Genomic DNA, 57155 nt, shown 5'->3' with positions numbered 1-57155 from the left:
CATCTGGCGGGCGACGGCGGTGTAGGGAGCGTGCTCGTCGGCGTCCTGGTGGCCCTGGCGCAGCTCTGGGGCCTCAGCCGTCCCGCCGCCGGCATCCTGAATCGCGTCAATGGTGTCCGACAGGGAGGTCAGCAGCAGCATGAAGGCCGCCCCCCCGGCATCCACCGGGCCGTGCCCGAGTCCCGCCGTCTCCACAACGGACTCCTGAGCACCGAAGGCGGCGGCAGCGGCGATGAGGCTCAGGGTCGCGGGCGAGCTCGCCGTCGCCTCCTCAAGGGCGGAGCGGGCCGCCGTGGCCGCGTCCCGAGCGACCGACAGCAGGGTCCCCGAGACCGGTCGGGAGACCGCGGCCCAGGTGGTGTCCGCCATGGCCTCGTAGACGTGCACGAGCTCGACGGGGCGCAGGCCGGTGGGGTCGGGGGCCTCGGAGCAGACGTCGGCGAAGGCGGCCAGCGCCTGGGAGACCAGAAGACCCGAGTTCCCGCGGGCTCCCCGAACGGCGCCGTCGGCTGCGGCGCGGGCCACCTGGGCGGCATCAGCGGCCCGCCCCAGGCGATGGAGGGCGTCGGAGGCCGAGCGCAGGGTGAGCAGGACGTTGGTTCCGGTATCCGCGTCCGGTACGGGGAAGACATTGAGGATGTCCACGAGGTCCCGCGTCTGATCGGCAACGATCTCCGCCAGCGCGATCCAGCGCCGCACTGCGGCCCCCTGCAGCACATGGGCCCCTGAGACAGGGGTAACGGGGCGATGTCCTTGCGACTGCGCCATCTTCGCCTCCCCTGGGTCCTGGCTACGACCGGCACACCATGTGTTTCACGCTGCGAACACCTTCTGTTCCATTGCATGATCTGCATATGTGCAGGCGTTCAGCGAGCCTGGTTCATGGCTGGGCCGAGCCTTTGGGTTGATATGTGGTTTCAGAGTACCTGCCCGGACACGTTCCTCCCACCGGAGCGGGGTGCCTGCACAGCGACCTTGCTCAGTGCGCCGGAGAACCGATGGAGCATCCTGGCCACCGGCGCGCTGGTCAGACCGCTACCACCACACCCGCCTGGAGCACACGCCCCCTGCGTGGTGAGATATAACACACTGCCCGTCTGTCTCACACTCAGTCCCCGGGTATCGAGCAGTGCGGCATGTGCCAGAACGCACGCCAACACGGCTTGGGGGCCCGCACAGAGGTCCGCTATTGTGTTCGGGTTGCCCAGCGCCCCACGCCTGGGCGGTAAGACCTGACGCCGGGCATCGGCCTGAGCGTTGAAGCATTGAAGATCAGGAGTGAGACCGTGGCTGCTGTGTGCGACGTTTGCGGCAAGGGCCCCATCTTCGGCAAGAGCGTCTCGCACTCCCACGTGCGGACCAACCGCCGGTGGAACCCCAACATCCAGCGTGTGCGTGCTCTCGTCAACGGCGCCCCCAAGCGCCTCAACGTGTGCACGTCCTGCCTCAAGGCCGGGAAGGTGACGCGCAACATCTGAGCGCATCACCTCGAGTCCTTCGAGCACGAGGCCGCCGCTGCGCAAGCAGTCGGCGGCCTTTTGTCTTGCCCCGTCTCTCTTCAACGGGGTGCAGTCCGTCAGGTGTGAGAGAAGTGGTCCCACCCGGTGTGCTCCTGCGGCGGTTCTCCTGCGAGGAGGACGCCCGGCCGACGCCCCAGCACTCGGGCCGCTGATGCCTGCGGGCTCAGGACCCGGCCGATCACCCTGGCCCCGGCGGGTAGTCGCTCGAGGGCGTCTGTCGGGACGGTGGCGAGCAGACCATGGTCCTCTCCCCCGGTAAGCAGCCACCTGCGGGCCAGGGCGCGAGCCTCTGATCCGCCGTGGCCGCTCACGAGCGCGGACACCGGTTCGAGGAAGGACGCGTCCGGCAGGTCACCTGGATCATCGAGGTCGATGACGACGCCGCTGGCTCGGGCGATCCGACCGGCGTCGCGCAGCAGCCCGTCGGAGACATCCAGCATGGAGGTGGCGCCGACCAGGGCCAGCTCGCGGCCTGCTGCCAGGGGCGGGGTGGGGGCGCGGAAGGTCTCGATACAGGCACGGACCTGAGGCTGCTCCTGGCCGCCGGCAAAGAAAGAGGTGTGCGAGCCTGGTGCGTGGTCAGTACCCGCGCTGAGCAGGGCGAGTCCCGCCGCGCTGCGCCCCAGGGTCCCGACGTGGATGACGGCGTCGCCGGGCCGGGCGCCACTTCGCAGAACCGGTGCGCGGCCCTCGAGGTCGCCCAGGACCGTGACGGCTACAACAAGTGAGTTACCGCCACTGAGGTCACCGCCCACGACGCCCGCCCCGCAGGGCTCGCAGCCCCGGGCCAGTCCTCGGGCGAAGTCCCGCACCCAGCCGACCGACGTGGCCGCGGGCATGACCAGGCCGACGACGATCGCGACCGGCCAGGCGCCCATGGCGGCGGCGTCGGCGAGGTTCTGGGCCGCGGCCCTCGCTCCGACGTCGCAGCCAGTGGACCACTCGGTACGGAAGTGGCGCCCCTCGACCAGGACATCGGTGCTCACCGCCGTGAGCGAGTCGGGGAAGGACAGGACCGCGCAGTCGTCCCCCGTGCCGACGGGGGTCTGCGGACCACGGGGCAGAAGGGGGGTGATGACGGCGAGCAGCTCCTCCTCACTGAGGTCGCCGACTCGCACGTCCTCGCCCGGAACCCCTCGGCCGGCTGCGTCCTGCTCAGCGGTTGACATCGGTGGAGCGGGCCGCGGCCAGCTCGATGAGCTCGGAGACCAGCGCGGTGTAGTCCAGACCTGAGACCTGCCACATGTAGGGATACATGGAGAAGGGGGTGAAACCGGGCATCGTGTTGATCTCGTTGACGACCGCCTCGCCGCTGTCGGTGAGGAAGAAGTCCACCCGGGCCAGCCCCTCGCAGCCGACCGCCTCGAAGGCCCGCGCGGCGGTGTCCATGATGAGTGCGCGCGCCTCAGGGCCGATGCGCGCCGGGCAGACCATGGCGACCGCGTCGTGGGCCAGGTACTTGGTGTCGTAGTCGTAGAACTCGCCGGCGCCCTGAGAGGCATCCATGGCGATCTCACCGGGCTCGGCCACCCGGGGGGCGTCGTCGTCACGGCCCTGAAGGACGGCGACCTCGACCTCGCGTCCGACGATGCCGCTCTCCACGAGGACCTTGGGATCGACCGCGCGGGCCGCCTCGATGGCCTGACGGAGGTCCTCTGGGCGGTCGACCTTGCTGATGCCCAGGGAGGAGCCGGCGCGAGCGGGCTTGACGAACAGGGGGTAGGTCAGGGACCGGCAGGCCTCCAGGATGGCCTCGGGGTCACGCTTCCAGGTATGGGGGCCGACCACGACGTGCGGTGCCGTGGCGATGCCCGCAGCCCCCAGGAGCACCTTGGTGACCTGCTTGTCCATGCCAGCGGCACTGGCCAGCACCCCGCAGCCGACGTAGGGAAGGCCCATCATCTCCAGCATGCCCTGGATGGTCCCGTCCTCGCCGTAGGGCCCGTGCAGCAGCGGCAGGACGACATCGACCCGCCCCAGGACCTGAGGCCCCGTAGGGCCGAGCACCGTGAGCTCACCGCCTCCCAGGGGTGCGGTGAGTGTCCCGCGTCCCAGACCGTCGGCGGTGATGGTCACCGGAGGCCGGCTGTCGCTGAGCTCGAGGGCGGCCGGATCGTCCTCGACGAGCAGCCACTGCCCCTCGGGGGTGATACCCACCGGAAGGACCTCGTAGTGGTCGCGGTCAATGGCTGACAGGACGCCGGCGGCAGTGGCGCAGGAGATCGTGTGCTCACCGCTGCGTCCGCCGAAGACGACAGCAACACGCACTTTGGACTTGTCAGAACTGGGGACGGAGGGTCCGTTTTCCTGGAGGGCTGTCATAGGTCCCACGCTACCGCGCGGCGCCCCACATGCTGATAACGCACAAGAAACCCGGAATAAAGCCGGCCTTCTCAGGTCGTGATCGCCTGCTAGGCCTGAGACGGCGCCGCGTGGACGCCCTCCGCCTTGCGAGGACGGGCCAGCAGCGCGTCAGTCACCTGCGCGACGCTGGCGGCCCCCTCGACGACGGTGACGACTCCGGCGGTGATCGGCATGTCCACGCCGTGAGCCCGGGCCAGGTCGAGAACGGCGCGGGCCGACTTGGCTCCCTCCGCCACGCCCCGGGAGGCCGCAGCGGCCTCGGCCACGCTCATCCCCTCGCCGAGGTGGCGGCCGAAGGTCTGGTTACGGCTCAGGGGCGAGGAGCAGGTGGCCACCAGGTCCCCCATGCCGGCCAGCCCGGAGAAGGTCTCCGGGCGAGCCCCGAGCCTGAGGCCCAGTCGGGTGATCTCCACCAGGCCCCGGGTGATGATCGTGGCCTTGGAGTTGTCCCCCAGCCCCCGGCCCGCGGCCGCGCCGACGGCCAGGGCGATGACGTTCTTGACCGCTCCGCACAGCTCGACGCCCAGGACATCGGTGTTGGTGTAGGGACGGAAGGTACCGGTGGCGCACAGGGAGGCGATCCGGGCGGCCACCTGCTCGTCGTCGGCGGCCACGACGGTGGCGGTGGGTTGGCCAGCGGCGATCTCGTCGGCGAGGTTGGGACCGGAGACGACCACGACGCGGGAGGCGTCGATGCCCAGGGCCTCGGACAGGACCTCGCTCATCCGCAGCCCGGTGCCCAGCTCGATGCCCTTCATGAGGGAGACGGCCACGGTGTCGTCGGTCAGGGCACCCCGGAGGGGTTCCAGGACTCCCCGGGCCTCCTGGGAGGGCACGGCCACGACGACGATGCCCGCGCCCTTGACGGCTCCGGCCAGGTCGGTGGTCGCCTTCAAGCCCGGCGGCAGGCGGTGACCGGGGACGTAGCGCTCGTTGGTGCCGGCATTGATCTCCTCGGCCATCTCCCGGCGCCGGGCCCAGATCGTCGTCGGAGTACCGGCCTGGGCCAGGAGACTGGCAAAGGTGGTGCCCCAGGCGCCCGAGCCGATGACGGCCGCGGCCTGCTGCGCCGGTGCACTCGTTGCGCGTTCGACGCCGCTCACTGACCGTCCTCCTGGGTGTCCGCCTCAGACATCGGGTCGGGGCGGCGTACGCCGATCCTTCCCGTGCCGGGGTCGCCGTCGTAGTGCATGTCGAAGGGGCGGGGGGCCTTCTCGCCACGGAGCTCCTCCACCAGGGAGGTGATGGCCCGCATGATCTCGGCGGTGCAGGCACGCACGGCCTCGCGGTCCTGGGTGTCCTGACCGAAGCGGGACAGGTCCATGAGCTCACCGATGGTGACGCGCACATCCTTGCGGGGGAAGGGCCGGAAGGAACGCCCGTAGGTGTCCAGGATCTCGTGCGCGCCCCACTGCCCCATCGGCAGGACGGGGGCGCCGCTGGTCATGGCCAGCCGGGCCGCCCCGGTCTTGGCCACCATCGGCCACTTGAGGGGGTCGCGGGAGAGCGTGCCCTCGGGAAAGATCATGATGGCTCCGCCGTCGGCCAGGACCTCATTGGCGGCCTTGAGGGCCGTGGCAGCATTCTGTGTGCCCCGCTGGACCGGGATCTGGCCGCCGGCCCGCAGGATGGACCCGAGCACCGGCACCTTGAACAGCGTGGACTTGGCCAGCGAGTAGACAGGAACATCGGCATCGACCAGGGCTCGCATGGCTGTGAGCGAGTCGAGGTCGGTCAGGTGGTTGGCCACGGCGATGAAGCCGCCCTCGCGGGGGATGTTCTCCAGGCCGGTCACCTTCTGCCGGGAGACCATCTTGAGGAACGGGATGATCGCCCCGCGCGCGGCGAAGCGATAGAACGGAGTCATGGGGCGTGTTGCAGGCACAGGTGAACTCTATCCGCTCAAACGGGCTGAACGAGGTTCTCCGAGCCGAGCCCGAGGCCTGCATGTTGCACCCCTGCCTCCGACCTCGCTGAGACGCCGACGGCGGAGCGCCCCCGCGTCAGGCCAGACGGGTGACGGCGGCGTTGAGGGACTCCAGCTTGGACATGAAGTGCTCGTAGCCGCGGTCGATGAGGTTGACGCCCTCGACCCGGCTGGTGCCCTCGGCGGTCAGGGCCGCGATGAGGTGGGAGAAGCCACCGCGCAGGTCGGGAACGACGATGTCGGCACCGGTCAGCGGCGTGGGTCCGGAGATGACCGCGGAGTGGTAAAAGTTGCGCTGACCGAAGCGGCACTCGGTGCCGCCCAGGCACTCGCGGTAGACCTGGATGGTGGCCCCCATCTTGCGAAGGGCGCCGGTGAATCCGAAGCGGTTCTCGTAGACGGTCTCGTGGACGATGGACAGGCCCTGGGCCTGGGTGAGCGCCACGACGAGAGGCTGCTGCCAGTCGGTCATGAAGCCGGGGTGGACGTTGGTCTCCACCACGATCGACTTCAGGTCCCCACCGAGGTGGTAGAAGCGGATGCCCTCATCGGTGACGTCGAAGGCGCCCCCCACCTTGCGGAAGGTGTTGAGGAAGGTGGTCATGTGGCTCTGGTGGGCACCGCGCACGAACACGTCCCCACGAGTGGCCAGGGCGGCCGAGGCCCAGGATGCCGCCTCAATACGGTCCGGCAGGGCCGAGTGGGTGTAGCCGCACAACTCGTTGACGCCCTCGACGTGAATGGTGCGATCGGTGTCCACCGAGATGATGGCGCCCATCTTCTGCAGGACGTCGACCAGGTCCATGATCTCGGGCTCGACGGCGGCGTTGCGCAGCTCGGTCAGTCCGTGAGCGCGCACAGCGGTGAGCAGGGTCTGCTCGGTGGCTCCGACTGAGGGGTAGGGGAGCTCGATGACGGTGCCGTTGAGGCCATGAGGCGCGGTCAGCCGGATGCCCTGAGCCTGCTTGTCGACCACGGCGCCGAACTGACGCAGGATCTCCAGGTGAAAGTCGATGGGGCGGTCGCCGATACGGCACCCGCCCAGATCGGGGATGAAGGCCTCCCCGAGGCGGTGCAGGAGCGGACCGCAGAAGAGGATCGGAATGCGCGAGGAGCCGGCGTGCGCGTCAATGTCAGCCATGTGAGCCGACTCGACCTTGGACGGGTCAAGCTGGAGGACGCCCTCGCGCTGGTCGTAGTCGATGCTCACGCCGTGCAGGCTCAGAAGCCCCGAGACCACGTCCACGTCACGAATGAGCGGGACATTGCGCAGCACCGAGAGAGACGACCCCAGCAGCGCCGCCACCATCGCCTTGGGAACCAGGTTCTTGGCTCCGCGGACGGTGATCTCACCAGTCAGCGGGCGACCGCCCTCGACCTGGAGCAGACCGTCGACCATGCACACCTCCATGACGTCATCTGGGCGTGCCGCGCGCGTGAGCCGCTCACCCATCCCCGCGCAGGCACGCGAGGCCGTCCCAGCATAAGCGCACTGGAGGGGCTCCCAGGACCTTTTTCAGGACCGTATCAGGTGGCCTTCGACTCACAGAAAGTCCCCGTTAATCGTATCCAACACCGTGCCAATAACGGTGAAATTAGGAGGAACTCTTTGAGCAGGCAGGATCCGAGTTGTCCGGGGCCTGCTCAGGAGCGGGGCATGTCCGCGGCCCGGGCCGAGACGACCTCCTGGGCCGGCAGGTGCTTGGCCGGCAGGGTACGCGGCTTGAAGGTCGGACGGGCCTCCTCGTAGGCACGGATGGCGTCCTCCTGGGTGAGGGTCAGGGAGATGTCGTCGAGCCCCTCCATGAGAATCCAGCGCACGTAGTCGTCGATGGAGAAGGCGCAGCGGAACGATCCGGCCTCGACCGTACGGTTCTCCAGGTCCACCGTCACCTCGGTGCCCGGCTCGGTCTCAAGGATCTTCCACAGCTGCTCGCAGTCCTCCTGGGAGACCACTCCGGCCACCAGTCCCTGCTTGCCGGCGTTGCCACGGAAGATGTCGGCGAAGCGGGGCGCCAGGACGACCTTGAACCCGTAGTCCTTGAGCGCCCACACGGCATGCTCCCGAGAGGAGCCCGTGCCGAAGTCAGGACCGGCAACAAGCACCGAGGCCCGCTTGTAAGCGTCCTGATTGAGGATGAAGTCGGGCTCACCGGCCCGCCAGGAGGCGAACAGGGCGTCGTCGAAGCCCGTGCGGGTGATGCGTTTGAGATACACCGCCGGGATGATCTGGTCGGTATCGACGGCGCTGCGCCGCAGCGGGGCGCCGATGCCGGTGTGTCGAATGAACTTGTCCACAGTCTTTATGCTCCTTGCCTCTGATCGGCCTCTCCTGGGCCTCTACTGGCCTGTACGCCCTCGTCTCCTGCCCGGCACCGTCCCCTACAGGACGGTGGTGGAGATCGGCGCGACCGCCGTGACCGTTGGGATATCGCTCATGCCCGGGGCGGAGCCGTCGGAGGCGCCTGCTTCCTGCGAAGCGGCAGGCCGTGGAGGCAGGTCCCCCGGCGCCGACAGTGCGCCCCGCACGGCGGTGGCCGCGGCGACGACGGGCGAGACGAGATGAGTCCGTCCACCTTTTCCTTGACGTCCCTCGAAGTTGCGGTTGGAGGTGGAGGCCGCGCGCTCCCCGGAGGAGAGCTTGTCGGGGTTCATGGCCAGGCACATGGAGCAGCCGGCGTTGCGCCACTCGGCACCAAAGCTCGTGAAGACCCGGTCCAGCCCCTCGGCCTCGGCCTGCAGACGCACCCGGGCCGAGGCCGGCACCACGAGCATGCGCAGCCCCTCGGCCTTCTTGCGCCCGCGCACCACCTCGGCGGCGGCCCGCAGGTCCTCGATGCGGCCGTTGGTGCACGAGCCGATGAAGACGGTGTCGACCTTGATGTCACGCAGGGGCGTGCCTGGAACGAGGTCCATGTACTCCAGGGCCCGTTCGGCGGCGAGCCGCTCGGTGGCGTCGGCGATGTCCTCGGGGTCGGGGACACGCGCGGACAGCGGAAGGCCCTGCCCGGGATTGGTGCCCCAGGTGACGAAGGGCTCGATGTCCTCGGCCTGAAGAACCACCTCGGTGTCGAAGACGGCGTCGGAGTCCGTGCGCAGGCTGGACCAGTACTCCACGGCCGCGTCCCAGTCCTCACCGACTGGCGCGTGAGGCCGGTCCTTGAGGTAGTCGAAGGTGGTCTGGTCCGGGGCGATCATGCCCGCCCGCGCCCCGCCCTCGATGCTCATGTTGCAGATCGTCATCCGGGCCTCCATCGAGAGCTGCTCGATGGCCCGGCCGCGGTACTCGATGACGTGCCCCTGCGCCCCGTTGGTGCCGATCTTGGCGATGATGGCCAGGATGATGTCCTTGGCCCCGCTGCCCGAGGGCAGGTCTCCGTCGATGGTGACGCTCATCGTCTTGAAGGGGGCGATGGGCAGGGTCTGAGTGGCCAGGACGTGCTCGACCTGGGAGGTGCCGATACCGAAGGCGAGGGCCCCGAAGGCGCCATGGGTGGAGGTGTGGGAGTCGCCACAGACCACGGTCATGCCGGGCTGGGTCAGCCCCAGCTGCGGGCCGACGGCGTGGACGATCCCCTGATCGGCGTCCCCCAGGGAGTGCAGACGCACCCCGAACTCGGCGCAGTTGGCGCGCAGGGTCTCGATCTGGGCACGACTGGTGATGTCGGCGATCGGTAGATCAATGTCTACGGTGGGGGTGTTGTGGTCCTCCGTGGCAATGGTCAGGTCGGTGCGACGGACCTTGCGTCCGGCCAGGCGCAGCCCTTCGAAGGCCTGGGGGCTGGTGACCTCGTGGACCAGGTGAAGGTCGATGTACAGCAGGTCGGGGGCGCCGTCAGTACCCTTGGACACCACATGATCACGCCAGACCTTCTCGGCGAGAGTCATTCCCATCGACTTCTATCCTCTCAGCAACAGGTGTTCCCGATCCGCCCCGCGCTCAGAAGCGCCCGGAGACGCTGCTGGCCCGCACGGACCGCACGAGGCGGCCGCGCCGCATCCGAGGTCATCGAGCACCGCCTTGCCCCAGGATGCTGACACTGTGCCGCCTCCCGAGACGACCCTAACTTGAAATCTCATACCTTGAAATGACAGTATCAGATTATGGACACCCCCTCAGAGAGCTCCCCGGAGAACGACAGCAGCGGCGTCGGCGTGATCGACAAGGCGGCCCTGGTGATGGGTGCGCTGGAATCAGGGCCGGCAACCCTGGCCCAGCTCGTGTCCACCACGCACCTGGCCCGCCCCACGGCGCACCGCATCGCGGTCGCTCTGGAGTTCCACCGCCTGGTCACCCGCGACTCCCAGGGACGCTTCATCCTGGGTCCCAGGCTCACCGAGCTGGCCAGCGCCGCGGGCGAGGACCATCTCCTGTCCGCCGCTGGGCCGGTGCTGGCGGCCCTGCGCGACAAGACCCACGAGTCGGCGCAGCTCTACCGCCGCCAGGGCGACGTGCGCATCTGCGTGGCCAATGCCGAGCGCCCGATCGGGCTGCGTGACTCCATTCCAGTGGGCGCCACCATGTCCATGCAGGGCGGCTCGGCAGCCCAGGTGCTCCTCGCCTGGGAGGAGCCCGACCGCCTGCACCGCGGCCTGGTGGGGGCCCGTTTCACCGCCACCATGCTCTCGGCGGTCCGACGTCGGGGATGGGCTCAGTCGGTCGGGGAGCGTGAACCCGGAGTCGCCTCCGTCTCGGCGCCGGTACGCGGTCCCGGAGGCAAGGTGGTGGCCGCGATCTCGATATCCGGCCCCCTTGAGCGCATGGGACGCCAGCCCGGCCGGGTCCACGGGCACGTGGTCATGGCCGCAGCGCGTCGGCTCTCCGAGGTGCTCAGCGACACCGGCTCCGCCTGACGGCTCAGGCGACAACCGGCACGCCGGCTCGCGCACCCGACCGGGCTCATGCACCTGCCAGGTCGATGGCGCGCCGGTAGGCCTCGACGTTCTTCTGCACCACGGAGCCCCACTCGGGCACGGGGACGACCTCGTAGTTGTGGGCCTTGATGCGCTCAAGCAGCTCGTCATCCCCCAGGAGAGTGGCAAGCCCGTGGGCCAGGCCGGCGTCGTTGTCGGCGAGGAGACCGTCGACGCCATCGGTGATGAAGTCGCTCACTCCGCTGGAGCGCAGAGCGACGACCGCCAGTCCCGCGCTGCGGGCCTCAAGGGTGGAGATGCCGAAGGAGTCGGCGGGCGAGGTCTGCAGGTAGATGTCTGCGCGCGTGAAGGCCTGGGCGAGCTCAGCGCGTTCGACGCGACCCACAAGCGTGATGCGATCAGCCAGGCCGGACTCGGCAACCTCGCGGCTGAGCCGCTCGCGCAGTGGGCCGTCGCCATAGATCTTGAGGAGCGCATCGGTGCCGGGAGTAGTCCTGACCGCCTGGGCGAAGGCGCGCACGACCTGCAGGGGGCGCTTGCGCTCGACCCACCGCAAGGAGGCCACGACCGTGACCGGCCGGTGAGGCCGCCGCTCCTGAGGACCTGGGCGTTCCAGGTGCCATTCCTCAACGGCGATGCCGTTGGGCAGAACGGTGACGGGATCATGGGCGCCGGCGCGCTGGACCTGAGCGGCGAGCATGGAGGACACGGCTGTCAGGTCGGCGCCGCCGCGCTGCCACAGCCGCACGGGGCTGGCGCGTCCCAGCACCCCGGCTATCGACGCCCAGGGACCCAGGACGCAGTGGAAGGTGACGGACAGCGGGAGCCCCGCCCGCCGGGCGGCGGCGATGCCGGACCAGGCGAAGGGCGAGACGACGCCGACATGGGCGTGAACGACGTCGGGGCGCAGGCGGGACAGGAGGTCATCGAGCTCGCGCCCGGCTCGGGGATGAACGGGCAGCTCACTGGGCAGGTGCACTGTGGTGCGGTAGACGGGGAAGCCATCGGTCCTCTCAACGCTGCGGCCACGACCGTCACCAACCGGCGTTGCAGTGACGACGGCGGGCTCGTGACCGGCCAGCTTGAGGTTGCGGGCGAGATCCCGCACCTGAGTCTCGATGCCGCCCAGTCGCGGCGCGTAGCAGTCGGAGACAATGAGGACGCGCATAATCTCAGTCTGCCACGTCCTTCTTCGGCGGAAGCCCCGGACGGGCGCCTCAGACCTCGCAGGCCCTCGTCAGGTACTGACGTTAGGAGGCCGCCTCGGCGTTGCGCAGCCCGGCAATGGCTTTCTCGAAGTCCTCCAGGGAGTCGAAGGAGGAGTAGACCGAGGCGAAGCGCAGGTAGGCGATCTGATCCAGCTCACGCAAGGGGCCCAGGATCGCCAACCCGACGTCGTGGGAATCGACGAGTGCCTGACCTCCTGCGCGAATGGCCTCCTCAACCTGGTGCGCCAGAAGCGCGAGCTGGTCGTCGGAAACGGGACGCCCCTGACAGGCGCGCCTGACCCCGACCACGACTTTGTCCCGGCTGAAGGGCTCGACGACGCCGGAGCGCTTTCGGACCGACAGGCTGGCGGTCTCCAGAGTGGTGAAGCGACGCCCGCACTGCTGACACTCACGACGACGACGGATCGAGGTGCCGTCCTCCGCGGTCCGGGAGTCGACAACGCGCGAGCCATCATGGCGGCAGAAGGGGCAGTGCACGCCTGCGACCTCCAATCTCACTGGACTACGTGTCAGTCCATCGGAGGGTAAACGCCCGGCGGGCCGCCCCGCAAGCCCGCCTCAAGGGTGCGACCCACGCACCAGTTCTCACGCCGCAGGAACCTCAAGCGTCTGCCCGGCACGGACGGTGGTTCCCTGGAGGTCGTTGAGCTCGACGATCCGGGCGACCGCCCCCGGGACGTCCGAGGCCCCACTTGCCTCGGCAATGTCCCACAATGACTGACCGGGACGAACGACTGTGGTGGTCGTGTCGGCCGACACCTGAGCAACGGCCGTGGCGGGGGCCGGCGAGACCATGCCCGCCAGAGCCCCGACTGTCAGTCCGCAGCAGGCCAGCACGAAGGCCGCGACGACGACTGCCAAGCCGCCGCGAAGAAGTCGCAGTCCCACCTGGGAAAGCACCGACTCCTCCCGCGGCCGGGACGAGACGGAACCACCCCTCCTCGCGCCCTGAGCAGTGTTGTCATGCCGCCCCTCCTCCTGCTGGGCGCCACGTCGCAGCCCGGCGGCCCGCACTGCCGGGTGCTGAGGGGCCAGCCTCTCCAGCTCCGAATGACGGTCACGCAGAGCCGCGGGCGCGGCAGGGCGACGCATCGCCGGTACCGCCGGGACGCAGGCGGGTGCGGACACGGGGCGCCGAGCACCGTCGGCGCGGCGTCGCACAGAGACCTCGGGGACCTCGGGGACGAAGTCGTCGGTGACCAGCCTCAGCCGAGGCCGACGGGAGGACTGCCCGGCACCCCGGCCACTGGCCGGCCCAGCGGCAGGCTCATCAGTCCGAGCCCGAGATACCTGGCGGGACGGGAGTGGAATGGCGATGGCGCTCACAGCAACCTCCTGAACACATGTTCGACGAACGTTTGTTCGACACACTAGCGCCTGAAGGGCGACACGTCCAGCACTTCTTCGAACATGTGTTTGAATCGTGGTCGTCTCGCCGCTAGGCTTGTCATGTCCAAGACGATCACGGACCACCGACATCTATTCCGCGCCCTTGACGCCCCCGGGCCTGAGGGCCGTCCGGCAGGGAGAAGCCAGGACATGAGCACCACAGCAGAGCAGGGCGCCTCACCGACCCCAACGCCGCACGCCGGAACCGGCGGTTCTGAGGCGAGCGGGGCAGCAGCGGTCACGGAGGCCGTCAGTGGCCTTGACAAGCGCGCTCGCGCGGTCTACGAGGCCGTCCGCGGGTCCATTGCCACTCACGGGTACCCGCCCTCACTGCGTGAGATCGGTGAGCAGGTGGGCTTGACCAGCCCCTCCTCCGTCAAGCACCAACTGGACAAGCTCGAGCGCCTGGGACTGGTCCGCCGAGACCCCCATCGCCCTCGGGCGATGGAGGTTGTCGCCACCGACAGCAGTCCCAGAGGTCGCACGGGTTCCTCCGGCGGCACTGCTCACGTCTCCTCAGTCGACTCCCCCAGCATTCCCGGCGTCGAGGACGGGGACGCGGTCGCCGTCCCGCTGGTGGGGCGGATCGCCGCCGGAACGCCGATCCTGGCGGAGCAGGACATCACCGATGTCATGGCACTGCCCCGCCGTCTGACCGGCGAGGGTGAGCTCTTCATGCTGGAGGTGCACGGGGACTCGATGATCGAGGCCGCCATCTGCGACGGCGACTGGGTGGTGGTGCGCTCCCAGCCCGACGCGGCCAACGGTGAGGTCGTGGCGGCCATGATCGAGGATGTCGACGGAGCCTCGGCAACGGTCAAGGTGCTCTCGCGTCGGGACGGCCACCAGTGGCTGCTCCCCCGCAACTCCAGCTACCCCCCGATCGACGGAGACCATGCCACGATCATGGGCAAGGTGGTCACGGTGCTGCGTTCCCTGTAGTTGCGAGCGTCTTCATGAGCGAAGGACCGCCCCGGTCAGCGGGGCGGTCCTTCGACGGTTCAGACCAGCGGCTCAGTAACCCAGGCCGCGTGCGACCTCACGCAGGTGGTCGGCGGAGGCGGTCAGGCGCTCCTTCTCGTCCGAGGTCAGGGGCAGCTCGAGGCGACGCCCGGCGCCCTCACGTCCCACGATCGTGGGAACGGCCATGCACACGTCGGAGATGCCGTGCCAGCTGTTCAGCAGCGGGGAAATGGTGAGCACCCGCTGCTCGTCGTTGAGGACGGCGCCGATGATACGCTGAACGGCCAGGCCGACGGCGTAGTTGGTGGCACCCTTGCCCTCGATGATGCGGTATGCGGAGCGGACCACGTCGTGGGCGATGCGCTCGCGCTTGGACTCGTCGAACACGCCGCCGTCGAGGGTGGTGCCCCACTGCGTGATCGGCACGCCACCGATCTCGGTGGAGGACCACAGGGGCACCTCGGAGTCGCCGTGCTCACCGGCGATGTAGCCGTGGATGTTCTGGACGGCGGTACCTGTCTCCAGGGAGATGAGGTAACGCATCCGGGCCGTGTCCAGCACCGTGCCGGAGCCGAAGACCTGGTTCTCGGGCAGGCCGGTGATCTTCTTGGCGCAGTAGGTCACCACGTCCACCGGGTTGGCCACCAGGACGAAGATGGCGTTGGGAGCGACCTCGACGAGCCTGGGAAGGATCTTCTCCATGATGCCGACGGTGGCGCCGGCGAGCTCGAGGCGGGACTGGCCGGGCTTCTGCTTGGCGCCCGCGGTGATGGCGATGACATCCGCATCACGGCAGATCTCAGGGTCGTCGGATCCCGAGACGGAGCCGGCGGAGGTGAACTGGATTCCCTGGGCGATGTCGAGGGCCTCGGCCTCGACCTTCTCCTTGACGATGTCCTGCAGCACGACCTCTCGGGCAACGCCCTTGGTCACGCAGGCGTAGGCGAGGGTGGAACCAACGGCCCCGGCACCGATGACAGCGACTTTGGAGGGACGGCCGGAACGGTTGGTGGGGTAGGAGCCTTCAGCGGTAGTGGTGATGTGGTCTGACACGTTCTTCTCCTCAATGGGATCTGCTGGGCAGGACCGCAGGGGCGCGAGCACCCGCTCACGCCAAGCCTACGTGCAGATACTCCCGAGGGGCACATACCGAAAGGCCCAGCCGGCAGGTTCACTCCTCCCCCGGGGCATCGGGCCGCACGGCCAGGCGCTCTAGGGCGGCACGGACCACGTCGGGCTTCGTCGTCGGCCACAGGGCGGGCATGGAGCGGGTGAGAAAGCCGCCATAACGCGCCGTGCGCAGACGGGAGTCCAGGACGGCGACGACGCCGCGGTCCTGGCCGCGACGAATGAGGCGCCCCGCCCCCTGGGCCAGGAGCAGGGCCGCGTGAGTGGCCGACACGCTCATGAAGCCATTGCCTCCTGCGGCCACGACGGCGTCGGTGCGGGCCTGGACGACCGGGTCGTCGGGGCGGGGGAAGGGGATGCGGTCGATGACGACGAGACGGCAGGTGCGCCCGGGCACGTCCACGCCCTGCCACAGCGAGAGAGTACCCACCAGGCAGGCGGCCTCGTCGTCGGCGAAGGCCTGCACCAGAGTGGGCAGCTGGTCGTCCCCCTGGGCGTAGACGGGCAGGTCGGTGGCTCCGCGCAGTACCTCGGCAGCCTCCTGGGCCGCGCGCTTGGAGGAGAACAGGCCCAGCATGCCGCCTCCGGAGGCCTCGACCAGGGCGAGCATCTCATCCAGGGCTGCCTCGGAGATGCCGGCGCCGGGGCGGGGCAGGTGGGCGGCCACGTAGAGGATGCCCTGGCGGGGGTAGTCGAAAGGGGATCCGACATCGAGGCCTCTCCACGGCTGCTCCGCCAGGGTCAGTCCCAGGGAGCGGGCCATGGGCTCGAAGCTGTCCCCCAGGGCGAGGGTTGCCGACGTCATGACACCGACGCGGCCGTTGAGCAGGTGGCCGGCCACTGACCCGGCGACCTCGATAGGGGCCAGGAGGAGTCGTGGGGGCTCGGCGCCCATGCGGGGACGCTCGATCCAGGCCACGTCGCGCCCCTGGGCCACCGAGTCCGAGGTCATGCGGTCCAGGGCGTCGACCAGGTCACCGATGGCGGTGCGGGCGACCGCCAGGCCTCCGGCGGCCTCGCTGGAGCGGTCGCGCCCCAGGGCGCGGGCCTGGTCGCGCACGTCGGAGGCGACCTGGCGGGCGGCGCCGGCCAGGAGCACGAGCGCGTCGTGCAGGGCGGTGGGCAGGGGCGCCTCCAGGCGGCCGTCGGGCAGCTCGGCCAGCGCGAGCTGGAGGGTCTGGCCTGCGGACTCCAGCTCGCTGACCAGCACGGAGGCGTGCTTGCGGGCGGTGGCGGCCGTGCGCGCCACGGCGGCCGCCGACAGGGCGATGGTGCCCTGGGAGCGGATGCGGTCGGCCAGCTCGTGGGCCTCGTCGACGATAAGGACCTGGTGGTCGGGCAGGACCCCGGGATTGCCGGCCACGACCACGCCGAGCATGGCGTGGTTGGTCACCACGAGATCGGCCCGGGAGGCGGCGGCGCGCGCCAGCTCGGGGAAGCACTCGGACTTCAGGGGGCAGGACTGCCCCAGGCACTCGGCCCGGGAGACGGAGACCTGGGCCCAGGCGCGCTGGGAGACACCGGGGACGAGGTCGTCGCGGTCACCGGTGCCCGTCCTGGCCGCCCACTCGCGCAGGCGGACCACCTGCTCCCCCAGACTCGCGTCATTCCCGTGCCCGGCGGCCGGTTGAGCGATGGCCTCACTGACGCCGAAGAGCGCCGAGTCGTCCTCGTCCTGCGGGTAGCCGCCGTCCAGGCGGTGCCGGCACAGGTAGTTCTGCCAGCCCTTGAGCAGCGCCACCTCGGGGCGGGTGCCGGTGACGTGCTCGACGGCGTCGGCCGCCAGAGGCGCGTCCTTGGTGAGAACCTGCCGCTGAAGGGCCAGGGTGGCGGTGGAGACCACGACCCGGTGACCGGCCTGCACGGCGTGGACCATGGCGGGCACCAGGTAGCCCAGCGATTTTCCCGTCCCGGTACCGGCCTGCACCAGGAGGTGGGTGCCGTCGGCCAGGGACTGGGCCACCTCCTGGACCATGGTGGTCTGCCCCCGGCGGGGGCTGCCGCCCATGGAGCGCACCGCGGCGTCCAGGACGTCCAGGACCCTGCGGTCGTCGGCGCTGTCGGTGTCAGGCCGATCCGTCCGGCACGGCTCGCTCGAGGCCACGGCGGCGCTCAGCCGACGGTGACGCCTGCGGCGGCGCCCTCGATCTCCGCCGCCAGGGCGGCGCCGACGCGTGCGACGACGTGAGTCCCCGTCTCGACGTAGTCGACCGTGTCGATCTCGCCCTCGGCGTGGACCCGGGAGACGAGGTCTCCGCGGGAGTAGGGCACCACGACGTCGATACTCACCTGCGGGTGGGGCAGCATCTGCTCGATGCGAGCGCGCAGCTCCTCGATCCCCTCGCCGGTGCGGGCCGAGACCGCGACCGCCCCGGGCAGGCCGGTACGCAGCGCGGCCAGGGTGACGGCGTCGGCGAGGTCGGTCTTGTTGAGGACGATGAGCTCGGGCACGTCCAGGGCTCCGGGGATCTCAGACAGGACGGTGCGCACAGCGGCCACCTGGCTGAGGGGATCGGGGTGGGCGGCGTCGACGACGTGCAGCACGAGGTCGGCCCCGGCGACCTCCTCCAGGGTGGAGCGGAAGGCCTCGATGAGCTCGTGGGGCAGGTTGCGCACGAAACCGACGGTGTCGGTGAGGGTGTAGGTGCGCCCTTCGGAGGTCTCGGCCCGCCGGACGGTGGGGTCGAGCGTGGCGAACAGGGCGTCCTCAACCATGATGCCGGCCTCGGTGAGGCGGTTCATGAGGGAGGACTTGCCGGCGTTGGTGTACCCGGCGATCGCCACCGAGGGGATGGCCCCCCGTCGGCGCGAGCCCCGCTTGGTCTCACGCGAGGGCGCCATGGCCTGGATCTCGCGGCGCAGGCGGGCCATGCGCTGGCGGATGCGGCGCCGGTCGAGCTCGATCTTGGTCTCTCCGGGACCGCGTGAGCCGATGCCCTGACCGGCGGCCACACGGCCTCCGGCCTGTCGGGACATGGACTCCCCCCATCCGCGCAGGCGCGGCAGGAGGTACTCGAGCTGGGCGAGCTCGACCTGGGCTTTACCCTCACGGGACTTGGCATGCTGGGCGAAGATGTCCAGGATGAGGGCGGTGCGGTCGACGACCTTGACGCCGACGACGTCCTCCAGGGCACGGCGCTGGGAGGGGGCGAGCTCGCCGTCGACGATCACCGTGTCGGCGCCGGCCGCGGCCACCACCTCAGCCAGCTCGCGCGCCTTGCCGCTGCCCAGGTAGGTGGCGGGATCGGGGTGGTCGCGCCTCTGGATGAGGGCGTCGAGGACCTGGCTGCCTGCGGTCTGGGCCAGGGCGGCCAGCTCACGCAGGGAGGTGTCGGCGTCCTGGGTGTCGCGCACCTGAAGGCCGCTGCCGCCCGGTGCACCGGTGGCCGAGCCGTGGGGCCGGGGCAGCTCCAGGCCGACCAGGACGACCTTCTCCAGGCGGACCTGGCGGTACTCGACCTCGCTGACGTCCTCGAGCTCGGTGGACAGGCCGGCCACACGGCGGCGGGCGGCGCGGGCCTCCCGCTCGAGGGCGCCGTCGTCGTCACCGTCCTCGAAGTCATCAGCATGCTCGTGCTGGGCGGAGGTGGAGGCCAGGGCGGTTCCGGTCCGGGAGAGGACCCGGGCGACGACATCGCGCACATCGCGACCTTCTTGAGCGTCGCAGACGTCGTCGGGGATGGAGGGAGTACTGGAGTGGTGCTGGGTCACAAAAAGTCCTTCGTCGTATGCCTGCGCCCCTTCGATGGGGCGCGATAACTCGTCTGGGGGCGGCTTCTACAGCCGGTTCAGCGCATACGAAGGATCCACATGGGGGCGATGCTACTGCCCACGGGCCTGCGAGGCCACCCGAGCGCTCAGGCGGCGCGTCGGGCCAGCAGCGGGGTGAGGAGGAGCCCCACGGCGAGCAAGATGAGTGTCGGCCACAGCCGGTCCGTCTCGACACCGGATGCCGTGGGGGCGACAAAGGCCGTGGTGACCGTCCCCAGAACCGCACCGCCGGCCGCACCGGCGATCGTCACGGCGGTGGCGGCCTGGGCGTGGGTGATGCCATCGAGCTCTGCGGGATCGGTGACGATGTGGTTCATGGTGTCCAGGTGGGTCAGGCCCATGCCGATGCCGGCCACGCCGTAGCCCACGGGCAGCCCCCACCAGCCCGGTCGGCCGAGAACCGTGGTGGTCATAAGCGCGGCGCCGAGGACGAAGCGAGGACGAAGAAGGCCGCGGCCAGCGTGATGCGGCGGCGGTAGGCCTTCGGTCCCCGCGCCGGATGGGCCCCGCAGACAAGCGCGACGACCGACCAGCCGATACCGCCTGCGGTGAGCGCCCAGCCGATCTGGGTCGGGGTCATGTCCAGGACATCGTGGGCGCTGGGAGCAACCAGGTAGTCCAGGGTCAGGAAAAAGGCGCACACCCACATCAGGGTGGCGATGCCCGCGCGCCGGCCGACCGCCAGGCACAGGGTCCCTGCAGGCAGGACGCGGGAGCAGGACCAGAGCACCAGTGCGGTCCCGCCGGCGACTCCGGGCCAGAACCAGGGGCTGGAGGCGCGCAGCGCCCCGATGATCGCCACACCTGTGGCCATGGCCCCGGCGGGCAGCCATGGCACTGCCTCGTCACCCTCTGCCCCCTCATCCAGGCTGAGATCGCGGATCCGCCCGGCCATGACGGCACGTGCCGCGATGAGCAGCGGCAGGTAGGCCACGAGGGCCCAGCGCCAGCCCCAGGAGGCGCTGACGCCGGAGGCCTAGACGGGTCCGACCAGGGCCACCACGACCCACATGCCCGATCCTCCCGCCAGGCACAGCCGCCTCCAGGCGTCGGGCAGGCCGGTGACCATGACCCCCATGGTCGCTGTCGCGAGCGCCCCGGCGGCCAGGCCCCGCAGGATCTCCCCAAGGACGTAGAACCCGATGTTCGGGGCGAGGGCTCCGACGACGGCGCCGGACACCAGCAAAGTGGTCAGCACCGTCATCAACCGAGCGGGACGCCAGCGGGTGAGCATGGCCCCGCCCAGGGGCATCGTGAGGAAGGCGGGGACCTGGGCCGCAGCCGTCACCAGTCCATAGGCGTTACGGGCGCCCATCTCGGTGGCCGGCAGCGGCAGGACCGTCTGGTTGAGGTAGACCTGCATGCGCGCCAGCAGCTCGACGACGAGTACCGCCAGCGCCAGATGCCCCGTCCTTGAGCCGAGGAGCGCTCCGAGCGACGGCCCCGGAAGCGCCTCCCGTTGGCTTCTCCGATGTGCTACGGGACCTTCCGACACGGGGTCGGAAGGTCCCGTAGCACATCGTCATCACATCAGGCTACCCGCCTCGATACAACCGCTGTGCGGCGTTCCAGCCACCGCCGCACCACCATGAAGACAGTTCCGGCAAGCGCAGCGTGCACAAGGCTGATCCCGGCCACCTCGGGCGTGGCGAACTCGATCCCGACCCCGGAGTCGATCCAGCCAAGACCGCCCAGAAGCACGCGGTTGATGGTGAGAAACGTGTGATGGAAGGCGATCGCAGAGGTGAGCGCACCCGGTAGTGGGATCCGTCGGGCCGCAACCAGTGTGAGGCCGAAGACGAACAGCAAAACTATGTAGAAAAAGGGATCGTTACCGCTCGGCGCCAGAGAGAAGCCCGTCGTTCCGCCCCCTAGAACGAGCGTTGACGTCATTCGAATCAGATTGCTCAACGCCGTACTGAGGCAGAAGAGAACCGTGATCGTCATGGTGGCCGCGAGCGGGCCCCAACTTTCCCGTAGAGTCGACCACCCGTAGCCGCGCAGCGCGATCTCCTCCGGCAATGCCTCGTACAGTAGCAGGACAACCGCGTTGACTGCGAGGAAGGTTGCGAGCGCCGCCGGTTCGAGGTGATCGAACCGGGCCCAGCCGATCAAGAACACGGGTGTCCACACAACAGCCCCGGTCACGACACCGACGGCCACCCCGGTCGCGGCCGCGGCGGGCCAGTGACGTGATAGGCCCATCCCGGCGAGAGTCCTGCGGTCAAGGAGACGACGACAAGCCACGATCGCGGGAACAACGAACAATGTGACCAGAACTGCCTGAGACACGCGAATGAATGCAGGTCCGGTCTCAGTCCTGGATCCGACAGCCTGTGCGATCGCTATCGAAAGAGTCACCCCCAACGTCAAGATTACCCAGCCGCTGAGCGCCTTTGCGAGAGCCCTGTATCGGCTCATGACAACATCCCTCTCCTACCGTCCGCACCCCTATGGAGACACGTTCCTATCAGCATAGAGCCGCGTCTCACAAGTTCGGCACTCCTCGCCTGGCAAGGGGGCAGCGGACTGATGACCGCCTTGGTTTCCTCCCTCTGTCGACGAGCAGAGCCCGGGTAGCCTGGTGGGCGTGAGCGAGCACTACTTCACCGCCTCCCCCGCCGTCGAGGCCGAGGAACGCGCCCACCGCTTCTCGATCCGTGGCATCGAACGCACGGTGGTCACGGCCTCGGGCGTCTTCAGCGCCGACCGCCTCGACAAGGGCACCCAGGTCCTCCTCGATCACGTCCCCGATCCGCCCGAGACCGGCACGTTCCTCGACCTGGGCTGCGGATGGGGTCCGATCACGCTGGCCCTGGCCGGGGCCGCTCCGCAGGCGAGCATCCTGGCCACCGATGTCAACGAGCGCTCCCTGGCCCTGACCGCTCGCAACGCCGCTGCCGCAGGCCTGGACAACGTGCGGACCGCCCCGGCCGACGCGCTGCTGGCCGAGCTGCGCCAGAGCTCGACACCGGTGGATCTCATCTGGTCCAACCCACCGGTGCGCATCGGCAAGGAGGCCCTGCACACGCTGCTGCTGGACTGGCTGGCGCTGCTGTCCGACGACGGCGAGGCCTGGCTGGTGGTGCTCAAGAACCTGGGAGCCGACTCCCTGGCCGCCTGGTTGAGGGACCAGGGCTGGAACGTGAGCCGGATGGCCTCCTCGAAGGGCTTCAGGGTCCTGCGGGTAGGCCGCTGATACGACGCCGGAGCGACCCTGGGCACCATTCCAGCCGCAGGCTCGGCAGCGATCCTGGCCACGGTCCCGTCCGGCTACCGGCGTCGTCGCCTGGCCAGGCGCAGGTCGATGGCGGCGACCCCCGCGGCCACGACGATGGTGGCCACGACGGCCAGCAGACCGGCTTGAGCGGCGACCTCCCAGCCCGAGGAGTGCGAGACGCGGAAGGTCAGGCCCGTGATGACGGCGATGCCGATGGAGGCGCCGATGCGCTCACCGGTCTGGAGGATGCCGCCCGCGGCTCCGGCGTACTCCAGGGGGACGTCGGCCAGGGAGAGGGTCTGGTTCGGGGAGACCACGAGGCCTTGCCCCACTCCGAGGACCAGCAGCGTGAGGGTCAGCCACCAGGGGCTCCACCCCGCACGCGCATGCATGTGCATGATGCCGATGCTTCCCAGCAGCCCGGCCATGCCCAGCACCATGCCGCCGAGCACCATGACCCGCCCCACCCGGATCACCCGGCGGCCGGCGACGGCGGCGGCGATCGATCCCGCCAGGGCGGCCGGGACTCCGATGAGGCCGCTGGCCAGGGCAGTGGATCCCAGGCCTGCCTGGACGTACTGGGCCACGATGATCCACACGCTGGTGTAGCCCAGGAAGTACACGGCGATGGCCAGGCTGCCGTAGGCGAAGGAGGGGATGGCCAGCAGGCTGAGGTCCACCATGGGGGCGCCGCCCCTGGCCCGGTAGCGCTTCTCCCAGGCCACCCAGGCGCCGATGACGCCGATGCCGGCGGCCTCCAGGCCCCAGATCCAGGTGCCGGCCGAGGCCTCCATGAAAGGGATCATGATCAGCAGCGTGCCGACGGCGAGCAGCCCCATCCCCACCGGATCGAGATCGACCCCGCCGCGGTGGGCGGCCCCGGCGCCGGCGCTCCCGGCGGCGTCAGGGCTGTCCGCCTGTTCCGTCTGACCTGTGTCGCTCCCCCTGCGCCAGGCGGAGGCCGGCAGGTACCGGCGCGCTGCCCAGATACCGGCCAGGGTGAGGGGGACGTTGATGAGGAAGGAGGCGCGCCAGCCCCAGTCGTCCCCGAGCCAGCCGATGAACCCGCCGCTGAGCACCGGCCCCAGCGCCACCGAGACCCCGATGACGGCGCCGAAGAGCCCGAAGGCGCGTCCCCGGGCCTCACCGGAGTAGTACTGCTGGATCATGCCGGTCACCTGCGGGTTGAGCAGCCCCGAGCCGACTCCCATGACGACACGGGCCAGGTTGAGGGTGACGACGTCGGGGGCCAGGCCCGAGGCGAGGGAACCGACCCCGAACAGGAGCATGCCGATGACGAAGAGCCGCCCCCGCCCCATGACGTCGCCGGCGCGGCCGGCCGGGACGAGGGCCACCCCGAAGACGAGGGCGTAGCCGGAGACGACGAGCTGGAGCCCGGCGGTGCCCGAGCTCAGGCTGTGGGAGACCGCCGGCAGGATGACATTGACCGAGGAGACGGCCAGCAGCGTGATGAAGGCGGGGATGAGCAGTGTCGGCAGAAGCCGCTCATGATCCGGACGCGATGTCTGGGCTGGGTCGCAAGGGCGAGGCGTGGGCACGTCGAGAGGCTACCGCGTGCCGGCCGCTCACAGCTGTGAGGCCGCGGCGTGCTCGACATCCTGCTGCGCCCGACTGGGAGGCTCCCCGGGGGCGGGCGTGGACCAGGCTCCGGAGCGGATGTCCAGGAGGATGCCGATGACCAGGGCGAGGAGTGCCGGAGGGATCCATCCGGTGGAGTCGCTCCACAGGCCGGTGCGCGCCAGCAGCCTGCTGGGGCCCTCCCACCCGGCGGCGGTGATGGCGGGCACGGAGCCGAAGATCCCGGCTGTGCTCACGCACCACAGGTAGGCGGCCTTGAGCCGTCCCGGTGCCACGGCGTCGACCAGGGTCACGGCGACCAGGGCGATGGCCAGGGGGTAGAGCAGGAACAGCAGCGGCCCGGCGATCTTGAGGATGGCGCTCAGGCCCAGGTTGGCCAGAGTGAAGGAGACGATCGCGCAGGCGGCGAGCTGCCGGTTGAAGGAGACGGCCGGCCAGGCGGTGTAGGCGTAACCGGCCCAGGAGGCCAGCAGCCCCACGGCGGTGGTCAGACAGGCCAGGATGACGATGGCGGCGAAGATGACGACGCCCGAGGTCCCCAGCGTGGAGGCGGCCGCGTTGCGAAGCAGCTCGGTTCCGTCCTTGGTGTCGACGGTGATCTGCCCGCGGGTACGCGTCCCCAGGACGGCCAGGCCGATGTACACCAGCCCCAGGAGTGCGGCGGCGATACCACCGGACAGGATCGTGCCGCGCACCAGGGCCCGAGGAGAGGTCAGGCCCCGTTCACGCAGGGAGGTGATGACGACGATGCCGAAGACGGTGGCCGCCAGGACATCCATGGTGAGGTAGCCCTGAGTCAGCCCGTTGGTCAGGGGATCACTCGCGTAGGGCTCGATGGCCTCGCGCTCCACCCTGGGGGACATCGCGATGGTGACCCCGCACAGCAGGGCCAGCAGGGCCAGCAGGGCGGGAGTGAGCCAGCGCCCGACACGGTCGGCCAGGCGGCTCGGACTGCGGGCGATACTGAAGGACACCCCCATGAACACCGTCACGTGCACCAGCAGGGCCAGGCGGGAGTCCTGAATCCCCAGCAGCTCGAGTACCGGGCGGGTCGCCAGCTCGTAGGCGACCGTCGTGACACGGGCGATGGCGTACAGCGGGCCGATCGCCAGGTAGACCGCCAGCGGCATGACGGTGCCGAATCGGGGTCCCACTCTGCGGGCCAGACCCAGGATCCCCTCACCAGAGGTGGAGACGGCGACCACCGTGACAAGTGGCATGAGCACCCCGGTGGCGAGGAAGCCCACCATGACCGCAATGAAGGACCTGCCCGAGGCGGCGCCCAGCAGGGGCGGGAAGATGAGGTTGCCCGCCCCGAAGAACAGGGCGAAGAGCATCAGGCCGGTCGGCAGGACGGCGCCGACGGCGGTGCGCGTGAATGGCTGGCTCATAGTGGTGGTCGGTTTCTCTTCTCGGATGCGGCGTCGGTGCGACGTCCGGGAGCAGTGTGGGTGGCAGCGGGTCTGACGGGCCTCAGGCGACGGTGACCCGCCCGGTGATCGCGGCCGGTCCGGTCAGCAGCACGCTGCTGTCCTCACCCAGGGGGTCGGCGACCACACGGACCCCGATCTCTCCGCCGGGAACAAGCAGCCGGTAGTCCTCGGGAGCACCCGGACCGGTCCAGGCGTGCAGGGCGACGGCGACGGCGCAGCAGCCCGCTCCATAGGAGAGGGACTCCCCCACGCCGCGCTCCAGGACGCGCATACGGGCAATACCCACCGGCGAGTGGGTGTCGGGGTCGCTCTCCTCCCCCAGCGGCACCACGAGCTCGAGGTTGGTGCCGGCCTCGGGGGCTGGGTCGTAGGCGACCGGGTCCGTGGAGTCGGTGAGCCCGGCGAAGGCGGCCGCCTCGAGCTCGCCCTCCTCCCCCAGGGCGACGACAGTGTGGGGGCCGGAGATCTCCACACTCAGGGCGGCCCGCTGCCCGACCAGGCCGGGGACGACGACGGCCGTGTCCCAGCCCTCGTCGTCGGCCTCCTCGGGGCTGGTGAGGCGGACCGGCCCCATGTCCACGGTCCACAGCTCGCCCAGGCGGGTGATGGTGCGGGCCCCACCGCGCGTGCCGATGGTGACGGACTCGCCGTCGGCGATGGGGCACAGCCCCTCACGGTCCAGGACGTGGGCGAACAGGCGTGCGGCGTTGCCGCTCATCTCGGCCACGGATCCGTCAGCGCGGTAGTAGTCCATGAACCACTCGGCCTCGGGCACCGACGCGGCGAAGGCCCCGGCTCCAGGCAGGGCGGTGGTCCGCACGACGCGCACGAAGCCGTCGGCGCCGATGCCGCTGTGGCGGTCGCAGACCGCTGCGATGTCGGCACCGCTGATGGCGACCTCGCAGCCGGGGTCGACCAGCATGAGGAAGTCGTTGAGGGTCGCGTGGCCCTTGATGAGCTCACGACCGCGAAGACCTGTCGAGTGCGGCATGGCCCCTAGCCTAAGCGACGCCACGATGCTCGCAGACGAGCTCCCACGCCTGCCGGGTCAACCGGGAGCGCTCGGAGTCGGTGCACTGCCCGGTCTCGGTGAGGGCGACGTCGATCCAGTGCAGCCGTGGATCGCGCCGGAACCACTTGATCTGGCGGGAGGCGAGCTGGCGGGTGGCCAGGGCGGTGGAGTCGACCGCCTCGGTCACGCTCATGGTCCCGTCGATGACCGCGAGAGCCTGGGCGTAGCCGATGGCGCGCGGGGCGGTCTCCCCCTCCCGGATGCCCTGGTCGATGAGGGTCTCCACCTCCTCGACCAGTCCGTGCTCGAACATGGCGCGGGCCCGCTCGTTGATGCGCTTATCCAGGAGCCGACGCTCGCAGCGCAGGGCGATGTGGACGGTGGGGGCGATGTCCTCGTAACGGGGCAGGGAGGCGGAGAAGGGGCGACCCGTGATCTCGATGACCTCCAGGGCCCGCACGATCCTGCGGGTGTTGGAGGCCTCGACGCGCTCGGCGGCGACCGGGTCGAGGCGGGCCAGCTCAGCATGGAGGGCGGCCGTCCCCTCCTGCTCAGCGCGCTCACTCAGGCGGGTGCGCACGGCCGGGTCGGTGCCGGGGAAGTCGAGGTCGTCGGTCAGGGCCCTCACGTACAGGCCGGAGCCTCCGGCGATGATCGGCAGGTGCCCCCGTGACTCGACGGCGTCAATGTCGCCGCGGGCGCTGCGCTGGAAGGCCGCCACGGATGCCCGGTCCCTGACGGTGAGGACGTCGATCTGGTGGTGGGGGGCGCGGGATCTCTCGGCGAGGCTGGGTTTGGCGGTGCCGATGTCCATGCCCTGGTAGAGCAGGGAGGCGTCAGCGTTGATGATCTCGGCACGAGTTTCCGGTTCGTCGGCCTGTATCTTCTCGGCGAGGTCGAGGGCGATGGCCGACTTGCCGGTGGCGGTGGGGCCCACCAGGACGAGGCGTGGAAGCCGAGGGGCGCTCAAGGCCTTGGGGCTCATGGCGCTCAGATCTCCGGCAGAAGGGGGCCCACGAGGCTGAGTGCCTGGGTGCAGGCGGACAAGGCCGTGTCCAGGTGGAGGCGCAGCTGGGCGTCGGTGACCCCGGCGGACAGGTCGGTGAGGTAGGTGGCGCGCACCAGCGGGCCGATGGGGGTGTCGACGACGCCGACGGTGGGGAAGAACTTGTCCCGGTTCCAGTCATTGACGCTGGCGGCGATCTCGTCGCGCTGGGAGGCGGGAGCGGCCTGCTCCCAGTCCCCGGAGACCAGGAGCCAGCCGTCGTGCCCCTCAGGAATCTCGATGACGAAGGGGAAGGAGTCCCAGGTGCCCAGGAGGCAGGGGTGCTCGCGGTCGTCGGTCAGCTGGACGCTGTACTCCATGGGGCCGGTGAGCATGGACTCGATCCTTGCCAGGGTCAGTGCCTGGGTCGTCTCATCGGTCGACTCCAGTTCTGAAGTGCGGTCAGCACCCTCTCCGCCCCCTGCCGGGCCCTCGTCCAACCGGCCTGACCCGCTCAACCAGGTGTGCGAGGCGTCGGAGGTCTGCGCCGACGCGGTCGACTGGCCCGGCCCCGACGGGGCACCGGAGTCGGTCAGGTCCGTCGAGTCGGCTGAGTCTACAGGCTCCAAGGGCCCCGCGAAGTACGGTGAGACGGTCGGGGGCTCTTCCTGCTGGTCGCGCGAGTCGCCGGGCCGGCCGCTGACCGGGCTGCTCGGTCGGCTGCTGCGCTGATGGTCCAGCGCCCGCACGTCCCAATCCTTGCCCAGGAGGCGTGCGATAAAGTCGGTGAGGCGTTGCAGTCGCGGCATCACGGCTCCAGGCTTCCGCGCAGCTCGTCGGGGAACTGCTCCTCGGCCTCGTGCATGAGGGCGACGATGAGCCGGCAGCCGCCGAAGACGAAGTCCTCAAGCTGCCGGTCCGTCATCCCCGCCTCGAGGGGGTAGGTGTACTCGCCGTGAAGACGCACTACTCCGCCGTCGGCGACGGTGAGATAGGCCTTGGGGCCAATGCGGGTGGTGTTCCAGTCCTCGACCAGGGCGCGCAGCTGGGCGAGGTGCTCGGTGTCGGCGATGCGGTGCCAGATCCCACGCATCTGGACCGCCCTGGTGTCCTGAAAGATGGCGTGAACGGTGACGTAGCGCCAGGGGATGCCAATGTCGCCCTCATCGTCGATGAAGTAGCGCAGTCCCAGGCGTTTGACGCACTCGTGGATACGGTCGACGTCCACGGGCCTGGGGACCGTGGCGGCGGCAGCAGAGCTGGCGTCGAAGCTGGGCATGCTTCCCAGCCTAGCGGGGCCTACGGGCTGCTCCCCACCGCAGCCCGGCCCGCTCCACCGTCAGCGCAAAACAGACGGGATTCTCAGGCGGCTCCCCGACCCTTTTCCCATCGCTCGCCGTCGGACGCGGAGGGTGCGGGCTGTGCGCCCGGAATCGGCACTGAGCCCGCACCGCACCGCCCCCAAGGCACGCCGCACGCGTCAGAGCTGCTCGCCGATCCTCTGGGAGAACTCCACGAGGCGGTTGGAGAAGCCCCACTCGTTGTCGTACCACCCGAAGACCTTGACCTGACCGTCGATCACCTCGGTCAGAGGCGCGTCGAAGATCGAGGAGTGCGGGTTGCCAACGATGTCGTGGGAGACGATCGGCGCCTGGGAGTACTGCAGGTATCCGACCAGCGGCCCGTGATCGGCAGCCTCACGGAAGGCCGCATTGACGTCCTCGACCGTTGCCGGACGGGAGGTGACCACGGTGAGGTCGGTGATCGAGCCGACCGGGACCGGAACCCTCATGGCAGCACCGGTCAGACGCCCGTCGAGCTCGGGGATGACCAGACCGATGGCCCGGGCGGCCCCTGAGGAGGTGGGAACGATGGAGGCGGCAGCAGCGCGCGCCCGACGCAGGTCCTTGTGAGGTGCGTCGTGAAGCCGCTGGTCCCCGGTGTAGGCGTGGATCGTCGTCATGAGACCGCTCTCGATCCCGAAAGCGTCGTGGAGGACCCTGGCGAGCGGGGCCAGGGAGTTCGTGGTGCACGATCCGTTGGAGAACACGTCGGCTGCGGAGACATCCAGCTGACTGTCGTTGACCCCCAGGACGAAGGTGGGGACGTCACCCTTGGCGGGCGCGGAGATGATGACCTTCTTGGCGCCACCCTTGAGGTGCTGGGCGGCCTTGTCCCGGTCAACGAAGAACCCGGTGGACTCGATGACGACGTCGGCCCCGACCTCGCCCCAGGGAATCTTGGCCGGGTCCGGCTCGGAGAAGACCCTGATGGTCCGCCCGGCGACCTCGAGGTCCTCGCCGTCGGTGACGACGCCGTCGAGATGCCCGGCCACTGAGTCCCACTCCAAGAGCGTGGCCAGCGTGCCTGCGTCGGTCAGGTCGTTGACGGCAACGACCTCGACGTCCGCTGCGCCGGCCAGCGCGGCACGCAGGTATGTGCGTCCGATACGTCCGAAGCCGTTGATACCGATACGAATAGTCATGATCCTTCTCCTTCAGTGAATGGTGGCGCCGGCGGACACCGACGCCGACTTGTCAGGATCAGGAGGAGGTGGACCCATCGCTACCAGGAGCCGTACCAGCGGTCCCGGCCGCTACGCGGAGCAGCTCGAGGGCACCTTGACAGGCCGCGTCATACGGGGCCCTGTCCTGCTCGGCCATGGCCAGGACATAACCGCCCTGAACAACGGCGACCATCGTGCGAGCCAGGTGGTCCGGCTCAAGGTCTACCGGCAGACGCCCCTGCGACCTGGCCACACCAATGACAGCGGCCAGCATCTCGCGAAGCCGGGCGAAGGCCTCGGCGACCGGCTCACGAAGGCCGTCGTCAGCCACCACGGCCTTGTCCTGGGCCATCCGACCGACTCGGCAGCCTTTGAGTGGATCACGCGGGAGGGTGAGGTAGGCACGGAGGATCTCAAGAGGATCCTCAAGGTCCTGGAGCGCGGCCTTCCAGGAGTCCATCTGGACCTGGCAGTTGTGATTCAGGGCTGCCAGCCCGAGATCCCGCTTGGTCGGGAAGTAGTGATACATGCTCCCCTGACCGACGCCGGAGAGCTCGCGAACCGCTCGCGGGCTCGTGGCGCTGTAACCACGCTCCCACATCAGCTCAGCCATTGCCTCAACCAGCTTCTCTCTCGAGTCCACGCCAGAACTGTACATACCTCATCATGACGTACCCCTGGGAGGCACGGTGGCCACCCGAGTCTGCTCCCTCCTGAAACTGATGTGAGAACTGTACATACCTCTAGGTACAGAATGCAAGCGCACTCGCTCACTGAAGGTGTCCTCACGTGGGATTCAGTCAGATGGGTGCGCCCACGCGCAGGGTGGGCAGGCCCAGGCTCACCGGCGCGGTATCGGGCTCGGGCGTGGCGCAGGCCTCGGCCTGGCGGCGCTCCCAGGCGTCTCCGGCGCGAGTGCGTCGCACCTGGAACAGGGCGGGGCCGTCGTCGAGCCAGAGGCGGTCGCCGGGCTTGAGGGCCCCGTTGGCGGCCGCGGCGAACGGGTCCAGCTCGCGTCCGCAGCGGGCGGAGTCGGCGATGAGGTTGTGGGGGGCGCCATGGGTGACGCGCACGCTGACCATGTCTCCGGGGCGCGGGGCTCCGCCGGCGTAGTCGTCCTCGGCCAGCCCCTCGGGCAGGGCGACGTGAACGAGCCGGTTGTCGGCGGCGCGCCCGGAGATACGTGCGGTGACCGAGTCCCGGCGCCCCTCACCCTCGGCGACGAGCACCTCCACGACGCGCCCCTCCTGGCGCTCGTTCTCCTCGTGGGCGATGCGACGCACGAGCGCATCGAGCCGCCGGTAGCGGTCCTTGACGACCTCGACGGGGACCTGGTCGTCGCGGTCGGCGGCAGGCGTGCCCGGGCGCGGGGAGTACTCGAAGGTGTAGGCCGAGGCGAAGCGGGCCTGCTCGACGACGTCCAGAGTGGCCTGGAAGTCCTCCTCGGTCTCGCCGGGGAAGCCGACGATGATGTCGGTGGTGATGGCGGCCTCGGGCATGACGTCCCTGACCTTGTCCAGGATGCCCAGGAAGCGCTGGGTGCGGTAGGAGCGGCGCATGGCGCGCAGCACCCGGTCCGAGCCGGACTGCAGGGGCATGTGCAGGCTGGGCATGACGGCCTCGGTGAAGGCCATGGCCTCGATGACGTCGTCGGTGAAGGCGGCGGGGTGAGGACTGGTGAAGCGCACGCGCTCGATGCCCTCGACTGAGCCGGTCGCCCGCAGCAGCTTGGCGAAGGCACCGCGGTCCCCGAAACCGACCCCGTAGGAGTTGACGTTCTGACCCAGGAGGGTCACCTCGATGGCCCCCTGCGCGGCGACGGCCTCGACCTCGGCCAGGACGTCGCCGGGGCGGCGGTCACGCTGCTTGCCGCGCAAGGAGGGCACGATGCAGAAGGTGCAGGTGTTGTTGCAGCCCACGGCGATGGAGACCCAGGCGGCGTAGGAGGACTCGCGACGGGTGGGCAGGGTGGAGGGGAAGACCTTGAGGGACTCCTCGAGCTCGACGGCGGCCGCGGAGTTGTGCCGGGCGCGCTCGAGCAGGGCGGGCAGGACGTCGAGGTTGTGGGTGCCGAAGACGACGTCGACCCAGGGTGCCCGATCGACGATCCCCTCCCCCATCTGCTGGGCCAGGCACCCGGCCACGGCGATCTGCATGCCGGGGCGCTCGCGCTTGACGGCGGCAAGCTGGCCCAGGTTGCCGAAGAGCCGAGTCGCGGCGTTCTCACGCACGGAGCAGGTGTTGATGATGACGACATCGGCCCCACCGTCACCGGCGTCGGTGGCGCGGGCGGCCGCCTCGGGCACGTCCTCGACGCGCAGGTAGCCTGCCCTCTCCAGCAGCCCCGCCATGTGCTCGGAGTCGTGGACGTTCATCTGGCAGCCGAGCGTGCGCACGTGGTAGGTGCGCGGCCGGTCGCCTCGGGCGTCGAGAACAGGTGCGGAGGTGGTGAGCGTGGTCATCGCCGAGCAGTGTAGGTGGCGGCGGGGCCACGCCCCAGCCCTGACGGACCGTCGTGACCAGATGCACGCCGGCGCGGGACCCTCATCTCTTTCCCGGCGACGGGAGAACCGGGCTCAGGACTTCTTGCGCGAAGCCATCTTGGCGTCATTGCGAGCGGCCTGGGCGAAGGCCGCACCGGGGGCCGCCACGGAGCCGAAGGAGGCCAGGTCGCGACGGAAGACGACGGCGGCCAGCCAGTCCATCATGATGCGCACCTTCCGGTTGAAGGTCGGCATGGCGTAGACGTGGTAGCCGCGGTGAGCGGTCCAGGCGGTGAAGCCGCGCAGGTTCTGGCCCATGATGCGGGCCACACCCTTGCCGATCCCCAGGGAGGCCACGGTGCCGAGGTTCTCGTGGGCGTAGACCGCCAGCGCCTGCTCCCCCTGACCGGTCAGGGTCGCCACGAGGTTGTCGGCCAGGATGGAGGCCTGGCGCACGGCGTGCTGGGCGGTGGGGGCGCAGGTGGCCTGCGGATCCTCACTGGTGAGGTCGGGAACCGCGGCGCAGTCGCCGGCCGCCCAGGCCCCGGGGACGACGACGCCGTCACGCGCCACCTGGAGCGTGGGCAGCGTGGTCACGCGGCCGCGCGCCTCGACGGGCAGGTCGGACTCGCCAAGGACGGGGGCGGCCTTGACGCCGGCGGTCCACACGATGGTGTCGGCGTCGAACTCGGTGCCGTCAGACAGGACGACGTGCCCGTCGACGCAGGAGTTGAGGAAGGTGTTGAGGCGCACGTCGATACCGCGTTCGCGCAGCTGCTCCAGGCCGTAGCCGGAGAGCTCCTCGGTCAGCTCGGGCAGGATGCGGCGCGATCCCTCCACGAGGATGAAGCGCACGTCCTCCTGCTCCACGGAGTCGACGGTGGACACCAGTGCCCGGGCCATGTCCTCGAGCTCGGCGATGGCCTCGACCCCGGCGAAGCCGCCACCGACGAAGACGAAGGTGAGCAGCCGGCGTCGACGCTCGGCGTCCCAGGTGGAGGCGGCGTCCTCGATGCGTGACAGGACACGGTTGCGCAGGGCCAGGGCCTCCTCGACCTGCTTGAAGCCGAGGGCCTGCTCGGCCAGGCCCGGGATCGGCAGGGTGCGGGCCTCGGCCCCCAGGGCCAGGACCAGGTGGTCGTAGCCGATCTGGTAGGGCGCACCCTCCTCGTGGGTGGAGCCCGGGACCGGCGGCGCGATGGTCACGGTGCGCGAGGCGTGGTCGATGCCGGCGACGGAGCCGGTGAGGATGGTGCACCCGGCCAGCGAGCGCCGGTGGGAGGCGATGACGTGACGCGGCTGGATGGACCCGGCGGCGACCTCGGGCAGGAAGGGCTGGTAGGTCATGTAGGGGCGCGGGTCGATGATGGCGATCTCGACCTGGTCGGTTCCCAGGCGGGACCGCAGGGCGCGGGCGGTGCAGAAGCCGACATACCCTCCACCGGCAATGACGACGCGGGGCGGACGGGACCTGCCACCGGAGGAGGAGGCGACGGAGACGCTGGGGCGGGTCGGACGGACGGCCAGGGCGAGTGCGGCTCCGGCGGCGAGAAGACCTGCTGTGGACAGCGCGATGGTGGTGCGGCGGATCATGCGCACAATCTAAGGGGACCCTTAGTTCGACACCACGCTGGGACCTAGTTCCCAGACATGGTTCCTGTCACAGTGCGCGCTCGGGACCAGGCATCTCAGCGCAGCCCCACGATCTGCCCGGTGTCGACGTCGACGTCGATGCGCTCGGCGGCGGGGTGGCTCGGTAGCCCCGGCATGGTCGACAGGTTGCCGCAGATCGCGTAGACGTAGCCCGCCCCGGCGGCAAGGCGCACCTCGCGCACCGGCAGGCACCATCCGGTGGGCACGCCCTTGCGGCCGGGCTCGGCGGACAGGGACAGCGGGGTCTTGGCGACGATGACGGGCAGGTTCCCGAAGCCGTCCCGCTCGTAGGCGTCCAGCAGCCTACCGGCAGCGGGGGTGTAGTCCACGCCGTCGGCGCCGTAGAGGTCGGCCACCTTGGCGATCTTGGTGCGCAGGTCGTCCTGCGGCTCGTAGACAGGGTGGGTGGACGCTGGTTCGCCCGCCTCCTGGCAAGCCTCGACGACGGCTCCGGCCAGGTCGAGACAGCCTTCGCCTCCCCTGGTGACGGGGTGACAGACCATGGCCCGGGCTCCGGCGTCGTGGGCGATGCGCGTCACCTCCTCGATCTCGCTGTCGTGGTCGGTGGGGAAGACGTTGACGGCCACGATCGGGGTGATGCCGAAGCCCCGCACGATCTGCAGGTGCTTGAGCAGGTTGGCGGCGCCGTCGCGCACGTCCTCGTTGTTCTCCTGGAGCATCTGCTCGGGCAGGTCCTTGCCGCTGACGAGGCGGTATCGCCCGCAGTGGGCCTTGAGCGCCCTGATGGTGACCACGACGACGGCGACACTCGGCTGCATACCGGAGACGGCGCACTTGAGGTCGACGAAGCGCTCCAGGCCCATGTCGGATCCGAAGCCGGCCTCGGTGAGGACGTAGCCGCCACGGGCTCCTGCCGCGGCGACGCGGTCGGCGATGACCGAGGAGCATCCGGTGGCGATATTGCCGAACGGGCCGGTATGAACCAGGACGGGTGTGCCCTCACCGGTGCGCAGGAGGTTGGGCTCGAGCGCGTCGCGCAGGACGGCGCACATAGCACCGGCCGCCTTGAGGTCCTCGGCGCTGACCCACTCCCCACTACGGCTCCGGCCGATGACGATGCGCCCCAGGCGCTCGCGCAGGTCGGCCAGATCCGTGGCCAGCGACATGATGACCATGAGCTCGCTGGCCGGGGTGATGTCGAAGGAGGCCTGCCGGGTGACGCCGTCGACCCTCGTTCCCAGTCCGGTGACGATATGGCGCAGGGCACGGTCGTTGACGTCCAGGACCCGGGGCCAGGTGATGGTGCGCTCGTCGATGTCGAGCTCATTGCCGTGGTGCAGGTGGTTGTCGATCATCGCCGACATGAGGTTGTGGGCGGCGGTGATGGCGTGGAAGTCACCGGTCAGGTGCAGGTTCATGCGCTCGGCCGGCAGGATGCGGGCACCCCCGGAGCCTCCAGCGCCACCCTTGATGCCGAAAGTGGGCCCCATGGCCGACTGGCGCAGGGTGAGAACTGCCTGCTCTCCCAGGCGGGTGAGCCCCTGGGCCAGTCCGATGGCCGTGGTCGTCTTGCCCTCTCCGAAAGGCGTCGGTGTGATCGCAGTGACGACGACGTAGTGGGCGGTATTTGCACCACTGCTGCTCACGTGCTCACTGGAATCCAGCACGCGCAGATCGATCTTGGCCACATCGCGGCCGTGGGGAATGACGTGCTCGGCGGCGATTCCCGCTGAGGCCGCCAACGCATGGAGGTCAACCGGGGCGTGGGGGCCGCCAGTAGCCGGAATCACCTGGGTCATGGGACAAGCCTAGTCGGCCGGAGAGAGAGCCTCGGGCTTCTTGAGGCCCGAACAGACCCGATTCTCAGTCCGGTTCCTCGGCATGAGCGGCAGCAATGGCCCGCATGGTCACCTCCCGGCTGTAGCCCTTGCGTCCTAGAACGGCGGCGGTGCGACGCCGGCGCACCTCCCAGGGCAGGTGGCGAGTGGTGGACAGCTTCTTGCGGGCCAGCGCCAGCGCCGCCGTGTCCTCGTCGTCGGAGCTGATCTGCTCGAGGGCCGCGGTGACGTCCTGCTCACCCAGACCCTTGCGCCGCAGCTCCTCGGCGATGGCCCGCCTGGCCGCCCCCTTCTCCGCGAAACGGGTACGCGCCAGGCGGGCCGCGTAGGCGGTGTCATCAATGACCCCGGCCGCCTCCAGACGCTCAAGGACCTCGGCGGCCACACGGGGGTCCACCTCCTTGCGCTCGAGCAGTTCCGCCAGGGCCGAGCGGGGAGCCGCACTGCGGTCGAGGCGGCGCAGGACGATCTCCCGCGCCGCCTCGACCGCCTGCGCGTGGGCGTCAGGGATGAGCCAGGGCATCAGAACCCGCCGGCGTCCTCACCGAAGATGGTGTCCGGCTCATCCGACGACGCATCCTTGGACGTCTTCACGCTCTTGGGCGCCTTAGCGGTGGTGGTCTTCTTCCCGCGTCCCCGGGCGTTCTTGACCGCGCTCGTAGCGGCGGTGTCCCCACTGTCCACCGGGACGGCGGCTGCGGCCACGGCCGCCTCGGCGGCGGCCATCTCCTCAGCCTCCCGGGCCTTGCGGCCGGGCTCACCGATCCCCAGGGCGGCGAGGATCTTCTCCTCGATCTCGGCGGCCAGCTGCGGGTTGTCCTTGAGGAAGTTGCGGGCGTTCTCCTTGCCCTGACCGAGCTGGTCCTCCCCGTAGGTGAACCAGGCCCCCGACTTGCGCACCACGCCGTTGTCCACGCCCAGATCCAGCAGGCTACCCTCGCGGGAGATGCCCTGGCCGTAGAGGATGTCGAACTCGGCCTGCTTGAAGGGGGGCGCCATCTTGTTCTTGACGACCTTGACCCGGGTGCGGTTGCCCACGGGCTGGTCGCCGTCCTTGAGACCGCCGATGCGACGCACGTCCAGGCGCACGGAGGCGTAGAACTTGAGAGCCTTCCCACCGGTGGTGGTCTCCGGGTTGCCGAAGAACACACCGATCTTCTCGCGCAGCTGGTTGATGAAGATGGCGGTGGTGCCGGTGGAGGACAGTGCACCGGTGATCTTGCGCAGAGCCTGGCTCATGAGGCGGGCCTGGAGACCGACGTGAGAGTCCCCCATCTCCCCCTCGATCTCGGCCTTGGGGACCAGGGCCGCCACGGAGTCGATGACGATGATGTCCAGGCCGCCCGAGCGCACCAGCATGTCGGTGATCTCCAGGGCCTGCTCGCCGGTGTCCGGCTGTGAGACCAGGAGGTTGTCGATGTCGACGCCCAGAGCCTTGGCATAGACCGGGTCGAGGGCGTGCTCGGCGTCAATGAAGGCCGCGTTCCCGCCGGCCCGCTGTGCACTGGCCACGGCGTGCAGGGCAACGGTGGTCTTTCCGGAGGACTCCGGTCCGTAGACCTCGATGATGCGTCCCCTCGGGAGCCCCCCGACTCCCAGAGCCACGTCGAGGGCAACCGATCCCGTCGGGATGACGGAGACCGGAGGACGGGTGTCGTCCCCCAGGCGCATGACGGATCCCTTACCGAAGCTCTTGTCGATCTGGGCGAGGGCTGTGGCCAGGGCCTTGGAGCGGTCCTGGGTCTGGCTGGCAGCAGGCATTGTTCTACCTCGGTTCTCAGGGCGGCGCGCAGCCGCGGCGGGCATGGCTGGTCAACTTCGGCGAGGTCCCCTCTCCGGGGCTCACCAACGACGGTATGCCTGACCACTGACATCTATCTCCGCCCCTCATCAGCCCTGTGGACCCGAGAGGCATCGCCGTCGTTCGTGGAGAACAGTACCCGAACACCTGTTCGATCGCGACACCGTCGTCATGCGCGTGTCGGCACCTCCGAGCTCCACCTCACCACCCACCCCATCAGCAGGGCTCATCGACGGGGATCAGAACGGAAGATCCATCGCTCGTCGTCCGAGCGCTCGGTCTCGTCGCACAGAAGACCCCAGACCCGTTCCGGCGCCACACCGGTGTCGAGCGCCTGCACACAGGTCACACCCAGTCCCGGAAGAACCAGGTCCTGCGCCAATGACCGGCCATAAGCCGGACCGAAAACCGCCTCGACGGCGTTCCAGAACTCCGAGTGCTTCACTACTCCCCCTTCGTCAACGGTCAACCCGGCGGCGAGTCCACTCATCGTGGTCCCGCCGCCGGGAAGGTCGGCTCACTGACAACGCCCTCAGTGCCCTGAGAGCGCCGAGGGCGTCAGCGGATGGTCACCGCAGGGCGACCCCCTGCTGGCGCACGAGCTCATCAGGAACCGTGTCCGGAATCATCACGCCTTCAGTCAGGGCGATGCGGTCGGAGACCTCACGCAGCACCATGGACAGAGGGGCGTCAAGCGCCTGGCAGATGGAGGCGAGCAGCTCGGAGGAGGCTTCCTTCTGGCCGCGCTCGACCTCGGAGAGGTACCCCAGGGAGACGCGGGCCTGAGACGAGACCTCACGCAGCGTACGTCCCTGGTGCTGTCGGACGCCGCGCAGAACTTCTCCGATCTCGCGGCGCAGGACGACATTCTCGTGCTTCGGGGTGTCCACGGACACACCGTACCCTGCCCCGGGTCCCTGGCGCATCGGCATCCGGTTGTTGATCGGGCGAGTGGTGCGGGGGTGAGTCGTGTTGTTCATCGTCTAGCACAACCATTCACGTCGTGGATTCATTCCCGCCACGCGAGGCCAGTTCTCCGGCTCCGGTGACGTTGAGAACCACTCTACCGGCATTCCTGAGAGAAATCTGAAATACGTCTTAGTCTGTGATCTGTAGTTGGTTGATCATCGGCGAGGAGCGGTCAGGACCGTGACCCACGCCTTTCTTCGCGCAGAAACCGATGGCCAGCTCACATACGTCGATCACGGTGGCGCGCCGGACCTGCGAGCGGTCACCGGTCAGGTGCAGCTCGCGGTGCCCCTCACCCCACGGACCGACGACGGCGACATGGACTGTTCCCGCCGGATGACCGTCGACCGCCCCCGGCCCGGCCACACCGGTGGTGGCCAGCCCCAGATCGGCCCCGAGGAGCCGGCGCACACCATGCGCCATCTGCAGGGCAACCTCACGGTCCACCGGCCCGGTCCGCTCCAGGTGCGCGGCATCGACTCCGAGGACCTGAGCCTTGATCCGGGTGGCGTAGGCGACGACCGCTCCCACCAGCACACGTGAGGCACCGGGAACCTCTACCAGGCTGGAGGAGACCTGCCCGCCCGTTAACGACTCGGCGATCGCCAGAGTCACCCCGCGATCCACGGCGGTCTGCAGGAGGGCTGCCGCAGCACGAGTGCAGTCCTCGACGTCGTGCACACCCTCGATCAGCACGACTTCCGCCCCGGAACGGTCACTGGTCACCCCGTCCGCTCTGACGGCTCAACCGCATCGCCTGGCGGACATAGTCCAGGCCGGTCACCACCGTGACGATGAGTGCCGCAGCCACGATGACGTAGGCCGCCTTGGTCAGGAACGCGACCAGGCCCACGGGCAGCAGGAGCATGGACCACGGAGTGAGCAACCCGACCAGCCCGACCATCTGGAGTGTCGTCTTGATCTTGCCGCCGCGTGATGCCGCCATGACGGCGCGGCGCAGCATGAAGAAACGCATGACTGTGATGCCGAGCTCGCGCACGACGATGAGGACGGTGACCCACCACCACAGTCGATGGTTGACGCTCAGCAGGACGAAGGCGGACAGGGTCAGCGCCTTGTCCGCGATCGGGTCGGCGATCTTGCCGAAGGAGGTCACCAGTCCCCACGAGCGCGCCAGCTGACCGTCAAGACGGTCCGTGAAGGCCGCCACGACGAAGACCACGACCGCGGCGAGCCTGGCCCGATCCCCCGGCAGCAGGGAGAGCCAGATGAAAACGGGAACGAGCAGCAGGCGCAGCACCGTCAGGGCGTTGGCGATGTTGAGCAGCGGCGCCCGCTCTGACTGCGCGGCGCCGTCCGGGGTGGTCGGGGCGTTCATCAGGGCCAGCCTAGTCGTGCACGACCTCTGGCCGACGGAGAAACCTCGATCTTCTCGAACGACATCGCATCCGCTCGCCTTCGCTGTGCGCGCCATGAGGCCGCCGCCCGCAACACGCAGCGGGGGCTCAGTGCTCACTCACGGCACTCCCCGAACATCCGGGCGCTTCTGCCTCCCGCTGCTGAGAAGACCGCGGGCCGTACACATCCTGTTAAGGTTCAACTCTTACGTTCATAATGATGTTCTCCTCCATTCGTCTCTCATCGTCTCGTCTCTCATCGTCTCTTCTCTCATCGTCCTTGGCGGCCTCCCACAACGTCGTCCCCCGCCACCCCGCCTCCGGGGAGCCACGTGACTCGCCGCGCACCGCACGGGTGGCCCACCGGTCGCACGGTCCAGGCCTCCTCACGGCCGCTGTCCTCACCGCGTCCATCGTGCTGAGCGGCTGCTCGACGAGCTCCGATCAGTCTCAGCCGGCTCAATCGCCGTCTCAGTCCGGCTCCACCGGGGCCAGCGGCTCGCAGGACGTGCACTTCACCGTGGGTTACGCCGGGGACGTCCTCATGCACATGCCAGTGATGGAATCCACTCCAGGAGCCTCAGGGGACATCACCGACAACATTGCCGCTGAGACCCCCTGGGTCGAGGGCCTGGATCTTGCCCTGTGCGGCATGGAGGTTCCCGTCGCCCCGGACGGGGTCTACTCGGGCTACCCCGCCTTCGGCACCTCTTCCGAGGTCATCGGCGCCTTGGCCAGATCCGGGTGGGACGGCTGCGCGACCGCCTCCAACCACGCCGCCGACCGGGGTGAGGCCGGAGTCGTCGCCACCTTGGACGCCTTGGATGCTCACGGCTTGGGGCACGCGGGCACCTACCGGAGCACGGAGGACGCCTCCGTGCCCTTCGCACTCTACGAGCTCGAGCGGGGAGGACGCACAGTGACCGTGGCCCAGATCTCCACGACCAAGGACCTCAACGGCCTCGACGATCCCACCGGACACTCGGTGTCGCTCAACGACGTCGGCGCCATCACGAAGGCGGCGAAGACGGCCCGTGCGGCGGGCGCCGACCTTGTCGTCGTCCACTCCCAGATCGGTCAGGAGTACGAGACCAAGCCCAACGACGAGCAGGTCTCCTACGCCCAGTCTCTGGCCGACAGCGGACAGGTCGACATCCTCTTCGGTGCTCACCCCCATGTGCCTCAGCCCGCCGAGAAGCTCTCCGGAGAGGGCGATGGCAAGGGGATGTGGGTGTCGTACTCGGCCGGCAACTACATCTCCAACCAGGACGAGGAGTGCTGCGCCCCGTTGTCCGACGTCGGTCAGCTGGTCTGGGCCGACGTCACCTCGCACGCCAACGGCTCGGTGAGTGTGGACAAGCTGAGCTGGCACCCGTTCACCATGGATCAGGAGGGCGGCTACAAGGTCAGGGACCTGGCAGCACTTCACAACGGTGATCGTCCTGCTGGCCTAGGTCTGAATGAGGAGGAGATCGACCGGCGCTGGAGCATGTTCACTGCAGACGTCAAGGACGCCTCGACCATGTCCACCACAGCACCGAAGCCCACCGGACCGGCCCCTAGGATTCCCAGTCGGGAAGAGGTCATCAAACGAGCAGGCACGCGCGTGGACCCTCCGGCCACGGCATCGGCCTCCTCATCACCACGATGAGCCGCGGCCGGTGAGCGACCAGGCGTCCTCGGAGTCCTCCTCAGCGGACGCATCGTCCCAGGACTCCGACTCCGGCAGGCTCGAGGCGACCTCCAACGGGTCCGTGCTGTGACGGTTCGCCGGCATGACCGCGGTACGAGGCTCGCCCGAGGCGGGAGGCAACGGCTCGTCGGAGCCGGGCTCGTCCTGAGAAGCGTCTGGAGCCTCAGGAGTGTCAGCGCTTCCGGGCGCGCCGCCCTCTCCCTTGATCCAGGCCAGCGTCTCCTCGAGCTGCTCGGGCTGCACGAGGACGTCGCGGGCCTTGGACCCCTCCGAGGGGCCGACGACCTCGCGAGACTCGAGCAGGTCCATGAGGCGGCCGGCCTTGGCGAATCCGACACGCAGCTTGCGCTGGAGCATGGAGGTGGAGCCGAACTGACTGGAGATGATGAGCTCGGCGGCCTGCAGGAGCAGGTCCATGTCATCGCCGATCTCCTCGTCGATCTGCTTCTTGACCTCCGGGACGACGACGTCCTCGCGGTACTCGGGCGTCAGCTGGGACTTGACGTGCTCGACGACGGAACGGATCTCGGACTCGGTGACCCAGGAGCCCTGGATACGCACCGGTGTCGAGGCGCCCGGCCCCAGGTAGAGGGCGTCACCCTGGCCGGTGAGCGTCTCGGCACCGTTCTGGTCGAGGATGACCCGGGAGTCCAGCTGCGAGGCCGTGGCGAAGGCCAGGCGCGAGGGAACATTGGACTTGATGAGGCCGGTGACCACCTGGGCGACGGGTCGCTGGGTGGCCAGGACCAGGTGGATCCCGGCGGCGCGGGCCAGCTGAGTGATGCGCTGGATGGAGGCCTCCACGTCCTTGGGGGCGGTCATCATGAGGTCGGCGAGCTCGTCGACGACGACCAGGAGGTAGGGGTAGGGGCTCAGCTCCCGCTGGGAGCCCGGCAGAGGCTGGACCTCGCCGGCGCGCACCGCCTTGTTGAAGTCGTCGATGTGCTTGAAGCCGAAGGAGGCCAGGTCGTCGTAGCGGGCGTCCATCTCACGCACCACCCACTCCAGGGCCTCGGCCGCCTTCTTCGGAGAGGTGATGATCGGGGTGATGAGGTGCGGGATGCCCTCGTAGATGGTCAGCTCGACCCGCTTGGGGTCCACCAGCACCATGCGCACCTCCTCGGGCGTGGCGCGCATCATGATCGAGGTGATCATCGAGTTGACGAAGGAGGACTTACCCGAACCGGTCTGACCGGCCACCAGCAGGTGCGGGGTCTTGGCCAGGTTGGTGACGATGTAGTCGCCCTCCACGTTCTTGCCCAGACCGACCACCAGCGGGTGCACCTGCTTGCGCGCGGCCTGGGAGCGCAGAACATCACCGAGCTTGACCATCTCCCGGTCACTGTTGGGGATCTCGATGCCGATAGCGCTCTTGCCCGGAATGGGGGTCAGAAGACGGATCTCATCGGAGGCCACCGCATAGGCGATGTTCTTCTCCAGCCCCGTGATACGGGAGACGTTGACCCCCCGGCCCCGGTGGACCTCGTAGCGGGTGACCTGAGGACCGCGCGTGTAGCCGGTGACCGTGGCGTCCACGTTGAACTCGGCGAAGACGTTCTGCAAGGACTCGACGATGGCGTCGTTGGCAGGGGTGCGGGTGGAGTGCGCCGGGCCGGGGCCGAGCAGCGCGTCCTCGGGCAGGGTGTAGGTCGAGCCGTCGGGCAGGGCCATGTTGCTCAGGTCGCTCATGGCGATCTGGTCGGCGAGGTCGGGCTCCTCGATCGGAACCTCGGGGGTCTCCTCGGTGACGGCATCGAAACCGGACGGCGACTGCGGGGCAGAGCGCTTGGGCGATGAGGGCTTGCGCTGTCCCCCAGCGGCCGAGCCGGCCGCCGCGGGGCCACCTGTCGGGCCGGCCGGCCTGCTCCTGGTGGGAGAGGCGGCTGAGGGTGCCGAGGAGGCAACGGTGTCGCTCTCCTCACCCACGTCCGGGATGACGAAGGCGGCGTTCTCCGAGTGGCCGTCGGGATCGCCACCCGGCTCGAAGAGATCGGTGATCGCCGTCTGCTGGGCCTCCCGGTCAGCCGAGCGCTTACGCCGGCCACTGCCTCGCTTACGGGAGGCCGGCTCCTCCACCTCCAGGGCGGAGCGGAACGGCTCGTCACCGTCGTAGGAGTCCAGGAGCGCCGTCTGATCCGGATCGCCCTCCGAGGCGCCGGCCCGCCCGGAGCCTCCACGCGCCCGTCCGAGCAGGCGCCGGGCCAGGGAGTCACCGGAGCCACCGGAGCCACCGGCACCGTGGGATGCCTCGTCACTGTCCGCGGTCCGGTACTGCTCCAGCAGCTCGCGGATCTCGGCCACGGTCTTGCCGGACATGACCAGGGCGGAGAACACAGTCAGGAGGATGAACAGGATGAAGGCCCCCACGGAGGAGAACAGCGCCGCCAGGGGGTAGCCCACCAGCCACCCCAGCAGCCCTCCGGCGCTCTCCAGACCGCCGATGTTGCCCCTGAGGACCGGGTTGCCGCTGCCGACCTGGATCATTCCGGTCAGAGCCGTCAGCAGCCCCAGGCAGCCCACGGAGACCCGCGCGTGCACTGCTCCTAGACTGTGGACCCGCAGCATGGCAACTCCCAGCGCCGCCAGGAGGGGGGGCACGAAGACGCCCAGGACGCCAACGGGCCCCGCGGCGATATGGTGCAGGAGATCACCTGCGGCTCCGGAGATCCCGAACCACTCCCGCAGTGCCAGAACCGCCGCGAGGGCCAGGATGAGGAAGGCCCAGCCGGTACGGCGGTAGCGCCCGCCGGAGGGTCCGGTTCCAGGCTCGGAGAAGGGAGCGGCCCCAGAGGCGGAGCCACCTCGATTACGCCCTCTGCCGGTTCCCGACGAAGGCGCAGATGTTCTCGTGGTGCGACGATTGGCCATGATGCCCTAGAAACTATCGGATTCTCAGTGTCAACGGCCTTGCCACGCCGCCTGCGCCGGCCGGAGACACGTCACCTTCTCAGAGGCGCAAGCCCGTAAGAGGTCTCCTCCCCCGGCGAGAAAGGCTGCCGCAGTCCTAGGGCCTCTCAGAACCGCTCAGGACCGCTCACCTCCGGCTTGAAGGAACTCATCGATCTCCTCACGCAGCGGGGCCTGGGCCGGGCCGGTGCGTTCGACGGCGTGGGCTGCAGCCGCATTGGCACGCCTGGCCGCCTCGACGACGTCGAGCCCGTCAAGAAGGCCGGCGACCAGGACACCGGTATGCGTGTCTCCCGCCCCCGTCGTGTCCACGACCTCACGCACGAAACCGGGAACCTCGATGGCCTCGCCGTCCACCGGGTGGAGAACGCAGCCGTGGACGCCGGTACGGTGGACGATCAGTGCTCGCGGGCAGGCCCCTCGAATGGCGTTGGTACCGCCCAGGCGCTTCTCGAGCCGACTCATCTCCAAGTCGTTCCCGGTCAGTATCGTCGCTCGGTCCAGCAGCGGCAGGAGCACTTGGTCGGGGATGTCGGGCTGGACCGGGCCGAGGTCGATCACCAGCCCGACGCCATCGGGGATCGACAGCAGCCAGTCGGCCAGGATGCCGCGGCTCGTGTAGTGGGCGAGGTCATAACCGGTGGCGTAGACCCAGTCCCCGGATCTCAGGTCGAGGCTCTCCAGGTCCTCGCGCTGGGGCTCTCCCTCGACGCCCGCGGTGGTGATGAAGGTGCGTCGGCCGGAGGGCTCAATGAGAGTGGTGCAGGTGCCGATGTCCCCGACGAGCTCCTCGACGAGCAGCTCAACCCGGTCCAGGTGCATCGACTCGCGCACCCGCGCTGAGTTGGGGCCGGTTCCCAGGGTGGCAGCCAGGGCCGTAGGGACGCCCTGCCGGGCCGCGGCTGAGACCACGGCGTACCCGCCACCGACGACCGGGCCCGACGACGCCCCGGTGATCGCCCCTCCCGGCGTCGGCACGCGGCTGACGTGGAGGGGGATGTCGATGAGGATGGATCCTGTGGATATGAAGCACGCGGGCCGGAACAGAGTCATGCAGTGAGCACCCTCCTGCTACGCCTCGATGACGACCGGGACGATCATGGGACGGCGCCTGAGACGGCGCCCGATCCAGCGGCCCAGGGTGCGGCGCATGACCTGCTGGAGGGAGTAGGCGTCCGCCTTGCCGGTCTCCAGCGCAGCGGACAGGGCCTCGGTCACATCAGGAAGGATCTCCTCGAAGACCGAGTCGTCCTCGGCAACGCCCCGAGCCTGGATGTGAGGACCGGCCAGGATCGTGCCGGTCGTGGTCTCCACCACGGCGTAGACGGAGACGAAGCCCTCCTCCGCCAGGATGCGGCGGTCCTTGAGCTCGGCCTCATCGATCTCCCCCACGGAGGATCCGTCAACGTAGATGTAGCCGCAGGGCACCTGGCCGGCGATACGGGCCACCCCCCCGCCCAGGTCGACGGCCACGCCGTCCTCGCACAGCATGACCCGCTCCGGGGCGACTCCCGTCTTGACGGCGAGCCCACCATTCGCCACCAGGTGACGGATCTCACCATGGATGGGCATGACGTTGCGGGGCTGGACGATGTTGTAGACGTGGAGCAGCTCCTCGGACGAGGCGTGCCCGGAGACATGGACCTTGGCATTGCCCTGGTGAACCACGCGCGCTCCCAGCCGCATGAGCTGGTTGATGACCCGGAAGACGGAGTTCTCGTTGCCGGGGATGAGAGAGGAGGCGAAGATGACGGTGTCCCCGGGCTCAATGGTGACGCTGCGGTGCTCGGAGTGGGCCATCCGGGACAGGGCCGCCATCGGCTCGCCCTGCGAGCCGGTGACCATGAGGACTCTTTCGTGCGGGGGCAGCGAGGTGATGTCTCGGGCATCGATGAGGACGCCGGCGGGGACCTTGAGGTAGCCGCGTTCGGAGGCGATACCCATGTTGCGCACCATGGAGCGTCCCACGAGGGCGACCCGCCTGTCGTGCAGGGCGGCCGCATCGAGGACCTGCTGGACCCGGTGGACGTGGCTGGCGAAGGAGGCCACGACGATCTGCCCGTCGGAGTCGGCGAAGACATTGTCCAGGACCTGGCCGATCTCGCCCTCATGGCCGACCATGCCGGGGACCTCTGCGTTCGTGGAGTCCACGCAGAACAGGTCAACGCCCTCCTCACCGAAACGGGCGAAGGAGCGCAGGTCCGTGATGCGCCCGTCGATGGGCAGGGAGTCCATCTTGAAGTCACCAGTGGCCAGTACATTACCGGCGTCGGTGCGGATCATGACGGCCATGGCGTCGGGGATGGAGTGGTTGACGGCCACGAACTCCAGGTCGAAGGGCCCGTAGGAGACCTCCTCGTGCTCGCTGACCTGACGCAGCACTGGACGGATACGGTGCTCCTTGAGCTTGGCCTCCACGAAGGCCAGGGTGAGCTCGCTTCCCACCAGGGGAATGTCCTCACGCAGGCGCAGCAGGTAGGGCACGCCCCCGATGTGGTCCTCGTGCCCATGAGTCAGGACCAGGGCGACGACGTCGTCGATGCGGTGCTCGATGGAGGAGAAGTCAGGAAGGATGAGATCGACGCCCGGCTGGTCCTCCTCGGGGAAGAGCACACCGCAGTCAACGATGAGCAGCTTGCCATCCAGCTCGAAAACGGTCATGTTGCGGCCGACCTCGCCCAGACCCCCCAGGGGAGTGATGCGCATGGCGCCATCAGCGAGGGGGCCGGGAGTCTTCAGCGCGGGAAAGTTCGTCACGCGGGCATCCTACCGAGGATGCCCGGATTATCGATTGATACGGTGTGATCCAGTTCGATTCCGTCGTGGTTCTGCAACGTTACGACGAGAAGTTCAGAGGCCCACCGGGATCGCTCTACGATGTACTGGTGACGACCAAGAGCCTGCCGGATGACGGAGCCGGGGACAGCGCATCCCCTTCGTCAGTGGAGTCACGATTGAGCCCCACCACCGGGGAGAGCCGGCGAGGCATCCTGGGGAGGGCCGCCCTGGCAACGACGGCGGGCATCGTTGGCGCGGGCGCCAGCGCAGGAGCGACTCACTGGCGGGACACCCACCTCTCCCCCACGGCGAGAACCGCCCCTCGCCCCGCAGCCCCTGGAAGCGCACTCGGAACGCGAGTGGTGTTTCAGACCGGTGGAGAATCAGGAAAGCTGGCGCTGACCTTCGACGACGGGCCAGACCCTCGCTGGACTCCACGTGTGCTCGACATGCTGGCGAGGTTGCAGGTACGGGCCACCTTCTTCGTGCTGGGGTCCGCGGTGGAGGCCCACCCCGAGCTGATCGCGCGGGAGGTCGCCGAGGGGCACGAGGTCGCGGTCCACAACTGGGTGCACACGGACGTCTACGGCGTGAGCTTCTCGGAGCTGAGCGACTCGGTGAACCGGACGTGCGAGGCGATCGTGGCGGCCGGAGCACCGTCTCCGCGCCTGTGGCGCCCTCCCTACGGCCGGGTTGACGCACCGGCCATGATGGTTGCCTCCCGGAAGAGGATGGACCTGTTGCTGTGGAGCGTCCACACGCCGTCCACGGCGGAGGCGGCCGCCGTCACGGACCTTGCCGGTGCCGGATCGGTAGTGCTGTGCCACGACGGGCGCACGCAGCCCTCAGCGCCCCTGTTCGCCGCCCTGGAAGGAGGCGTGCGCTCACTGCTGGAACGAGGACTTACCGTCACGACGGGCAGCGATCTCCTGGCATCCGCTTCGTAGACCTTCGTAGACCATTGAGCGCCAGTCGCCCGGCCGGCCGCGCGAGCGAGCCTCAGCATGAGAACACCGGGTGACAACATGAGGTGCCTGCACCACCTCTCGGCGGTGCAGGCACCTCGTTGCCGTACCCCCAGCCGGATTCGAACCGGCGCCGCCGCCGTGAGAGGGCGGTGTCCTAGGCCACTAAACGATGGGGGCCTGCTATGTAGTTGTGAACCAGCAGACCTAGCCAGCCTGCTTGATCCGTACCCCCAGCCGGATTCGAACCGGCGCCGCCGCCGTGAGAGGGCGGTGTCCTAGGCCACTAAACGATGGGGGCCCTGACAGTCCGGAGGTTGAAGCAACAACCGGACCCTCGTACCCCCAGCCGGATTCGAACCGGCGCCGCCGCCGTGAGAGGGCGGTGTCCTAGGCCACTAAACGATGGGGGCTACAGATCAACAGATCCGCTGGGGTACCAGGACTCGAACCTAGAATAACTGAACCAGAATCAGTCGTGTTGCCAATTACACCATACCCCAAGGGGCTTCACCTCGAAAGGGATCACGTCCGAGGCAGCGGGCAGTAATCTACACGCCCACCCCCGCCCCGCCAAATCACCAGAAGGTGAAGACAGACACACAGCGGGAGCCCCAGACACCTCCCCCCTCATCCCCCGATCCCACCTCTCCCGCTCACAGCCGGTATCGCACCCCACTTCCCGCCCCCTCCCGACAACCGAGCACACCTCCAGAGGCATCCCCTAGACTCCCACTAGTTCCTGCTCACCCCCGCCCCTTTGGGAGGCCATACATGCCCACCCATCTGCAGCACCATCGCCATGCAGGTAGCGGACCCTGCAGTCCTCGCCTCCTCGCCCTGGGACTGTGCCTCACAGTTGGCCTGGCACTGAGTGCCTGCGGACCCTCACACAAGGGACAGCTGACCGTCGAGCCCGCAGGCGCCTCCGCCGAGGCCAGCACCTCCAGCTCGGACACTCCGTCCAGCACACCGAGCCCAACGCCGTCGGCCACATCTTCCGCAACAGCCTGGACGGCCCCCAACGTCACGATCTCCAACGACTCCACCGGCACGTGGCACCGGCAGGACGACATACTCAAACAGCCGACCGAAACGTCATCAGACATCAGCCAGGCATACAATTTCGACACAGAAGGATGCCTGGCCATCATCTTCTACAAAGCGAACCAGTCAATCTATGACGAAAGAAAAATGGGCGGAGACAACACAACCTCCTCCGTCAAGATACAGGAGACGATGCCGAACCACAGCTCTTTCGCGATGACATCAGGGCCGACTCCCGTCGAAGCCGTACCGGATGACAGCGGGACGCTCCCCGGGTATGAAATCGGCTACACGGCTACCGTCAAGTACGCCAGTGGCTCGACGGGCGACGTAGCGGGATATCGTTTCTTCCGACAGATCAGCGATCAGGGTGTCACTCTTGAAATCTTCCTCGAGTGCCATCCGGACAAGCTCACGTCCGCCGATACATGGCACCAGTTCCTGTCCTCAACACGAGTGACGGGACTCGACGCCGGAGCCATGAGATAGATAGGAGGTCCAGCAACGAGTCACAGCGCCTGCATTCCTCTGCCCCCACCACCAGGAGAGCCACATTGCCTCGCCCAGCACAGCACCATCACCAGATGCTCGTCGCCCACACACCCTCCAGAACTCATCGCCTTGCTCTGGGGCTGTGCCTCACAGCCAGCCTGGCACTGAGCGCCTGTGGCCCCGCCCACAAGGGACAGCTGACCGTCGAACCCGCAGGCGCCTCCGCCGAGGCCAGCACCTCCAGCTCCGACACTCCGTCCAGCACACCGAGCCCAACGCCGTCAGAATCACCGTCCTCCACACCTTCCACGGCCGCCACATGGTCTCGACCATCTTTTACCGTCACCAACGAGGACTCCTCCGTCTGGTCCTCAAGCAGCGGCCGCATCCAAAAGTCAGATAACCCCGACATCACGCTCGATGAGTACGTGGTCAACAGCAACCAGGACTGCTTCGGTTATATCGCCACCGACATCAACGAGAGATACTTCATCACCAGAAATGCGATAGGCGACAAAGAGCTTTCCGATATAGCCATCCGGCATCAGCCGAAACTTTTTTCAGACTATCAAATCACGCAAGGGCCGACTGCCGTGGAGGCCGTCCGTGATGATAGTGGAAACTTCCCGGGTTACGAAGCCGCTTTCTCCACCACGGCGACGATCTCAGGCACTCCCACTCCTATCGACGGCTATCGCTTCAACAGACGAGTAGGAGAACGAGGGATCGGCGTGGAGGTCATGCTGATGTGCCCCCAAGGCACTCTCATAGGACTGGATCAGTGGCACACGATCCTGACGGGCATCCGGGTCCAAGGAATCGACGCCGGAGCCATGTGACGCCTTTCAGGGAACGGTTGCGCCCCCTTGAGGGCACTCGTGAGGCGTCTCGCGCACGGATTAGGTGGTGGGGTCAGGGACACGATGTTCCTGACCCCACCACCGTGAGCGCGAGAGTAACCGGCGGCCATGTCACCCGACCTGCGCTCGAAGAGCCTTCAGCCTGGCGAGGGTGGAGTCGCGTCCAAGGATCTCCATGGACTCGAACAAGGGTGGAGAGACCTGCCTCCCGGTCACTGCGACGCGCAGCGGACCATAGGCGAGACGCGGTTTGATCCCCTCACCGTCGGGCATGCCCTGCCCCTCGACGATGGCCGCTTTGAGGACATCCTCCAGACGGTCCTTCCCCCACTGCTCGGAGCTGAGCCCTTCCAGAGCACGGATGCCCGCATCCAGCACGTCACCGGCCGAGGCCTTGAGCTTGGCCAGGGCCTTGTCATCGATGACGAGCTCGTCGTCAGGCACGAAGAGGAAGCCGAGCATGTCGCGGCTCTCGCGCAGCAGCTGGATCCGTGTCTGGATGAGGGGGGCAGCAGCGCTGAGGATCTCCTGCTCCCGCACGGTGAGTCCGTCGAAGGAGTCCGCCGAGACCAGCGATACCTGAGCGGTCTCGCCGGACGGGTCGGGGTAGGCGTCGGCGAGGTAGGGCACCAGCCGGTCCCGGAAGTCGGCCTCCCCCAGTGCACGCACCTGCTCGGCGTTGATGGCCTCGCACTTCTTGGGGTCGAAGCGGGCCGGGTTGGGATTAACGTCATGGACATCGAAGGCCTCGATCATCTCTGCCGCTGAGAAGACGTCGCGGTCCGCACTCAGCGACCACCCCAGGAGGGCAAGGTAGTTGAGAAGCCCCTCGGGGATCATGCCGCGATAGCGGTGGATGAGGAGGTTGGACTGAGGGTCCCGCTTGGACAGCTTTCGGTTGCCCTCCCCCATGACGTAGGGCAGGTGCCCGAACTCGGGCACGACCTGAGCCCGACCGATGTCCATGAGGGCACGATAGAGGGCCACCTGCCGCGGGGTGGAGGACAGCAGGTCCTCACCGCGCAGGACATGGGTGATGCCCATCGCGGCGTCGTCAACGGGGTTGACCAGTGTGTAGAGGGGCTCGCCTCCTGCACGCACGACGACGTAGTCCGGCACGCTGCCGGCCCTGAAGGTGATGGGGCCTCGGACAAGGTCGGTGAAGGTGATGTCCTCCTCCGGCATCCGCATCCGCAGGACGGGCAAGCGCCCTTCGGCACGGAAGGCGTCCTTCTGCTCCTGGGTCAGATTGCGGTCGAAGCCGTCATAGCCGAGCTTGGGGTCCTCGCCGCGCTCACGGTGACGGGCCTCGATCTCCTCAGGGGTGGAGAAGGACTCGTACAGGTAGCCCGCCTCCAGCAGCTCGGCAGACACCTCCTTGTACAGGTCCATGCGCTGGGACTGGCGATAGGGCTCGTGAGGCCCGCCCTTGCCCACGCCCTCGTCCCAGTCCAGCCCCAGCCAGGTCAGGGAGTCCAGGATGGCGTCGAAGGACTCCTCGGAGTCACGGGCTGAGTCGGTGTCCTCGATCCGGAAGACGAAGGTGCCACCGGTATGACGGGCGTAGGCCCAGTTGAACAGGCAGGTGCGCACCATGCCCACGTGGGGGGTCCCCGTGGGTGAGGGGCAAAAACGTACGCGCACGGACGATGAGCCCTGCTCCGGGACCCCGGAGGCAGCTGCGGGCTCAGGACGGAAGGCGGATGAGTGATCACTGAGTTCAGGCATGATGGAGTCAGGATAGTCCCCTGAGGGGACCCCCGGGGAACAAGGGCCGGGAAGCCCCTCAAGGGGCCCCGTGTAGTGATCCGACTCGCGCCCCCGCCATGCAGGTATCGCACTGGATCTTCGGGAACTGCTACTGAATCTTGTCCCCGAGCCACTGCGCTCGAGGCGTGCAGCCCCCGTTGGCTCCCTCCACCTCTCGGTAGGGGGCTTCATGGAACCCGCCGCGGGCAGCAGCTGGGTGTTACCCGACGATCCGCCGTCGCCGATGCGGTAGGAGGCGTTCCGGTTCTTCAACGTGGAGTTGAGGTTGACCGAGGCCACCGCGAAAATATGCCGAGCAAATTGTCCTCTATTACCCTCATAGTAGCGACTTCCTTTCTTTCCATCAACACGCCCTGACGATCATGCACTGCCCCCGGATTCATTTCCTAATAGTGAGACACTGAGGGGAAGCTGCTCAATCCATCATAGAGACCAAACCCTATCGACATTCCCATTAACTTTCTGTAAGAAAATCTTTCCACATAGGCCTCAACACCCATTGACTCCGCGTCTGCCGTACCGCCCCCGCAGGTCTGAGAGATGGGGATCCCAACCCATCGCACTCAGCACAGAAACGAAATAACGTCGCTCCCATGAGATCATGACGCCGCCGCCGGGCAGTTCCTCACGGATCCCACCCGAGGCAACGACATCCCCAATCCGTTCGGGAAGGTTCCCACTTATCAATCCTTGGAGGCCCCATGTCCCTGCCCCAGCGTTCCGCAGCACGTTCCACCGCCCGCCGTCGATCAGCACTCAGACTCCCTCTTGTCGCCGGACTCAGCCTCGCCCTGGCCCTCCCGGCTCTTGCCGCGTGCCAGGACGAGTCCGGCCCCGCACGCTCCAGCAGTTCCAGCAGCGAGTCGCCATCCACCAGCGAGACGGGCAAGAGTGCGAGTCCGTCGGGCAAATCCTCCAAGGGAGGTAAGAACAGCAACGTCGAGTACATTCCCTCGTGGGAGTTCCCGCAGTCCCACTCCGGCTGGAAGGTGAGCGTCTACGACACCGACGGCAAGAACAAGATGGATAAGCAGAACGGCTGCGTGTTCACCGCGACGCAGAACCTGTACGACCAGAACACGAAGGGCGATCGCGTCGAGTCGGACTATCAGGCGGAGGCCACGGTCAATGCCTATCAGCAGTCGTCGGACTTCACGAATGTCTCCTTCGAGCCCACCAAGGATGACTTCTCCCTGGTCAAGGACACCGATGGTCACGCCATCGAGACCAAACGGCTGGACTTCACGTACACCGGAGCCGACCACAAGGACTACAAGCTCACCAGGTTCGTCCGTGTTTTCGGCACAACAGGCACGCCCGTCGTGCTCCAGGCGATGTACGCCTGCCCCGTTGATGCCTACTCCTCCAGCGAGATGGAGACACTGTTCAAGGCCACTCCGATCAGTAATCCCGGACCGGCAGACATGGATGAGGCCGGATCCGGTGACGGCTCCGGCAAGGACGGCAAGAGCAATGACAAGAAGAGCGGCTCCGAGGACAAGGAGAGCGACGAGAAGGGTTCAGGCAGCTCACCCCAGGACACCTGATCGGGCCCTCGGCTCCGCGACACCGACGATGCGTCATTATCGGGAGGTCTCTCCCGCGCTCAGGCACTCCGTGAGGAGCGAGCACCTCGGCTCAGCGGCGGACCACCGGGTTGGAGAAGGAGCCGATACCCTCGACCTCGACCTCGACGCGCTGACCGGCTCGGATCTCACCGACTCCCGCCGGCGTGCCGGTGAGAATGACATCGCCGGGCAGGAGGGTGAAGATCGTCGATACGTAGGCGACCAGCTCGGGAATCGATCGGATCATGTCAGTGGTCCGTCCCTCCTGGACGAGGCGGCCGTCGACCCGGGCGCGCACCACCGCGTCTCCGGGTGAGAAGAGCGGCTCGCGGCCGGGCTCGGGGACCTCGATCCACGGCCCCAGGGGGCAGGAGGTGTCGAAGGCCTTGGCCCGCACCCACTGCGGCTCGGCGCGCTGGCGGTCTCTGGCCGAGACGTCGTTGGCAACCGTGTATCCCAGGATGACGTCGTCGGCGTGCTCCACGGGGACGTCCTTGGCGAGGGTCTTGATGACGACGGCGAGCTCGGCCTCGTAGTGGACCTCCCCGCTCCAGGAGGGCAGGACGATGGGAGCGTCCGGCCCGATGACGGAGGTGTTGGGCTTGAGGAAGACCACCGGGTCGCGTGGCGGCTGGTCCTCCCCCATCTCGGCGATGTGGCCCGCGTAGTTCTTCCCGATCCCCACGACCTTGGAGCGCGGGATGACCGGTGACAGGAGCCGGGCCTCGCCCAGCTCGACGACCTCCCCGGTGGCCTCGGGCAGGGAGTAGAGAGGGTCTCCCTTGAGGACCAGGAGGTGGCCCTCTGACTCGTCCGAGGCGACCTCGTGCTCGGGCAGGCCTTGCACGATGCCGTAACGGGGCTCGTCACCGGTGGAGAAGCGCGCGATCTTCATGGGCCTCAGCCTAGCGCTGTTGGGCTCAGCTGCCCGAGGCCTCCTCGAGCGCGGCGCGACGCTCCGTGATGGCGGCGTGGGCGGCGCCGTCGGCGGCCCAGATGTCTCCGGGGAGCGTGCCGGGCAGGTAGGGATTGTCGGTGGCGATGAAACGGATCTCGTCCTTCTCACCGGCCTCGACGGCGCGGCGCTGGGCCTCCCAGTCGCGCAGGGCTCCGAAGGCCCAGCCTCCCAGCGCGAGGATGGAGACCATGTTGATGACGGTCATCGCTCCCATGACGAGGTCGGACAGGTTCCACACGAAGGTGAGGGTGGACAGGGAGCCGACGGCGGTGGCCACGATGATCATGGCCCGCAGGGCGTAGTGCTTGTGCTGCTTGCCCTGGAGGTAGTCCATGTTGACCTGGGCGTAGGTGTAGTTTCCCAGGAGCGAGGAGTAGGCGAAGACGAAGATGATGACGGCCATGAGGTACTGCGCCCAGCCGCCGAGGACGTTGGTGACCGAGTCGCCGGTCAGGGTGTTGGCGGCGTCCGCAGCTGCTTTGGCTGCCTCTTTGGAAACGTTGGGGCCTGCCGGGGTGTAGACCCCAGAGAGCAGGACGATGAGGGCGGTGACGGTGCACACCACGATAGTGTCGACGAAGACGCCCAGGGACTGCACGAATCCCTGCTGGACGGGGTGGGAGACCGTGGCGGTGGCCGCGATGTTGGGAACCGATCCCTCACCGGCCTCGTTGGAGAAGAGGCCTCGGCGGGTGCCGTGGAGTAGTGCGGCGGTGAATCCCCCGGCAACACCGGCGAAGGCCGCATTGATTCCAAAGGCGCCCTCGAAGATGGAGAGGATCGCACCCGGGATCGCGCCGATGTGCAGCACCAGGATGGCCACGGCGATGAGGGCGTAGACCACCGTCATGATCGGCACGAGCCACTCCGAGACAACAGCGACCGACTTGATGCCCTTGAAGATGATCGGCGTGGTGATGACGACCAGAGCGACAGCGGTCATCCACGGCTCGATGCTGAAGGTTTTCTTCATCGTGGCGGCGATCGTGTTGGCCTGGGTGGCCTCGTAGGCGAAGCCGAAGACGAAGGTGATGACGACGGCGAAGACGCGGGCAGCGGGCTTGGACCCCAGGCCACGCTGGATGTAGTAGGCGGGGCCCCCGCGGAAGGTGCCGTCGGGGTGGGTGACCTTGTAGAGCTGGGCGAGGGTGGCCTCGATGAATCCGGTGGCCATACCTACCAGCGCCACGACCCACATCCAGAACACGGCACCGGGGCCGCCCATGGTGATGGCGATGGCCACGCCCACGATGTTGCCGGTGCCCACGCGGGAGGCCAGCCCGACGGCGAAGGCCTGGAAGGAGGAGATCCCGCCCTCTTTGCTGTCACGGGAGGAGGTGATGGCCCGCACCATGTAGGGGAAGAGCCGCAGCTGCACGAATCCGGTCCGCACAGTGAAGTACAGGCCCCCCAGGACGAGCAGCCAAGCGAGCAGGTAGAGGAACAGGTGCCCGGCGGCGTCATCGAGGATCTTGGCGCCATCGTTGAAGAAGCGCTCCAAGGATGCGGTCCAGCTCTTGTCTGCGCTGGATGCCGCACTGGTCAGGGAAGCCAGAACCGGTTGCACGTGAGATCCTCCGTAGGGGTGGGACGACGGCGCGGGCGAGGTGGGCGTCGGGCACGCGAACCAGCACGGGAACAGTCCGCACCGGGATACACGTCCTGCCCACGTCCCCCTCCTTCGGGAGGGAGGGCACCGTATTCGCGAAGGCTACGGATACAGTGTTTCGATTCGGTGACGGCTCTGTGGCATCGCTGCCGCACGTGCGCGAGGCGCGTGGTGCGTTGTGCGTGACACCTCCCATCTACCGGTCACCTGCCCCCTCCCAGGCGCCTTCCGGCAGAGGCGCCGGAAGGTACTCGGAGTCCCTGCGGAAGACCGACTTGTCGCCCTCCGCCGTTGACGTGCCCCGTCTGGCCTCCCAGTCCCTGAGCGCGCCGACGACCCATCGGCTCAGGAGCACCAGCGCCACGAGGTTGATGATGGCGCCCAGCCCCAGGAGCACGTCCGCCAGGGTCCACACGGTGGTCAGCTGCTGCACGCTGCCGATGCCGGCGCAGATGACGGCGCCGATCTGCAGCGCACGCGCGACCCAGGGACGATCGGTGAGGTAGTCGAGGCAGACCTGGGCG

At 68.5% G+C, this 57155-nt stretch carries 51 protein-coding genes and 4 tRNA genes (2 of these 55 only partly in view); 9 read left to right on the top strand and 46 right to left on the bottom strand.

What is annotated here, in order from left to right:
- On the bottom strand, window positions 1-768 hold the 5' end (the start) of the coding sequence (locus FBF36_RS05085) for a DAK2 domain-containing protein (protein WP_138137229.1). It extends 1194 nt beyond the left edge of the window; the window shows 768 of its 1962 coding nt (coding positions 1-768); it begins with the start codon at window positions 766-768; its stop codon lies off the left edge, out of view.
- A gap of 518 nt (window positions 769-1286) precedes the next feature.
- Between FBF36_RS05085 and rpmB the strand changes: the two genes are divergently transcribed.
- Window positions 1287-1478 (top strand): 50S ribosomal protein L28, encoded by a 192-nt coding sequence (gene rpmB, locus FBF36_RS05080; protein ID WP_003785965.1) that lies wholly within the window; start codon window positions 1287-1289, stop codon window positions 1476-1478.
- Window positions 1479-1576: 98 nt separating this feature from the next.
- On the opposite strand, the gene FBF36_RS05075 is transcribed toward rpmB, so the two are convergent.
- The 7 genes from FBF36_RS05075 to leuC form a co-directional block, all read right to left on the bottom strand.
- Window positions 1577-2689: a thiamine-phosphate kinase gene (locus tag FBF36_RS05075; protein WP_009396617.1), complete on the bottom strand. Its 1113-nt coding sequence runs from the start codon at window positions 2687-2689 to the stop codon at window positions 1577-1579.
- Entirely contained in the window at window positions 2676-3842 is a 1167-nt protein-coding gene (locus FBF36_RS05070) for a D-alanine--D-alanine ligase family protein (RefSeq protein WP_009396616.1), read from the bottom strand. The genes FBF36_RS05075 and FBF36_RS05070 overlap by 14 nt, the downstream gene beginning before the upstream one ends.
- A gap of 89 nt (window positions 3843-3931) precedes the next feature.
- The gene (locus FBF36_RS05065; protein ID WP_009396615.1) at window positions 3932-4987 is read right to left on the bottom strand and encodes an NAD(P)H-dependent glycerol-3-phosphate dehydrogenase; all 1056 of its coding nucleotides are present in this window, start codon (window positions 4985-4987) and stop codon (window positions 3932-3934) included.
- Window positions 4984-5751 (bottom strand): lysophospholipid acyltransferase family protein, encoded by a 768-nt coding sequence (locus tag FBF36_RS05060; protein ID WP_009396614.1) that lies wholly within the window; start codon window positions 5749-5751, stop codon window positions 4984-4986. The genes FBF36_RS05065 and FBF36_RS05060 overlap by 4 nt, the downstream gene beginning before the upstream one ends.
- A 136-nt stretch (window positions 5752-5887) precedes the next feature.
- Complete coding sequence (gene murA / locus FBF36_RS05055; RefSeq protein WP_034492445.1) at window positions 5888-7210, bottom strand: UDP-N-acetylglucosamine 1-carboxyvinyltransferase; 1323 nt, start codon at window positions 7208-7210, stop codon at window positions 5888-5890.
- A gap of 245 nt (window positions 7211-7455) precedes the next feature.
- A complete protein-coding gene (leuD, locus tag FBF36_RS05050; RefSeq protein ID WP_009396612.1) occupies window positions 7456-8109 on the bottom strand; it encodes a 3-isopropylmalate dehydratase small subunit in 654 nt (217 codons plus the stop codon).
- 84 nt (window positions 8110-8193) lie between these two features.
- Window positions 8194-9705, bottom strand: a complete 1512-nt coding sequence (gene leuC, locus FBF36_RS05045; protein WP_034492419.1) for a 3-isopropylmalate dehydratase large subunit — start codon at window positions 9703-9705, stop codon at window positions 8194-8196.
- A 210-nt stretch (window positions 9706-9915) separates the two neighbouring features.
- Between leuC and FBF36_RS05040 the strand changes: the two genes are divergently transcribed.
- Window positions 9916-10665 carry an IclR family transcriptional regulator gene (locus FBF36_RS05040; protein ID WP_009396609.1) on the top strand — a complete coding sequence of 250 codons (750 nt, stop codon included), beginning with the start codon at window positions 9916-9918 and terminating at the stop codon, window positions 10663-10665.
- Between the two features lie 46 nt (window positions 10666-10711).
- Here FBF36_RS05040 and FBF36_RS05035 read toward each other — a convergent pair whose 3' ends face one another.
- The 3 genes from FBF36_RS05035 to FBF36_RS13445 all read right to left on the bottom strand — a co-directional run bounded on the left by FBF36_RS05035 (window position 10712) and on the right by FBF36_RS13445 (window position 13241).
- On the bottom strand, window positions 10712-11854 hold the full coding sequence (locus FBF36_RS05035; protein WP_009396608.1) for a glycosyltransferase family 4 protein: 1143 nt from the start codon (window positions 11852-11854) through the stop codon (window positions 10712-10714).
- 82 nt (window positions 11855-11936) lie between these two features.
- Complete coding sequence (gene nrdR, locus FBF36_RS05030) at window positions 11937-12392, bottom strand: transcriptional regulator NrdR (RefSeq protein WP_034492415.1); 456 nt, start codon at window positions 12390-12392, stop codon at window positions 11937-11939.
- A gap of 108 nt (window positions 12393-12500) precedes the next feature.
- Window positions 12501-13241: a LysM peptidoglycan-binding domain-containing protein gene (locus tag FBF36_RS13445; RefSeq protein WP_225792469.1), complete on the bottom strand. Its 741-nt coding sequence runs from the start codon at window positions 13239-13241 to the stop codon at window positions 12501-12503.
- Between the two features lie 213 nt (window positions 13242-13454).
- On the opposite strand from FBF36_RS13445, the gene lexA reads away from it, so the two are divergent.
- Window positions 13455-14246 (top strand): transcriptional repressor LexA, encoded by a 792-nt coding sequence (lexA, locus tag FBF36_RS05020; RefSeq protein ID WP_034492412.1) that lies wholly within the window; start codon window positions 13455-13457, stop codon window positions 14244-14246.
- Between the two features lie 72 nt (window positions 14247-14318).
- Here lexA and FBF36_RS05015 read toward each other — a convergent pair whose 3' ends face one another.
- The 7 genes from FBF36_RS05015 to FBF36_RS04995 all read right to left on the bottom strand — a co-directional run bounded on the left by FBF36_RS05015 (window position 14319) and on the right by FBF36_RS04995 (window position 21587).
- Window positions 14319-15320, bottom strand: coding sequence for an L-lactate dehydrogenase (locus FBF36_RS05015; protein WP_034492409.1), 1002 nt, complete (start codon window positions 15318-15320; stop codon window positions 14319-14321).
- 118 nt (window positions 15321-15438) lie between these two features.
- Window positions 15439-17403, bottom strand: coding sequence for an ATP-dependent DNA helicase (locus tag FBF36_RS05010; protein WP_192575013.1), 1965 nt, complete (start codon window positions 17401-17403; stop codon window positions 15439-15441).
- 104 nt (window positions 17404-17507) lie between these two features.
- Entirely contained in the window at window positions 17508-19106 is a 1599-nt protein-coding gene (hflX, locus tag FBF36_RS05005) for a GTPase HflX (RefSeq protein WP_009398584.1), read from the bottom strand.
- 146 nt (window positions 19107-19252) lie between these two features.
- Window positions 19253-19579: a hypothetical protein gene (locus tag FBF36_RS13440; RefSeq protein ID WP_009398582.1), complete on the bottom strand. Its 327-nt coding sequence runs from the start codon at window positions 19577-19579 to the stop codon at window positions 19253-19255.
- A complete protein-coding gene (locus FBF36_RS13435; RefSeq protein ID WP_009398580.1) occupies window positions 19576-20100 on the bottom strand; it encodes a hypothetical protein in 525 nt (174 codons plus the stop codon). Before FBF36_RS13435 ends, FBF36_RS13440 begins: the two co-directional genes overlap by 4 nt.
- 42 nt (window positions 20101-20142) lie before the next feature.
- A complete protein-coding gene (locus tag FBF36_RS13430; RefSeq protein ID WP_009398578.1) occupies window positions 20143-20529 on the bottom strand; it encodes a hypothetical protein in 387 nt (128 codons plus the stop codon).
- A gap of 167 nt (window positions 20530-20696) precedes the next feature.
- Window positions 20697-21587, bottom strand: coding sequence for a hypothetical protein (locus tag FBF36_RS04995; RefSeq protein ID WP_009398577.1), 891 nt, complete (start codon window positions 21585-21587; stop codon window positions 20697-20699).
- Window positions 21588-21756: 169 nt separating this feature from the next.
- On the opposite strand from FBF36_RS04995, the gene FBF36_RS04990 reads away from it, so the two are divergent.
- Window positions 21757-22365, top strand: a complete 609-nt coding sequence (locus tag FBF36_RS04990; RefSeq protein WP_034493555.1) for a class I SAM-dependent methyltransferase — start codon at window positions 21757-21759, stop codon at window positions 22363-22365.
- Window positions 22366-22439: 74 nt separating this feature from the next.
- Here FBF36_RS04990 and FBF36_RS04985 read toward each other — a convergent pair whose 3' ends face one another.
- The 17 genes from FBF36_RS04985 to pgsA form a co-directional block, all read right to left on the bottom strand.
- A complete protein-coding gene (locus FBF36_RS04985) occupies window positions 22440-23945 on the bottom strand; it encodes an MFS transporter (protein ID WP_009398573.1) in 1506 nt (501 codons plus the stop codon).
- 27 nt (window positions 23946-23972) lie between these two features.
- Entirely contained in the window at window positions 23973-25376 is a 1404-nt protein-coding gene (gene brnQ, locus FBF36_RS04980) for a branched-chain amino acid transport system II carrier protein (protein ID WP_009398571.1), read from the bottom strand.
- Between the two features lie 82 nt (window positions 25377-25458).
- Window positions 25459-26409 (bottom strand): diaminopimelate epimerase, encoded by a 951-nt coding sequence (locus tag FBF36_RS04975; RefSeq protein WP_009398569.1) that lies wholly within the window; start codon window positions 26407-26409, stop codon window positions 25459-25461.
- A 10-nt stretch (window positions 26410-26419) separates the two neighbouring features.
- Window positions 26420-27415 (bottom strand): tRNA (adenosine(37)-N6)-dimethylallyltransferase MiaA, encoded by a 996-nt coding sequence (gene miaA, locus FBF36_RS04970; protein WP_009398568.1) that lies wholly within the window; start codon window positions 27413-27415, stop codon window positions 26420-26422.
- A 5-nt stretch (window positions 27416-27420) separates the two neighbouring features.
- Window positions 27421-28224 carry a YbjN domain-containing protein gene (locus FBF36_RS04965; protein WP_009398567.1) on the bottom strand — a complete coding sequence of 268 codons (804 nt, stop codon included), beginning with the start codon at window positions 28222-28224 and terminating at the stop codon, window positions 27421-27423.
- Window positions 28224-28694: a YbjN domain-containing protein gene (locus FBF36_RS04960; protein WP_009398566.1), complete on the bottom strand. Its 471-nt coding sequence runs from the start codon at window positions 28692-28694 to the stop codon at window positions 28224-28226. Before FBF36_RS04960 ends, FBF36_RS04965 begins: the two co-directional genes overlap by 1 nt.
- A gap of 201 nt (window positions 28695-28895) precedes the next feature.
- On the bottom strand, window positions 28896-29900 hold the full coding sequence (gene gap, locus FBF36_RS04955; protein ID WP_009398565.1) for a type I glyceraldehyde-3-phosphate dehydrogenase: 1005 nt from the start codon (window positions 29898-29900) through the stop codon (window positions 28896-28898).
- A gap of 58 nt (window positions 29901-29958) precedes the next feature.
- Entirely contained in the window at window positions 29959-30579 is a 621-nt protein-coding gene (locus FBF36_RS04950) for a TetR/AcrR family transcriptional regulator (RefSeq protein ID WP_009398564.1), read from the bottom strand.
- Between the two features lie 142 nt (window positions 30580-30721).
- Window positions 30722-32383: a tRNA (N6-isopentenyl adenosine(37)-C2)-methylthiotransferase MiaB gene (gene miaB / locus FBF36_RS04945; protein WP_138137225.1), complete on the bottom strand. Its 1662-nt coding sequence runs from the start codon at window positions 32381-32383 to the stop codon at window positions 30722-30724.
- Window positions 32384-32497: 114 nt separating this feature from the next.
- The gene (locus FBF36_RS04940; RefSeq protein WP_009398561.1) at window positions 32498-33997 is read right to left on the bottom strand and encodes an NAD(P)/FAD-dependent oxidoreductase; all 1500 of its coding nucleotides are present in this window, start codon (window positions 33995-33997) and stop codon (window positions 32498-32500) included.
- 95 nt (window positions 33998-34092) lie between these two features.
- Window positions 34093-35817, bottom strand: a complete 1725-nt coding sequence (locus tag FBF36_RS04935) for a formate--tetrahydrofolate ligase (RefSeq protein ID WP_009398560.1) — start codon at window positions 35815-35817, stop codon at window positions 34093-34095.
- 64 nt (window positions 35818-35881) lie between these two features.
- A complete protein-coding gene (locus FBF36_RS04930) occupies window positions 35882-36379 on the bottom strand; it encodes a regulatory protein RecX (RefSeq protein WP_075376437.1) in 498 nt (165 codons plus the stop codon).
- Complete coding sequence (gene recA / locus FBF36_RS04925; RefSeq protein WP_009398558.1) at window positions 36379-37617, bottom strand: recombinase RecA; 1239 nt, start codon at window positions 37615-37617, stop codon at window positions 36379-36381. The genes FBF36_RS04930 and recA overlap by 1 nt, the downstream gene beginning before the upstream one ends.
- A gap of 266 nt (window positions 37618-37883) precedes the next feature.
- Window positions 37884-38102 carry a DUF3046 domain-containing protein gene (locus FBF36_RS04920; RefSeq protein ID WP_138137806.1) on the bottom strand — a complete coding sequence of 73 codons (219 nt, stop codon included), beginning with the start codon at window positions 38100-38102 and terminating at the stop codon, window positions 37884-37886.
- Window positions 38103-38226: 124 nt separating this feature from the next.
- Window positions 38227-38637, bottom strand: a complete 411-nt coding sequence (locus tag FBF36_RS04915) for a helix-turn-helix domain-containing protein (RefSeq protein ID WP_004565236.1) — start codon at window positions 38635-38637, stop codon at window positions 38227-38229.
- A gap of 118 nt (window positions 38638-38755) precedes the next feature.
- A complete protein-coding gene (locus tag FBF36_RS04910) occupies window positions 38756-39322 on the bottom strand; it encodes a CinA family protein (protein WP_050792695.1) in 567 nt (188 codons plus the stop codon).
- Window positions 39323-39341: 19 nt separating this feature from the next.
- Entirely contained in the window at window positions 39342-39965 is a 624-nt protein-coding gene (gene pgsA / locus FBF36_RS04905; RefSeq protein WP_009398554.1) for a CDP-diacylglycerol--glycerol-3-phosphate 3-phosphatidyltransferase, read from the bottom strand.
- 239 nt (window positions 39966-40204) lie between these two features.
- On the opposite strand from pgsA, the gene FBF36_RS04900 reads away from it, so the two are divergent.
- Window positions 40205-41635: a CapA family protein gene (locus tag FBF36_RS04900; protein WP_087944049.1), complete on the top strand. Its 1431-nt coding sequence runs from the start codon at window positions 40205-40207 to the stop codon at window positions 41633-41635.
- Here the strand turns inward: FBF36_RS04900 and FBF36_RS04895 are convergent.
- The 3 genes from FBF36_RS04895 to FBF36_RS04885 form a co-directional block, all read right to left on the bottom strand.
- Window positions 41624-44545, bottom strand: coding sequence for an FtsK/SpoIIIE family DNA translocase (locus tag FBF36_RS04895; RefSeq protein WP_034493528.1), 2922 nt, complete (start codon window positions 44543-44545; stop codon window positions 41624-41626). The genes FBF36_RS04900 and FBF36_RS04895 overlap by 12 nt on opposite strands.
- Before the next feature lie 156 nt (window positions 44546-44701).
- A complete protein-coding gene (locus FBF36_RS04890; RefSeq protein ID WP_009398550.1) occupies window positions 44702-45637 on the bottom strand; it encodes a PfkB family carbohydrate kinase in 936 nt (311 codons plus the stop codon).
- A gap of 18 nt (window positions 45638-45655) precedes the next feature.
- The gene (locus tag FBF36_RS04885; protein ID WP_009398549.1) at window positions 45656-47290 is read right to left on the bottom strand and encodes a ribonuclease J; all 1635 of its coding nucleotides are present in this window, start codon (window positions 47288-47290) and stop codon (window positions 45656-45658) included.
- 179 nt (window positions 47291-47469) lie between these two features.
- Here FBF36_RS04885 and FBF36_RS04880 point away from each other — a divergent pair, with 179 nt between their 5' ends.
- A complete protein-coding gene (locus FBF36_RS04880; RefSeq protein WP_034493546.1) occupies window positions 47470-48309 on the top strand; it encodes a polysaccharide deacetylase family protein in 840 nt (279 codons plus the stop codon).
- Window positions 48310-48434: 125 nt separating this feature from the next.
- On the opposite strand, the gene FBF36_RS04875 is transcribed toward FBF36_RS04880, so the two are convergent.
- The 4 genes from FBF36_RS04875 to FBF36_RS04860 all read right to left on the bottom strand — a co-directional run bounded on the left by FBF36_RS04875 (window position 48435) and on the right by FBF36_RS04860 (window position 48830).
- A tRNA-Glu gene (locus tag FBF36_RS04875) sits at window positions 48435-48507 on the bottom strand.
- Window positions 48508-48555: 48 nt separating this feature from the next.
- Window positions 48556-48628, bottom strand: a tRNA-Glu gene (locus tag FBF36_RS04870).
- A 39-nt stretch (window positions 48629-48667) separates the two neighbouring features.
- Window positions 48668-48740, bottom strand: a tRNA-Glu gene (locus tag FBF36_RS04865).
- A gap of 18 nt (window positions 48741-48758) precedes the next feature.
- Window positions 48759-48830: transfer RNA gene (locus tag FBF36_RS04860), tRNA-Gln, on the bottom strand.
- A gap of 271 nt (window positions 48831-49101) precedes the next feature.
- On the opposite strand from FBF36_RS04860, the gene FBF36_RS04855 reads away from it, so the two are divergent.
- Both FBF36_RS04855 and FBF36_RS04850 read left to right on the top strand, forming a co-directional pair.
- Window positions 49102-49863, top strand: a complete 762-nt coding sequence (locus FBF36_RS04855) for a hypothetical protein (RefSeq protein ID WP_034493526.1) — start codon at window positions 49102-49104, stop codon at window positions 49861-49863.
- Window positions 49864-49958: 95 nt separating this feature from the next.
- Window positions 49959-50705 carry a hypothetical protein gene (locus FBF36_RS04850; protein ID WP_034493545.1) on the top strand — a complete coding sequence of 249 codons (747 nt, stop codon included), beginning with the start codon at window positions 49959-49961 and terminating at the stop codon, window positions 50703-50705.
- 132 nt (window positions 50706-50837) lie between these two features.
- Here the strand turns inward: FBF36_RS04850 and gltX are convergent, their stop codons facing one another.
- Entirely contained in the window at window positions 50838-52454 is a 1617-nt protein-coding gene (gene gltX, locus FBF36_RS04845) for a glutamate--tRNA ligase (RefSeq protein WP_034493524.1), read from the bottom strand.
- 743 nt (window positions 52455-53197) lie between these two features.
- Between gltX and FBF36_RS04840 the strand changes: the two genes are divergently transcribed.
- Window positions 53198-54043, top strand: a complete 846-nt coding sequence (locus tag FBF36_RS04840; RefSeq protein WP_225792467.1) for a hypothetical protein — start codon at window positions 53198-53200, stop codon at window positions 54041-54043.
- Window positions 54044-54134: 91 nt separating this feature from the next.
- Here the strand turns inward: FBF36_RS04840 and FBF36_RS04835 are convergent, their stop codons facing one another.
- From FBF36_RS04835 to FBF36_RS04825, 3 genes are all read right to left on the bottom strand, one after another.
- Window positions 54135-54959 (bottom strand): fumarylacetoacetate hydrolase family protein, encoded by an 825-nt coding sequence (locus FBF36_RS04835; RefSeq protein ID WP_009398539.1) that lies wholly within the window; start codon window positions 54957-54959, stop codon window positions 54135-54137.
- A 25-nt stretch (window positions 54960-54984) separates the two neighbouring features.
- Window positions 54985-56589 (bottom strand): alanine/glycine:cation symporter family protein, encoded by a 1605-nt coding sequence (locus FBF36_RS04830; RefSeq protein ID WP_034493522.1) that lies wholly within the window; start codon window positions 56587-56589, stop codon window positions 54985-54987.
- A gap of 238 nt (window positions 56590-56827) precedes the next feature.
- Window positions 56828-57155, bottom strand: partial view of an alanine/glycine:cation symporter family protein gene (locus FBF36_RS04825; protein ID WP_087944043.1) — the 3' portion only. The gene runs 1148 nt beyond the window's last position; the window shows 328 of its 1476 coding nt (coding positions 1149-1476); its start codon lies beyond the right edge, outside the window; the stop codon is at window positions 56828-56830.

It is taken from the genome of Actinomyces sp. oral taxon 171 str. F0337, assembly GCF_005696555.1.
Taxonomy (GTDB): domain Bacteria; phylum Actinomycetota; class Actinomycetes; order Actinomycetales; family Actinomycetaceae; genus Actinomyces; species Actinomyces oris_E.
Note: the sequence above shows the minus strand (reverse complement) of the source record. Positions and strands in the feature narration are given on the sequence as shown.

Bases quoted from the DNA above. Each gene is read 5' to 3' on its own strand.
- FBF36_RS05075 (WP_009396617.1), bottom strand. From the start codon at position 2,689: ATGTCAACCGCTGAGCAGGACGCAGCCGGCCGAGGGGTTCCGGGCGAG.
- FBF36_RS05070 (WP_009396616.1), bottom strand. From the start codon at position 3,842: ATGACAGCCCTCCAGGAAAACGGACCCTCCGTCCCCAGTTCTGACAAG.
- FBF36_RS05060 (WP_009396614.1), bottom strand. From the start codon at position 5,751: ATGACTCCGTTCTATCGCTTCGCCGCGCGCGGGGCGATCATCCCGTTC.
- murA (WP_034492445.1), bottom strand. From the start codon at position 7,210: ATGGTCGACGGTCTGCTCCAGGTCGAGGGCGGTCGCCCGCTGACTGGT.
- leuC (WP_034492419.1), bottom strand. From the start codon at position 9,705: ATGGGAATGACTCTCGCCGAGAAGGTCTGGCGTGATCATGTGGTGTCC.
- FBF36_RS05040 (WP_009396609.1), top strand. From the start codon at position 9,916: ATGGACACCCCCTCAGAGAGCTCCCCGGAGAACGACAGCAGCGGCGTC.
- FBF36_RS05035 (WP_009396608.1), bottom strand. From the start codon at position 11,854: ATGCGCGTCCTCATTGTCTCCGACTGCTACGCGCCGCGACTGGGCGGC.
- lexA (WP_034492412.1), top strand. From the start codon at position 13,455: ATGAGCACCACAGCAGAGCAGGGCGCCTCACCGACCCCAACGCCGCAC.
- FBF36_RS05010 (WP_192575013.1), bottom strand. From the start codon at position 17,403: ATGGGCGGCAGCCCCCGCCGGGGGCAGACCACCATGGTCCAGGAGGTG.
- FBF36_RS13440 (WP_009398582.1), bottom strand. From the start codon at position 19,579: ATGACCACCACGGTTCTCGGCCGACCGGGCTGGTGGGGGCTGCCCGTG.
- FBF36_RS13430 (WP_009398578.1), bottom strand. From the start codon at position 20,529: ATGCAGGTCTACCTCAACCAGACGGTCCTGCCGCTGCCGGCCACCGAG.
- FBF36_RS04995 (WP_009398577.1), bottom strand. From the start codon at position 21,587: ATGAGCCGATACAGGGCTCTCGCAAAGGCGCTCAGCGGCTGGGTAATC.
- brnQ (WP_009398571.1), bottom strand. From the start codon at position 25,376: ATGAGCCAGCCATTCACGCGCACCGCCGTCGGCGCCGTCCTGCCGACC.
- FBF36_RS04975 (WP_009398569.1), bottom strand. From the start codon at position 26,409: ATGCCGCACTCGACAGGTCTTCGCGGTCGTGAGCTCATCAAGGGCCAC.
- miaA (WP_009398568.1), bottom strand. From the start codon at position 27,415: ATGAGCCCCAAGGCCTTGAGCGCCCCTCGGCTTCCACGCCTCGTCCTG.
- FBF36_RS04965 (WP_009398567.1), bottom strand. From the start codon at position 28,224: ATGCCGCGACTGCAACGCCTCACCGACTTTATCGCACGCCTCCTGGGC.
- FBF36_RS04960 (WP_009398566.1), bottom strand. From the start codon at position 28,694: ATGCCCAGCTTCGACGCCAGCTCTGCTGCCGCCGCCACGGTCCCCAGG.
- gap (WP_009398565.1), bottom strand. From the start codon at position 29,900: ATGACTATTCGTATCGGTATCAACGGCTTCGGACGTATCGGACGCACA.
- FBF36_RS04950 (WP_009398564.1), bottom strand. From the start codon at position 30,579: ATGTACAGTTCTGGCGTGGACTCGAGAGAGAAGCTGGTTGAGGCAATG.
- miaB (WP_138137225.1), bottom strand. From the start codon at position 32,383: ATGACCACGCTCACCACCTCCGCACCTGTTCTCGACGCCCGAGGCGAC.
- FBF36_RS04940 (WP_009398561.1), bottom strand. From the start codon at position 33,997: ATGATCCGCCGCACCACCATCGCGCTGTCCACAGCAGGTCTTCTCGCC.
- FBF36_RS04935 (WP_009398560.1), bottom strand. From the start codon at position 35,817: ATGACCCAGGTGATTCCGGCTACTGGCGGCCCCCACGCCCCGGTTGAC.
- FBF36_RS04930 (WP_075376437.1), bottom strand. From the start codon at position 36,379: ATGCCCTGGCTCATCCCTGACGCCCACGCGCAGGCGGTCGAGGCGGCG.
- recA (WP_009398558.1), bottom strand. From the start codon at position 37,617: ATGCCTGCTGCCAGCCAGACCCAGGACCGCTCCAAGGCCCTGGCCACA.
- FBF36_RS04915 (WP_004565236.1), bottom strand. From the start codon at position 38,637: ATGAACAACACGACTCACCCCCGCACCACTCGCCCGATCAACAACCGG.
- pgsA (WP_009398554.1), bottom strand. From the start codon at position 39,965: ATGAACGCCCCGACCACCCCGGACGGCGCCGCGCAGTCAGAGCGGGCG.
- FBF36_RS04900 (WP_087944049.1), top strand. From the start codon at position 40,205: ATGTTCTCCTCCATTCGTCTCTCATCGTCTCGTCTCTCATCGTCTCTT.
- FBF36_RS04895 (WP_034493528.1), bottom strand. From the start codon at position 44,545: ATGGCCAATCGTCGCACCACGAGAACATCTGCGCCTTCGTCGGGAACC.
- FBF36_RS04890 (WP_009398550.1), bottom strand. From the start codon at position 45,637: ATGACTCTGTTCCGGCCCGCGTGCTTCATATCCACAGGATCCATCCTC.
- FBF36_RS04885 (WP_009398549.1), bottom strand. From the start codon at position 47,290: ATGCGCATCACTCCCCTGGGGGGTCTGGGCGAGGTCGGCCGCAACATG.
- FBF36_RS04855 (WP_034493526.1), top strand. From the start codon at position 49,102: ATGCCCACCCATCTGCAGCACCATCGCCATGCAGGTAGCGGACCCTGC.
- FBF36_RS04850 (WP_034493545.1), top strand. From the start codon at position 49,959: ATGCTCGTCGCCCACACACCCTCCAGAACTCATCGCCTTGCTCTGGGG.
- gltX (WP_034493524.1), bottom strand. From the start codon at position 52,454: ATGCCTGAACTCAGTGATCACTCATCCGCCTTCCGTCCTGAGCCCGCA.
- FBF36_RS04840 (WP_225792467.1), top strand. From the start codon at position 53,198: ATGTCCCTGCCCCAGCGTTCCGCAGCACGTTCCACCGCCCGCCGTCGA.
- FBF36_RS04835 (WP_009398539.1), bottom strand. From the start codon at position 54,959: ATGAAGATCGCGCGCTTCTCCACCGGTGACGAGCCCCGTTACGGCATC.